Raw genomic sequence first — 57,671 nt, forward strand, 5'->3', positions numbered from 1 at the left:
GCCTAAATTGGAAGCGGATGCATGGTTTGCCGGTGTGGGCCGAGGGAACATCATGCTATGGAAAACAAACGATGTCACATCAAAAGCCAATTTCATGAAGAATGAGGAAGAAATGCCTGTTATTATGTTTAAAACGTTTCAAATTGACTCCATTCATGAGAAGCTGCTGGAAGAAGGAGCCAGAATCGTCAAATTTGTTCCCGCTAAGGAGGATCCTAAAGGGCACTGGAGATTTTTGAAGTTTTATGATCCTTGGGGGAATATGCTGGGCTTCATTCAAGACCCGCCGGATGTTCCATGGTATGGTACGAGGTAGCGATGGATGGCTACAACGGCGTTTTACGACTCCTTACCTATAGAGGTACAAACCTATGCAAGAGAAGCGGCAGTGACAGTCATTAAGAACAAAGTCAGGGCATCGGTATATCTCATTGAAAAGAATGACTACCATTATTATCTGAAGATTACGCCTAAGGGACATTTACAAAATGAGGTCCTGATGACGGAATATTTGCATCGATATGGGATCTGTCCAACAGTAATACTCTACATTTCCGATGATTCAAAGGATTATTTACTTACAGAGCGAGTTACAGGCAGCGATGCAACAAGTGATGAGTATCTTGCACAGCCGGATCGGTTAGTCAGAGTATTTGCCGAAAGTCTTGCCCATTTCCATCATGTCCGGTATTCGGACTGTCCGATTAGTAACGATCTTGAGCAAATGGTTATGCGCGCAGAGGGAAATTATCGCAAGGGTAGAGTGGAAAGCAGTCTTCTTCAATATGTGGGCTATACGAATATTGAAGCCGCTTACGCGGAATTGGTTTCTTTATTCAATAATGCCTGTGAAGATAATACAATCATCCATGGCGATTATTGCTTGCCGAATGTCATTTTGCATGATTTTCGATTAAGCGGATTTGTTGATGTGGGGTATGCTGGTGTAGGCGATCGCCATTATGATATTTTTTGGGGTCTTTGGTCACTGGAATTTAATTTAAAATGCGGCAGCTATGCCGAAACATTCCTTCAATCCTATGGAAAACAATGGATCGATCATGAGAGGCTTCGTCTTTGCGGACTCCTATCTGCCTTTAATGGCTATAGAGGAATGGATTATTATTCACTGCCACAATAGCTAGTTGAATTGAATACGTAACGGTGCCGGCTCTAAGCCGGCTTTTTTTATTGTCATCTAAAATCTAACAACCAGCGTAAGGATTACTGTTCTTCCACTAACTGTGACCGATTTTACATAAAACATGCTGTATTGTATAAACAACGGTAATAATAATGGCGGTGCCGTCAAAAGAGAGCAAACCACTTGGGATATGCCGTTTTATGACAGAATGCAGCTTAACTTGGAGCGGAAGGAAGCTATCGCGCGTGAAGCGGTGCTTCTTCTGGAGGAGGGCGACAGGTCTTCATCGACGGAAATACGTCGGGGCTCGTGCTCTCCAGATATATACCTGTTGATAAGAACCTTACTATCGTTACGAATTCCTCATTGGTCACATTAAACCTGATCCAGAAAAAAGGGAAGATCAAGGTCTATATGGTCGGGGGAGAAGTGGATGAGGACGGCATGACATTCGGATATAAATTACACTGTGAGCTCCGTCAATATCGCTTTGACAAAGCGATTTTCTCCTGTATGGGATTCGGTCCGGAAGGCATCTATTATTCCAAATGGGAGCCGCTGCAGATCGCGCAGATGCTTGTGGAGCAAAGCAACCATCTGATTCTTCTGGCGGACTCGTCTAAAGTGAACCGCAGCGGCTTTCTATATGGTATGGAGCTGAACCGGATTCATACGCTTGTAACGGACGAAGATACTCCGCCCGATCTTCGTGACAGCCTGCGGGATGCGATTCGCCGCCTGATTATTTGCAAGACCGAAGCGAGGGATGAATCCGACGAGATTTGATTTTGTCTCCAACAGAGAGCCTCTAGCAGCAAGGAATGTATAGAGTACGAGTTTCGCTTGGAGCAGCTATCGGTTACGTTTTGGAAACTAGCGTACCTTTTTTTCATTTCTTGTTGGGCCTGCAGTACACCCGTATAATGAAATAGAGTCATCCAAACCTCGATACGAAGGAGAATGCCACTAATGAAATATCGCAGACTGGGAAAAACAGAGATGAAAGTTTCCGTAGTTGGAGTAGGCACATGGCAGTTTGGCGGAGCTTGGGGTAAGGATTTTACGCAGGATGAAGTGGATGCCATTCTGGATAAGGCTTCCGAGGTCGGCATTAATCTTATCGATACGGCGGAGTGCTACGGTCATCATCTCTCGGAAAGCTTTATCGGCGATTATATAGCCCGCAGAAACAGCAGAGCGAATTGGGTGCTTGCTACGAAGTTCGGGCATAACCATGCGGACCGGAACAATGCAGCTAAGAATTATTGGTCGGCTGAAGAGGTGCTTCTTCAGCTGGAAGCATCGCTCAACTCTTTGAAAACCGATTATATTGACTTATATCAATTCCATTCAGGCCCGGATGAAGTATTCGATAACGATGATCTGTGGACGATGCTGGACAAGCAAGTTCAAGCCGGTAAAATTAGAAATCTCGGTATTTCCATCGGCAGCAACGATAATCTGCACCAAACGGATGCGGCCTCCAAAGTGAATGCCAAAGCGATTCAAGTTGTCTATAACCGTCTTGATCAAACGCCGGAAAACCGGGTATTCCCTTCTTGTGAGCGTCAGGACCTCGGCGTTCTTGCCCGCGTCCCTCTGGCTAGCGGATACTTATCCGGCAAATATAAGCCCGGCGCTGAATTTGCGGACAATGACGTCCGTTCGAGGCATGACAAAGAGCAAACGGCCATCAAACTGCAAAAGGTTCTGGAAATTCAGAATCACGAGCTGCCGGCCGGCGTCAATATGGCCACATGGGCGCTCGCATGGTGTCTTAAGCATCAGGCTGTTACCAGCGTAATTCCCGGCTGCAAAAGCCCTGAGCAGGTCATAGCCAATGCCGCTGCGGCGGATCTTGATTTGGTAAGTGAGGATCACCCGTCCGCGTGGAAAGAAACGAAACCGGTTTAAGAAACCAATCGCATAGAGCAAATATGATTCTCGTGAAGAGGTGAGAGTAGATGCAATACCGGGTGCTTGGCAACACAGGCTTGAAGGTGCCGGAGGTCAGCTTGGGATGCATGGCCTTCGGAAGATGGATCGATAAGGACCAATCCTTTAGGGTTATGGATATGGCATTGGAGCAGGGCATGACTTTATTCGATACGGCAGATGTGTACGGTCGTGGGATGGACAACGGCGATCCAACCCAATCCGGGGAATCCGAGGCTATTATCGGGGAATGGTTGAAGGGGAAGCGGGATCGCATTATCCTCGCTACCAAAGTCCATGGCAGAGTAGGGACGGACATCAACGACGGCGGTCAAAGCCGGTATCATATCATGAAGGCAGTAGAGAGCTCTTTGCGCCGATTACAGACCGATCATATCGACCTGTATCAGGTCCATCGCTTTGACGAGAATACACCGCTGGAAGAAACGCTTGATGCGTTGAACGATCTGGTCCACCAAGGGAAAGTCCGGTACATCGGCTGTTCCAACTATGCTGCGTGGCAAATCGCCAAGGCCCATGGGGTAAGTGCGCAGAACAAGCTTCGCCGCTTTGAAAGCGTGCAGCCGCAGTACAGCATATTGGCCCGTGAAATCGAGAATGAGCTGCTTCCTTTTTGTGCAAGTGAAAAAGTCGGCGTAATTGTCTACAGTCCGCTAGGACGCGGGTTGCTAACAGGGAAGTACCGTCCGGGCGAAAAGCCCCCAGAAGGCTCGCGCGGAGAACAAGGAGAGAAGCGGCTGCAGCTGCTTATGGAAGAGGAAGGTACATTCGATATCATATCCAGCCTTCAGAAGCTGGCTGACGAACGAGGCTGGACATTGGCTCAATTCGCCCTTGCTTGGGTGCTGAGCAATCCGGTTATTACCTCAGCGATTATGGGGGTATCCCGGCCGGAACAAATCGTCGACGCATTGCAGCATTTGCCTGAGCGATTGACGGTGGAAGAGCTGAAGGCGGTAGACCAAATCAGCCGAAACAGAAAGTAATTGGAATATCTATCATGTTAGTGGACGATTGCGGCATATCATGGGGATATACCTACCTGTAGAGGAGCTGCATTTCCATGCCAATCTCACCAGGCACCCATTTGCTGTATACCGTTCACCAGGGGGACACCTTGTCTTCGATCGCCAATCAATTGGGTACCAATGTTCAGGCGCTAATACAGAGCAATGCGCTGTATCCGCCCGTCGCAGATCCCAATCGAATTTTTCCCGGTCAAGTACTGCTCGCGAGATTGCCGGGAATGGCAGAACAGAGCTCTGTCTTGTATCAGGTTCAGCCCGGAGATACGCTGTATTCGATCGCCGGACGCTTCTCGTTAAGTGTTGATATGTTGGCCGGACTCAACGACATTCAGCAGCAGGATATTATCCGAGTAGCTCAATTGCTAAATGTTGCCTCATTCGTTTACGAGGTAGTGCAGGGAGATACACTGTACCGGATTTCCCGACGATTTGGAGTTTCGATGAACGAGCTGCTGCAAGCGAACCGAAACCGTACGGGACTGTCGCCCGATGTCATTTATCCCGGGTTCCGCTTGGTCATCCCGCTGCCGTCTTCGGCGAATATTGTAGTGTACCAGCCGTACCCCGGAACGAGGGTTGCATCCGGACAGCATTTGACGGGAAGTGCCCGTGCCTTCGAAGCGACGATAAATTACCAAATTCGCGACGCGATGGAGCGTATCGTCACTCATGAACGTGCGGCGACGGCTTCACAAGGCGCTCCGGCTTTCGGATTATTCGATGTGCAGCTCACCTTCGATCAATCTCCCTCCACTCAAACAGGGATATTGATGGTTTACACTCGCAGTGCTAAAGACGGCAGCATTCAGGATTTGGTGGAGGTGCCCATCATTTTCTATTGATTGTTGCATCTAATACAGATACAATTGGAATATCCTTCAAAATGAGGTGAAATGGATGCCAATCCGAATCGTTCGAAGTAACTAGTTTTCGGGCCGGGGTACAACGCGTACCGGCTATCAAGGGGGTTCTCTGCCCTGTTGAGCATACGAAAGCTATACCTTTGAACGGTGTCGTTCGGCATTCATCTCGATAAAGCCAAGGACACTGGTTTGTCTGAGCAAGGATTAGTGGGACTTCCCATTGGTTCTGTTTAGCCATAACTGGCGTAATCCTTGGCTTTTTTATTATCTCTTTGGAGGCAGGATTACCATGTTAAAACAATGCTTTTTCCTATATAAACGGATGATATTTTTATATGTTGTGATGGGATTTTTGGCGCAATTTTGCACCACTTATGGAATTAAATTATTTCAAGAGATTGTAGATAAAGTGCCTGCAGCCAACGATTTGAATGAGGTTGCTTCCCTTGTCATGCTATACGGCGCTTTACTGGCAGGGGCTGCGGCACTCCATTATTTGACGAATTATCCCGATACGTATTTATCCAATAGCATAGCGGAAAAGGTAAAGATCATGGCACTCGTCAAAGTGTCCAGGATGGATTATTCCACCTACCAGCGTATAGGCACAGGTGAAATGATTAAAATCATCGAAAACGGCGCATCGGCCGGAACGAGTATCATTCATTCGTTTTACTTGAGAATATTTCATGAGCTGCTCCCGACCCTCGTCTTTAGCTTAGTGTTCATAAGCCTGTATAACAGGAACATCATGCTGGTCATTGCAGCCGGTTACGTAGTGATCTTCTTTATCAATCATATCCTTCTCCGATGGCTGTACCGGATCAAATCCTCGCTGCTTACAAGTCAAGAGCAAATGGGCAAATTCGCTATCCGCGGATTCATGGAGCTAGTTGTCTTCAGGATCAACAAGAGGTATGAGAAGGAAATCAAGCGGCTTCACAATACTGCGGGTGATATCGTCATGAAAAGTACGCAGATTAAAATGATCCATGAATCGTTTTTTGCCATATTCGCGCTGTTAGTCCATATGATTAAGGTTGTCGTTTTAATTTATGGGATCCGGCAGATTATGTCGGGTGAGTCCTCCATAGGCGTCATTATCGCGCTAATCCTGTTTATTGATCAAGTGTACACTCCTGTCGCCATTTTTAATGTGCTTTACGTGGAATACAAGCTGAATCGGGTAACCTACACCCGGCTCGAGGAGTTTGTAAATGCCCGGGAAGACCATAACCTTGAAGCAGGAAGAGAAGTGAAGGCGCTTAAAGGAAGCATCGAGTTTAGAAATGTAGCTTTTGATTATGGGGATTCCAAATTGCTAAGCGGAATTACTTTTTCCATTAAGCAGGGGAGCTCCGTCGCCATTGTCGGGCTGAGCGGAAGCGGTAAATCGACGATAGTCAAATTAATGCTGGGGCTGTTGAAGAAGAAAGCCGGCAGCATTACGTGGGATGGCATTGAAATGGATGAGCTTAAGCTGAACAGTCTATACGATCATGTATCGTATATTTCCCAAGAAGCGCCTATCTTTGACACGACGTTACGGGAAAATATTGTCTTTGATAACGAGGTTCCGGACGAACGTGTATATGAAATTCTGGATCTGGTTCATTTGAAGGAAAAAGTGTTGAGCTTTCCTGATGGACTGAATACTACCGTCGGTGAGAGAGGAATGAAGCTCTCCGGAGGCGAGAGGCAGCGGTTGGCCTTCGGCCGAATCATTGCACAGCAAAGGAATGTGGTTATGCTTGATGAACCGGTCTCAGCCTTGGATAACATTACGGAGAAGGGGATCATGGACGGCATCTTGACCATGTTTAGCGGCAAGACGCTTATCATAGTCGCGCATAGGCTTCAATTCATCCAAGAGGTGGATAAGATACTGCTGGTAAAAGACGGGGAGATCGTCGGTGACGGTGACTTCGATTATTTAATCCGGAACAGCGCCTACTTTCAAGAATTATGGCATAAAGAGCTGCGAAATGAATCCGATTCGATAGCACTGTCTTACGGAGGATGCAAATGAACAAAAGCGCTTGCCTTACGGCAGGCGCCTGTTCGATTTAACTAAAATTACCAACTGCTCTTAGTACAGTGTAGGAATTGGCGGACAGGAAACAGCACGTATGAATCGAGGATCAATCCCGTAGTAATACCAGAACGATCCGCTCCAGCGATAGCCTGACACTTCTCCGTACTCAACACTGGTTGGATAATACCAGAAGCTTTCTCCGTTCCATAACCATACATAAGTATAATTATACAAGCAATCTATGAGGTATGATTCGCCTGTAAACGGAGGTATGAAATCGGGAGGAGGAGGCAGCGCTTCGGCGGGTGATCCTGATGGTAGCAAATAGGCCATGGATAATCACTCCTTAAGATCATAATTATAGTGGATAAACACCGGTTCGTTCTTGCTGACCTTACGCCAGCAAGACAATGACAAGCAGCTCGAAGAGCACCAAGGTAAGGATAGCCTCATCGCTTGGGCCGCCAAAGAACGGACCAGGTCCAAAAAAACCGCGATGTCCCGGGGTTTGGGAAGCCCTTAGGTAAACATGATTCTTGTCTGTATGAACAATGACGCCTTCGTAGGTATTCCCGTCCAAGGTTTGAACTCGAACTAGCCTATTTACATGTGTACTGAAAATATGATGCATGCGATCTCGAACCGATCTTAAGGTGGTTGCAACGTTTGGATCGGCTTGATATAGAACTTGCTGCTGCATTGCCGGGTATTGCATACTCATTATCATAACCTCCGTAAGGTTCCAAAATGATTTCTTTTCACAATATGCGGATGCCTAGTCTAGGGTTCATTATTCTTCATGCAGAATGAATTAGCAGCGAAAGTCCAATGAATGGTAAAATGGGAATCGGAAAAGTAGAGGAGGGATAGCTTAGATGAAGTTTATTGACTTAAGTGTGCCGGTCAGCCCGCGAATCCGCGAGCCGCTTCCTGCAAAGATCGAATATGCTACACATGAGGATGGGGCGCTGCAAGCCGCAGCGGTGCTTGGTCTTAAGCCGGAAGATTTCCCGGAGGGTAAGGCATGGGCTACGGAAACGGTGACGCTGAATACGCATGCCGGAACGCATATCGATGCGCCTTGGCACTACTGGCCGACTTCGGAAGGAAAGCAAGCCAGAACGATCGACGAGCTGCCGCTCGAATGGTTTTATTCCGACGGTGTCGTGCTTGATTTCAGCATGAAGCCTCCGGGCTATGAAATAAGCAAGGATGATCTGATTGCCGAGCTTGACCGGATTCAGTATACGCTGAAGCCCTTTGATATTGTCTTGATCCGAAGCGATGCAGACAAGAAGCTGTATCAAGACCATTATGCCTTCCTTCATGCCGGGGTTTCTGCAGAAGCTACACTATGGCTGCTGGATCAAGGCATTAAGGTAGTAGGAACCGACGGCTGGGGCTGGGATATTCCGCTTAATCTTCAGGCTGAAGCTTACAAAGCACAGCCAAGACCGGGTGTTCTGTGGGCGGCTCATTATGTGGGGAAGGACCGTGAATACTGCCAAATAGAGAAGCTTGCTAATTTGGATAAGCTTCCAAAGCCGTTCGGGTTTAAGGTTTGCTGTTTTCCTATTAAAGTGGAAAATGCAAGTGCCGGCTGGGCTCGTCCTGTCGCCATCGTGGAAGATGGAACGGAGTGATCATCCTGAAATTTTTAAATAATGGATATCTGAATGGCCTCTATGCCGTTTTATTAGCAGCCGTATCTGTCTTCACTGGAGAGATTGTGACTTTTATTATGCTTGGATTTGTTTTCATGGCCTTATTGAATATCAACTCTACCTTGCAAAAAATACTGAAAAGATTAGACACCAAGCCGGACGACTCCACTGAAGAGAAACAGAATTTGTGAGTACTGATGTCAGATAAACAGCTGTATAGGATGGAATCGCATGACAGGGCTACCGTGATACGGTAGCCTTGTTTGCGTATAACATGGGCTTAGAAGAATGTGCAAAAATAGCAAAGTTTGATTAAGCGAACAAAAATGGATGTAGAGGGGAGGGTTATTATTCATTACACTCGAAGAGTGCCGGTTAAGCTGAAGCCGTTTATTTGGATTTGATCAGCTTCTTGTATTCCATAGGCGACATCATAGTGATCTCCTTAAACTTACGATTGAAATGCGTGATATTGACGTAACCGACTTGCTCTGCGATTTCGATTACTTTGCAGGAGGTTTCTCTTAGCAATCTCTGTGCTTCACGAATTCTCAGCATGTTCACATATTCGGTAAAGTTAAAGCCCGTGTAGCGCTTAAATAACCGGCTGAAGTGAAATGAACTTATATAAAAGTTCGCAGAGACACCTTCCATCGTAAGCGGTTTCATGAAATGGGCGTTGCAATAGTCGATAGCCTCGTAAATCTTTTTATTCATAGGAACGTAGGTTACATCAGCCATCTCTGCATTCTTTCGGGCCGTCAGCAGAAGCAATTGAACAAGTAGTGACTGGAAAAATATACTGCGACCTTGGCGGTTACGGTCATTGTACTCATTTTTCATCTGAAACAACAGATTTTCCACATAATTTTGTTCCATATTATTCAATTCTACGATCCGGTTTGAATTCAAAAAAGGGGATAGCAGCAAATCCAAATCTCTCCCATGATTTTGCTCAAGAAACGTGTCATTAAAATAAACGACCGCGCGTTCATGAAGCTTGCCGCCATCCAACGTTTTGTGAATATGGTTCTTATTAACAAAAATCATGGAGCCCTTTTTTACATAGTAAGTGCGGTTTTCAATATAGTAATATCTTTCGCCGGCAAATAAATAGTAAATTTCAAAGTGGTTGTGATAGTGAAGCCGGGGCATAGCCACATTATCCGCCCTGGCAAAATTGATTTGAAAGTCTTCTTCCATGGGGTCCCGACTCCTTTGATTGCTAATAAGTTCACCGTAACCGCTGCCATAGCAAAAATAACAAACAACTTTCAAAAATGCAAGCATGTAAAATCCAATAATTGACTGCAGTTTATTGAAAGGGGGGATTCTTTGATAGAAGCCGAGATAAGATTGCTACCGGTACATGAAGTTCAATATTGAAACCTGAGGAGGATTGCTAATGAAAAAATGGCTTTCTCAAATGTTAGTAGCCGCATTGCTTTCATCCGGCTGCTTGCCTGCTAATGCTGCGGCTGAACCTGTACAGAGCCAGGTACCGCTTGCATTCCCCGGAGCTGAAGGCGGCGGGAAATTCACTACTGGCGGGCGCGGAGGGGAGGTGTATGTGGTCAATACGCTTGCCGACTCCGGTCCGGGATCGTTACGCGACGCAGTAAGCGGCAGCAACCGTATGATTATTTTCAAAGTAGGGGGCAACATTCATCTCCAATCTCCGTTGAAAATAACAGGGTCCAATCTGACCATCGCCGGTCAGACCGCTCCGGGTGACGGAATCACGATTTCCGATTACCCGATGACTTTTGAAGCCAGCAACCTCATCATCCGCTACTTAAGGGTTCGAATGGGGGATAAAATGCCTACTGAGGCGGACGCATTCGGGGGACGATACCAGAAGAATATCATTATTGATCACTGTTCTTTCAGCTGGTCGGTGGATGAAGTCATGAGTAACTATGGGAACGAAAATGTGACGGTTCAATGGTCCGTCATCTCCGAGGCGATGCATCTGAGCCGTCATGTAAAAGGCAAGCACGGCTATGGCGGGATTTGGGGAGGCAAGAACACAAGCTACCATCATAATCTGATTGCGCACAATTCGAGCCGCAACCCGGCTTTTGACAGTACGGCAGGCAATTATCACGATTTTCAGAACAACGTGGTGTATAACTGGGGCTATTTCGCATCTTACGGCGGGAAAGAGGCTACTACCAATTTGATCAACAACTATTACAAGCCCGGTCCCGATACGGAGAATATACGCTTTCTGAATGCAGAAACCAAGGGAAGCTATTACATTAGCGGTAATGTTATGGAAGGCTACCCTGATTTAACGGCAGATAACTGGTCGGGCGTATATAAGTACCCGGATTACAAACAACTGGACACGCCGGTTTCGTTTGCTCTTAACCCTTTACCGTCTCAATCCGCTCAGGATGCTTATACTGCAGTTCTTGAAGGGGCTGGAGCCAAATTGCCGAAGAGAGACCCCGTCGATGCAAGAATTATTAACGATGTAATCAACGGCACGGGTAAACATTTGAACTCCCAAAATGAAGTCGGCGGCTACCCTGAGTATGAAACCGTAGTATCCAATGCGGTAGACGATGACGGCGACGGGATGCCCAACAACTGGGAGCTGCAGCATGGCTTGAATCCGAACGAAGCGGCTGACGGACGTTTGGTAAATTCAGAGGGATATACAAACCTCGAAATCTATCTGAACTCGATCACGACGAATGGTTCCCATAATCCGAACGTCGCGATTACCGCGCCGCAAAACAATGCCATCGTTCCAACAGGCTCGGATGTGGCTGTTACTACAACGGTTTCCGATAGTGACGGTACCGTTGAGAAAGTGGAATTTTACAGTGACGGAGTGAAGCTGGGAGAGGATTTGTCGGCTCCGTTCACCTTGGATTGGAACAACGTTCCGGATGGAACGCACTATTTGATTGCAAAGGCAATTGATAATACAGGGACGGCAACGTATTCAACGAATGTTACAATCCACGCGAACCAACTAGGGAGCATTGCGCCTTGGACGGCAGCAGATGTTGGAGCACCCGGCATACCCGGACATACACAGCTTAGTGGTTCCGACGGCAGCGTCATTACGGTGAAATCGGCGGGGGATATCGAGGGGACTCAAGACGCATTCCATTTCGCTTATCAACAAATGAGCGGCAATATGGAAATCGTTGCCCAAATAGACAGCATTACGCCTACCGACGAAGGAGCGGAAGCAGGTCTTATGTTCCGCGAGAGCCTGGACGCATCGTCCGCCTTTGTATCCCTCGTGTTTCCTTATATGAAAACAGGGAAGCGGGGCGTAACGTTAAGCCGGACGGCGAAGGGCGCGGAGATATCGCAAATTGTTCCGGACAGCGAATTTCAGCTGCCTTATTGGGCCAAATTGGTCCGTTCAGGAGACCAGTTCACGTCGTTCGTATCCCCTGACGGAGTGAATTGGACGCTGGTAGGTACTACCAATGTATCGCTGCCTAACGAGATATATGCAGGTCTGGCTGCCGATGCATCCAAAGCTAATAACCGTGTGGATAAATACAATACATCCAGCTTTTCGAATGTAACCATTACGGCGCTGCCTACGGAATTACCGACGGCACCTGTCCATGTTGCAGCGACCCCAGGCAATGAGCAGATTACTCTTACATGGGATCCCGCTGAATATGCGAAGAGCTATAACGTGAAGCGCAGCCAACTGCCAGAAGGGCCTTTTATGCAAGTTGCCGCCGGTTTAACCGAGCCAGTGTTTACGCAAACCGGACTTACTCCTGGAATGACTTACTACTATGTCATAACTTCTGTTAACGCGAATGGGGAAAGCATTCCTTCCGATGTGGTCAGCGCGGTTCCAACCGGCACACCGGGAACCGTGTACCACGCGAATGACGATTTTGAAGAGTCGGCTATCGGCTCAACGCCGGACGGATATGCAGTGACACCAAATCCGCAGGATGCCGACCATACCGTGACGGTTCAACCGGTCCCGGAAGATTCGATCGGAAACTCATCAAGCCAAGCTCTCAAAGTATACGATAATGCACCGGGCAGTACGCAAATCGTAAGGAATTTCCCTAAACAGACCAGCACGGTAATTTTTGAAACGGACTATATGTCTCCATCCCACCCTGGTACATCTATTGTGCTTCAGGTTAAGGACGAGAAAGCAACGAAGACTCCGATCTCCATCGAGCTTCGGAAGCCGGTCTTACCGGTTCCGGAAGATAAGTACATGCTGACGTATAAGAATAAAAACAGTCAAGACGTGAAGCTCATGGAGCTGGCTAACAACCGCTGGTACAATATCAAAATTGTAGCCAATGTAGCAGCGAACAAGATGGATATTTATATTGATAACGTGCTTGCAGCTAAGGATATCGATTTGAAAGACGATATGAGAACTCTGGGATTGGGCAGCATCATTATCGGAAGAACTCCGGGAACCGGAAAAGGGACCATGTACTTTGATAATTTCAAAATTTATGTCGAGCCGGTTGCTTCTCCCCAAGGCTTAGCTGCAATACCTGGCAACGGTAAGGTTCAATTGGATTGGACGCTTACTAACGGCGCACTTTCCTACTCCGTGAAAAGAAGTACAACAAAAGGTGGTCCGTACGAAATCGTCGGACCGAATGTTACGGCAACTACCTTTACGGATTCTACAGTGTCGAATAACACCACGTACTATTATGTGGTAATAGCACATGGAGAATCAGGGGATAGCGGCAACTCCAATGAAGTTACCGTAACGCCTTCGGAATCCGCGATTAAGCCTGAAGCTCCGGCTGCACTGAAGACGGATGCAAGAAATACGCAAGCCGATCTTTCCTGGCAGCCCGTTCAAAATGCCGCTGCGTATTCAATCAAGCGAAGTGATAATGCAGAAGGGCCGTTTCAAGTGGTGAAAAATAATGTTATGGATCCGTTTTTCCGCGATACTGGCCTAGATAACGGGAAAATGTACTATTACGTTGTATCTGCAACCAACGTTGCCGGCGAGAGTGAGAACTCGGCCGTCCAATCGGTACGTCCGGTTGCACCGCTGCAGTCGCCCAAGGGATTGACCGCGATTGCTGGAGACACCCGAAGTACAATTTCATGGAATGCCTCTGAAGGGGCAGCAACTTATGCAGTGAAACGCAGCACCGTTAACGGCGGCCCTTATACAGTCATTGCCGAGAACCTATCCGGCACTCAGTTTGAAGATAAAGCTTTGGCCAACGGTACCGCTTATTATTATGTGGTGTCCGCAGCGAACGGTACCACAGCTAGTGCGAACTCGGATTCGATACGTGTCATTCCGGTTCCAGCCAACACTTTGAAAGCACCGTCCGATATTCGTCTATTGGCAGGTAGTCAAATGGTAAATATCGAATGGACAGCCGTCCCCGGAGCCAGTTTCTATCATGTAAAACGGGCACTCTCAATGAACGGTCCCTTTACGACCATTGCTGCTGTTAATGAACTCGCGTTCAGAGATACGGCGGTCACAAACGGTACAACGTATTACTACGCTATCAGCTCTGTCAACGACAAGACGGAAGGCATTGCTTCCTTTCCGCAAGAAGCGGTACCGGCAGCTGTTATTGTTGTTGACAAAAACGGGGGCGGGGCGTTTACGAAGGTTCAGGATGCCGTTGATTCGATACCGGCGGGGAACACAGCCAGAACCGTCATCTATATTCGCAGCGGTACTTACGAGGAGCAAGTAACGATTCCTGCTACCAAGCATGCCGTCAGCTTCATTGGAGAAGACAAAGAAAACACGGTTATCACTTATACAGGGATAACCGGGACAGGATTTAACGAGAGAGCGACCGCCGTTGAATCGAATGATTTTATAGCGGAGAATATTACGTTCGCTAACGGTGCTGGCACGGCCGGTGTGGCTGTTGCGCTTGACCTTAGAGGTGACCGTGCTTATCTGAACAACGTGAGGCTGATCGGCTTTCAGGATACATTGTTCACGAATGCTACCGGCAAACGGCTCTATGTAACGGACAGCTATATTGAAGGTGCTGTTGACTTCATTTACGGGCCGTCGATCGCTGTCTTCAAAAACAGTACGATTCACAATGTACGCTCCGGCGGTTATGTTACGGCAGCGAGTACACCGGAGAACCAGAAATACGGGTATTTGTTCATCAACAGCAAGTTTACAGCCGAGCCCGGAGTGAACAACATGTACTTGGGCCGACCTTGGAGACCGTTCGCGCACACTGTCTTTATGAACACGGATTTGGGTGATATTGTACATCCTGCCGGATGGAATAACTGGGGCAGAGTCGAGAACGAAGCAACGGCCCGATATTACGAGTACAACAATACCGGTTCAAGTGCCGAGCCGAAGGGCAGGGCTCCTTGGTCCAAACAACTGAAGCCGGAGGAAGCGAACGAGTATACCGTTCAGCTGATGATGGCCGGTTCGGACGGATGGGATCCAACCCTGATTGCAAGCCGAAATCATATGGATATTACAGCGCCAACCACGAAAGACGATGCACCGGAGAATTGGAGCAACAAGGATGTGACGGTAACGCTGACAGCAAGTGATTCGGGTAGCGGAATTGCCTCAACCTACTACAGCATCGACGGAGGTGCCCAACAAGAAGGAAGCTCCGTAACCGTTACGACAGAAGGCGTGCATACGCTCACTTACTGGAGTGTCGATAAAGCGGGCAATGTAGAGGCGAAGCGTACGGCTGCCGTCCGAATCGACAAAACAGCGCCAAGCCTTAAGGTAACTTTGGATAAAAAGGTGCTATGGCCTGCGAATCATAAAATGGTAACCGTCACCGCATCCGTTTATGCAGAAGACGCACTATCCCATCTGGACTCGGTCGTCCTAACTTCAATCACCAGTAATGAGAACGATAACGACGCCGGAAAAGACCAACAACCTGATATTCAAGAAGCCTCATACGGTACGTATGACACTACTTTTATGCTTCGTGCAGAAAGAGAAGGTAAAGGCTCCGGTCGCGTGTATACCATAACCTACACCGCTGCCGATCAAGCCGGCAACATCAATACGGTTTCTGAAACAGTGACCGTTCCTCACGATTCAGGCAATCCGTAACAACCTTAAGGGCCGCCTAGCGGCCCCCTTCTATTGAATGAATAAAGAGAGAGTGGGGATTCCAATGAAAAAAAGTTTGTGTAGTGCAATTAGTTTGGCAATGTGCACCTTCGTTGCGGCAGGCTGCAGCGGGACGCAGGGGAATAACAAGGCGGCGGAGCCAGCTAACGCCGTCGATTTTAATGCACCGCTCGAGATTACGATGACTTCCAGTGCCGGTACCGCTTCCGACAGCTTTAACGCGGGTATTACAAGCTATCTGCAAAAGAAGTTCCCTAATTGGAAATTCAACTATATTCAAAAGACTGCCGGTTCGTCGATCCAGGAGCTCGTTACCACCGGTACCGCTATAGATCTGATATTCGAAGCGCAAACCGGTGTCATAGACGGATTGATTGTCCCTGGACTGCAGTCCGATATTTCCGAGCTTATCAAAAAGAACAATATCGATTTGAGCAAATTCGAGCCGGTTTCTATCGATGCCATGAAATCACTTGCGAACGGCGGGATGTACGGACTTCCGATCAGTATGATGGGCCTCGTCACCTTTTATAATAAGGATATCTTCGATAAATTCGGTATTGCCTATCCGAAGGACGGCATGACTTGGGACGAAACAATCGAGCTTGGCAAGAAACTGACACGGACGGAGGACGGTGTAACGTACATCGGTTTAGCGGCTTCCACCGGGCATGTGCTGAAGCTGAATCCGTTCTCCGTGCCTTATGTTGATGCAGATTCCAACAAGTCGACTTATGCCAATGAGAAGTGGAAGATCGTGATGGACACGATTTTTAAAGGTGAGTCTACGGACCCTCTGTTCATAGAATACATGAAAGGCAACAACAATAAGGTGCCGGCCAAGGATGACTTCTTGAAAAAGAAAAATTTGGCGATGTACGTTTATTTCTCAGACATGGTCTCGGACGGCTCGGCTCCTGGTGTGAACTTCGATATGGTGTCCGCTCCGACGTTCAAGGAGCTGCCCGGGGTTAGTTTCCAGCCGTATCCAACGTATGTAAACCTATCCTCCTCATCGAAGCATAAAGAGGCGGCCATGGAAATCATTAAATATTTGGTCTCCGAGGAATATCAGACAGCGCGCGTCAAGCTGGGGTACATCTCGCCGCTCAAGGATGAAACGATCCGCAAGTCAATGGGAGGAGATTATTCGAAGAAACTGAACTGGAATGCCTTGTTTTATAACAAGTTCCCGGTAGTGCCGAAGAAAGGAAAATTCGATTCGATCGGGGAGAAGCCGCTAACGGATGCTATTCCTAATTACATTATGGGGAATTCGGATACGAACACGGTATTGCGCCAAGCGGAAGATGCGGCCAATAAAGTGATCGAGGCGGAGCTTAGAAAATAACGTTAACTCATTTGGATTAGAACAATACGAAGGCGCACAAAACGGCAAGAAATCTATTACAGGTTTCTTACCGTTTTTTATTTTTCGCCACATAAGAATCGCTACTATTGGAATGGGGAAGAAGAGAGGGCCGCACTAGCATTAACAGAAGCTGTGACCCAAATCTCGAATGCCGGCGTGCCTCAGGAATTGTATGAGCATGTCCGCAAACACTTTGACGAGGGCCAATCTGTCAATTTGATAATGGCGATTAATGCGATCAACACCTGGAATCGAATGGCAATATCAACGGGGATGGTACCTGGAGATTATCAGCCAGCGGCACATAAATAATAAACTTTTTCAGGAGAATCCCTGTACATCAGATTATTTACGGGGATTGGCTTTTTCAAATAGGGGGAAAATAAACACAATTCGATGAGCGGCTCATCTCGAACAAGTCGTTCGTCACTTTCTTCTGGAAGGCGGACATTGATGCATTAATCGGTAAGGCGCGTACCGCAAGCGGCAACAAGCAGTATGATTTGGACGCTGCGCCGCGATTATGGCGTGTGGTATCCGGGGATAGGCTCGGACTTTGCCATCGCAAGATTAGCATGGGAAAGCGCATTGGACGAGAAGACGAAAAAAATCAATGCAGCATATGAACCGATTATCCTGCCTGCGCCGAGATCTTATGTTAAGACGAAAGAGGAGCAGGAGCTGGAAAAATCGAAGCTCAGCAATCTGAACAATTTTATGGAACAAAAAATGGCGGAATTCGTCGTCGGCAAAACTCCAATTAATGACGATACGATTAAACAGTTCACGGGCCAAGCAAAGAAACTGGGCCTGGACGAGATTATTTCCATGTACAATACAGCATATAAGAGAACGTACGATGGAAAGTAGATAAGTAAATAAACCATGCGTGTTCAAGAGCGAGAGCGGCTCCTTTTACGGTAGACAGGTTACAGCATAAGAACCTGCTTCGGTAAGGGGAGCTTTGTCTTGTAACCTAGGCGCTGCAGCAATCAGGTACGTTTGATTCGGGACGACATACACTACACTAACGATATATCAAGGGGTGCTGCCGGATGAGATATACGGTGCAATATATACCTCTAGACAAAATAAAGCCTGAATTGTACGTCAAAACAACTAGACGAAGCAAGGAGCTTCGCAAAGTCGCACAGGATTGCATGCAGCTGTTGATCGTGAGGAAAAACCGAAAAGCCGGCGGATATGTCATTGTAAACGGAATCAATTATTACGAGCACTACAGAAGGTATGCGAAAAAGAGTGTTGTGCCTTGTCTGGTCGATGAAGGCAAACTTTCTTCAGCCTTGACCCTGCTCATGCACCGTATCCGAAAACGCAAGATGCCCTACGAGCTTCCTTACATTAACACGGATCAGATCGCAGGTAATAGCTGGTCTATTATTCGTTCATTCTTACAACAGGACCCTCGAATGAAAAAGCTGACCCGCCGGGAGCAGCTTAAGGTGCTCCGCCTCGGAATTCAATATAAGAAGACGACTTTACGGGCAATGAAAGCGAAGGTGGATGAGCTTCTTAAAAAGTAACCCGTTTCTTCTGTGATGGTAATCAAGTGGTTAGCGGTAGGCTGCATCAGTGATTGAAATAACATCTAATTATATATAAGTCTAGAGAACTAATTTGTGTCGATAAATAGGCACATATACCCAATACTCTTTTGTAGTATAATATGGATTAGTCGTCTTTCTGCTAAACATAACTACAGGTGAGGGGTAGATGGTAATCTTTCATGAAATTCAGCTCAAACCGAAACAAAAAGTTAGTGTAACAATGCTTGTAATAGGTCTTGTCTGTCTAACTATCTTCATTACGGCTACGATTCTTCTTATTCTATCCTTCCATTTTAAGAAACAATCTCTGATAGATACTGCGCTTTCCTTAAATTCGTCGAATTCCAAAAAAATGAGTCTGTCTATGGACAGGTTATTTACATCCATGAGAGAAAGTTTAAAATATTCTGTAGAGATTTTACACAACTATCCGGATATGACACCGCAAGAAGCTTATGGGAAGCTGGAGCTGTTGCGAAAAAGCAGTCACTTCTTCAATTCCATCGCCATTGTGAAGGAAACAGGACAAATCCATGCTGCGTCGCCGGCGTCACTAAGCGGGTTGGAAGGCACCGTGGTTGCTTCCGAGGTAGCCAAGGAAACATTGAGGCTGAAAGCGCCGTACTTATCCAAGCCATACTTAACACCTACTACAAAAAGAATGATCGTTTCGTTGAGCGAACCGATATTTGACAAGCAGGGCACATACCTTGGTTACATCGTAGGGACGATCTATCTTCAAGAGCCTAATGTGATCAGCCAAGTATTCGGCAGCACTTCGATAGATGAGAATGGCTCGTACTACTACGTGGTCAGCTCGGAGGGGCATCTGCTATATCATCCTGATATTAAGCGGGTCGGGGAGAATGTAATAGAAAATCCCGTCGTTAATGAGTTGACACAGGGACACAGCGGAAAACGGCAGGTGGTGAACTCGCGCGGAATTGTTCAGCTTGCCGGCTATTCCATAGTCCCTTCGACGGGCTGGGGAATCGTTGTCGTATCACCCGGCCAATCGGTCGATAATCTTCTGCATCAATTTATCCAAGGGATTCTTGTCTACTTTGTTCCAGCTATTCTTTTGCTTTTAATCATTGCAATATGGCTCTCCCGCCGGTTGGCACAACCTTTCGTTGCCCTGGCACGATTGATCAGACATTATGAACAGGGACAAAGCCGTCCCGCAGAAGTCAGCAGCTACTGGAACCGAGAGGCCGATTTATTGGCCAAGACGATAGGCCGTTTTCTAAAGCATATTGAAGAACACACCGATCAATTGTCTCGCGAAGCCATGATCGATCCTCTGACCGGTTTAGTGAACCGTAGAGGCATGGAAAAAATAATGAATCAGTGTATGCTTGATACCGAAGAGTACACGCTCCTGATTATGGACATCGATCGATTTAAGACAATTAACGATACATACGGTCATCCAACCGGGGATGTGATGTTGAATCATCTTGCGAGGCTTTTGCAGAGGAATGTGCGTGATGAAGACGTATGCTGCCGGTATGGCGGAGAAGAGTTTGTTGTACTGCTTAAAAGAACGCCGTTACCTGAAGCTTACGCAACATCTGAACGCATTCGCTGTGCATTTGAGACGGACGAGAATCCGATCGGCAGGACTTGCACCTTATCTATAGGACTGGCCCACTATCCCACTCAAACGAACGAACCAGCCGAACTGCTCAGTTTTGCTGATCAAGCTTTATATGAAGCGAAGAGGAATGGCAGGAATCAAAGCGTAGTTTATAATGAGGATAAAAAATTACTGGATAATCAGCAGATGTTACTGTAAAAGTGCTGGAATTACAGGCTGTTTCGCTTCTTCAATAAAGAGAGCGGTCATTGGTCCATCGAACTAAAACAGGAAGGCCATCCCGGTTAAGGATGGCCTTTCAATTTCCGCGTCTATTATTCCGACTGTCCGATAAGATGCAGAGGTTCGTTGGAGCCGCCGATATGGCTGATGACCTCCATTTTCACACTGTTTTCTTCGAATCGGCATGTTAAAGTATAGTAGAACGGTGTCTCTACAAACCGCCATTCCATAACAAAGGTTGAATCGTCACTCCACTTCCCGCTGGCGGCGACTCCCGACATTCCTCCAATCGGTATCGTTGTACTCTCGATCCAAGAGCCGACACCACATTGAATTCGGCCGTTCCCATGTGGCTCCAATTGAAAATCGAACGTACATACAGCTTCTTCAAACCGGAAGGTGGCCGACTGCAGTTTCAGTTCATTATCCTCCATAATATACCGGTTGCCGGTGATGCTTTCAGCTTCGGAGGAAGTGAATTCAGCAGCAAGCGGCGCATACCCGAGTGAGGCTATAACATCCTGCAGCTCATCGTACTGTACTTCATCTAACGGAAGCGGCTGTTCCGATATTCCTGGCAGTAAATGCTCCCAGACCAGGTTCAGCACGGACTGCATGTTTTTGACCCCGGATGTGATTGCAATAACGGTATCTTGTTCCGGCATCACAAGGCAGAACTGACCGAATGCGCCGTCTCCTCTGTAGGCTCCATGACGGCACCGCCAAAATTGGTAGCCGTAACCTTGCTTCCAATCGCTGCCCGGGTCCTCTCCATTAGATACTTGGAAGGAGGTGGCTTCGTCCACCCATGCTTCAGGCACCACCTGGGTTCCGTTCCACATGCCTTTTTGAAGATACATTTGGCCGAAGAGGGCAATATCGGCGGGTTTTATTTTCAAGCCCCATCCTCCGGTGTTGATGTCACGGGGGCAAGAATCCCATTTGGCGCCTTGAATGCCTAAAGGCTCGAACAATCTTGGCTGCAAGTAATCCACAAGTGTTTGCCCAGTAATTGTTTGAACGATCGCCGACAGCATATAGGTGGCGCCGCTGTTATACACGAAGTGCGTACCCGGCTCATGCTCAACCGGTAATTCCAAGAATGCCTGTACCCAGTCTTTGTCAGGATGCTTACGTAATTGTCCCGTCGTATCTTTGGCATGCCCTGTCGACATGGTGAGCAAATGCCGTACGCGCATAGTTTTCAAATGTTCGTCATCAATCGGATGCTTATCCGGAAAAAAGGAGATAACGGGATCGTCTACCGACAACAGGCCTTCCGCCACCGCAAATCCGACGGCCGTCGAAGTAAAGCTTTTGCTTAACGAGAACATCATACGCGGATAATCCGGTTTGTAAGGTGCCCAGCACGCTTCAGCAGCCACATGGCCATGACGAAGCAGCAGGAAGCTGTGCAGTCCGATGTTACTGGATTGAGCTTCCTTCAAGAAGGATGAAATCGCGGATGGAGATACACCGGCTTCTTCGGGCCTGATGCGGGGCAAGGCATTCGTTTGCAGCATGTCAATCGCTCCTTTTTTACAATGGAATACAAGGATAATTAGCGCTTACATTCCATTGTACCAGTTCCATTTTATGGATCAAGATACAAAATAATAATAATCAATCGAAGTCGATTGAGAACTTCCAGGCGTTCTTATTTATGAAGACGAGTATCAGGTTGGGATTGTTAACCATTAATGCTTGCCACTACGGCAGTTCATTTTGTTTGTACCAACGAAAAACCCACGAGCATAAAAACCCGTGGGTTTGTTCAATTTAAGCGAATTCGCGCGGATGCCGGAGCTTAAGCTCCTCGATTCCGTAAGCTCGCCCTGTTTCCTCCAGACGGTTCACATAGTTTTTGAGGAAGCCCTTGGCGTGATAAGGTCCGCCTTCCTTAATAACCGTCCATAGTGGGTCGACGTCGTGCGGCATCGATTGCATCATTTGATCGTGCCACTCGTTTAAATAATAGACGGCATCCTTGCAAATGTCGCGGCGTTCGCCAGCCGCATTGTGCTGTTCGTAAGGGTCCTCGCGAAGCTGGAACAGCATTTCCTTATCGAATAGATGATAGCCGTCATGATACGTTCGGACATAAAGCCAGTCACCGAATCGTACGCTGCGTTGGCATACATGAGCACATTGGGAGACGACCAAGTAGTCTCTTCCGCACGATTCGCCTGTCCTAAGCGCAGCCGCATAGCTTTGCCCGTCCCAGCTGGAAGAGGAAGGGGCGCCGAGCAATTCTGCCAACGTCGGAACCAAATCCAGGTGGTAATGGAGCCCGTCGTCGACATGATCCGACTGAAGTCCCGGCCAACGGATGATCATCGGGATGCGGCAGGTGCCTTGATCGGCGGTCCCATGCTCTCCGTAGATGCCCAGCTCGCCCATATTTTCACCATGATCAGCGGTAATGATAACGATCAGGTCATCCATCACGCCTTGAGCACTCAACTCTTGGAACAGAAGGCCGATATGCTCATCCATATAGCGGATTCCCATGTCGTATCCGTCAATCATACGCCTCAGCCCGTCTCTGTCCGTAATTTCTCCCGGATGACGCGGATACTGAGGCAATGTCCGATTGTCGTACATATTGATTTCACTTGCGCTGTGCGGGCCAATCTTGTTTTTGTGCGCGTCTAGCACCTCATCGGTGATCCAGTCTGGAAGGGGATCGTCCTCGAACGGATTGGAGAACTTCTCCGGTGTCCTATAAGGGGTATGAGGGTCCCAATAATTGACATACAAAAACCAGTTATCCTCTTGAGCGTTCCGGCGAATCCAATCCAATGCCACCGGGGTGACTTCTTCAGCAGATTCCATCCCGCCTTTGCCGGTGTTGTGCATTTCATTAAAGCCTGCATAGAACGTCCAGGAAGAATGCCGCTCCGCAAACGGGCTGATCAGGGCGGTTTTCATTCCGGCATGACGGAATATCGCCGGCAGGCAATCTTTGCCGATTCGGTCGCGGAACGCCCTATCGATTCCTTCGTGCCGCACGTCCGCTGCCGTTCCGCCGTGGCCGACCACTCCGTTATGAATGCCGAAGCGGCCCGTCATGAGCGCGGTACGAGAGGGAAAGCATGGAGCATCGGAAGTATAGTAGTTCGTAAACCGGACTCCTTCCTTGGCGATGGAGTCAATGTTAGGGGAGGTGTTACGGTGATAACCGTAGCAGCCCAGATGATCCGGCCGGGTAGAATCCAAATCCAGCAGCAATACTCTAGTTTTGTTAGTTTTCATTCGACACTCTCCTTTGTAAGGTACAAGGTAAAGTAGCGGTTTATCCATTTATCGCGCCGGCCATGCCGTCGACAAAGTAAATTGCTTTCATTTCCTGCTGATAACGTAAATTATAGGTATACGCTCCCTGGTACGTCTATGTATGATTCAAAGATTAGATGTATAAAACTATTGTATTTAATGCGAGACAGCTTCAAAAAACGCATTACCCATGCCATACTGAGGTGTATAATATTATGGGTCCCATATATTCCTATGAGACTTTGCTCAAGGAGGAATGACTATCCTTATGCTTACGATCTATTCCGCTTTTTTCGATAATCTAATTCCCAATTGGCGTAACCAGCTGGATGTCATAAAACACCATATATTGGTATTGGTTGTGCGCGGGAAAGTGCTATACACGTTAAACGGGGAGCGTCGAATGGTGGAGGAAGGGGATTTGCTGCTTATTCCTAAGGGAACGAGCAGGATGGCGGAGAACGGCAACGAGGAGCCGCATCAGAAATATACGGTGTTGTTCCACTTTGTTTATCCAAACCTGTTGGGGGAAAAGGATATTCCTTATTTGATGAACGGGCGCATTATCCATTTGAAAATACGCGGTTTTGAACATATTAAGCAGCGTATCATGCAATTGTATCGTGAAGGCTTGGAAAAAAAGCCCTTCTACGAATTAATCAGTCTTAGTATCCTGCAAGAGCTGCTGGCGATCATCGGTCGGGAGGCGGATGTGCTCAACATCTCACCGATCAAAGTAAAGCTTGCCAAGACGATACAGCAATATATTTTGGAAAACTACCGCTCGTCTATCCAGATCGAACAGCTGGCGGATATGATCCAGCGTTCCCCTAACTACACCATCTCCTTGTTTAAAGAGGTGAACGGGCAATCCCCGATTCAGTACATGCACCAGCTGCGAATGTTGGAGGCGCGCAACTTACTTGTAAATTCCAGCATGAGTATTTCGGATATTTCCCACTATTTAGGATACTACGATACATCTTATTTTTTTAAAATGTTCAAGAAGTTTACTTCCATGTCGCCAACGGCCTTCTTGGCAAAAGGGGATATAAATTGATCCCTATATGCTGAATTTAACCAGCCCATTCCGCGAATGTTAATTCAGGATAGCCCATCTTAATATCGGATAACGGCGAATCTTAAAGCCGGATTATCATTGGTTAAATTGAGTGATTTCCATGTTACGAATTGTTTGCCAGAATAGGGGATGAGCGAAATTGCCGGCAGCATGCGATCTACAGCAGCCTTGTCCGACTCATCCTTGATCGCTTTGTGCCACCTCATAAGAACCGGCCGCTTCGCCAAAGTTCTGTCCTATTTGAAGGAGGTAAAAGGGGTATATGAAAAAAGTCAGTCGGAAAAAGTGGGCAGCCGCAGGGGCTTCCGCAGTACTGTCTCTCTCGGTCGTTGCAGGATGCAGCAGCTCGAGCCCGCCAAATCAAGGGGCCGAAAAGAAGGAAGGCCAAGAGCCTCCGAAATTGCAAGCGCTTACCTATTGGGTGAGTCTTGCAAGCAATGTCGCCGCTACCTTAAAAAGCTTCGGCGATATGACGGTGTATCAGGAGCTGCAAAAGAAGACCGGCGTCAATGTAAGCTTCCAGCACCCGCCTGTCGGCCAGGAGAAGGATCAGTTCAATCTCATGATTACCGGCAAGGATCTTCCAGATGTCATTGAATACGGCTGGACGGGTTATCCCGGCGGCCCGGAAAAGGCGATCAAGGATAAAAAGATTATTAAGCTGAACGATATTATCGATAAGAATGCTCCTAATTTGAAGAAGATATTGGATGCCAATCCGGATTGGAAACGGCAGGTCATGACGGATGAAGGCAGCATTTACGGATTTCCATTCCTGCGCGGCGACGATTACCTGCTGGTCAGTAACGGTATCGCGCTGCGAAAAGACTGGCTGGATAAGCTGAATCTGAAAATGCCGGAAACAGTCGATGACTGGTATACCACATTGACCGCAATCAAGAAGAGCGATATCAACGGGAATGGCAAGCCGGATGAGATTCCGCTCTTGATAAGCAAAGGAGACATGGGTGGATCTGTGGCGTTCCTCGGCTCGTTCGGCGTCAACTACGATTTCTACCATGTGAACGGCAAAGTCAGCTACGGACCGATTCAGCCCGAGTATAAGCAGTTCCTCACAGTCATGAACCGATGGTACAAGGAAGGTCTGCTGGATCCGGACTTCGCCGTGACCGACAGCAAGCTGAAGGATGCGAAGGTAACAGGGAATCAACTGTTCGCGACCGTAATGAGTACGGGCTCGGGTATCGGCAACTATACGTCGCTCGTGAAAAACAAAATTGCCGACTTCAAGCTCGTAGCTGCACCGTTTCCTGTCGTAAATAAAGGCGACAAGAAGCTGTGGAGCGCAAGAAGCTACAACTTCTCCGGCGGGGTGGCTGCAGCGATCTCGACCTCCAATAAGAACCCGGAAGCAACAGCCAAATGGCTAGACTACGCCTACAGTGATGAAGGCAAAATGCTGTTTAACTTTGGGGTGGACGGCGTTTCCTACAAAATGGTCAGCGGCTACCCGACGTTTACCGACGATATCATGAATCCGAAGGATATGTCGGTGGCTCAGGCCATGGCCCGCCATGTACGTTCCAACTTCAACGGTCCGTTCGTGCAAGACAAACGGTATATGGAGCAATACGCCGCTTTGCCGGAGCAGAAGGATTCGATCAAAATCTGGGGAGAGCCGACCGACGAAAGAAAGCTGCCGCCTGTCACACCGACATCGGATGAGAGCAGCAAATTCGCCTCGATCATGAACGATGTGAACACGTTCAAGGACGAAATGTTCAACAAGTTTATCATGGGGGCGGAGCCTCTCGATAATTTCGATAAATACGTCAAAACGATCGAGGGCATGGGAATACAAGAAGCTGTCAAAATTCAACAGGCTGCACTGGAAAGATACAAAAAACGGTAACTATTGCTGGTGGACCGACCATATACAGGGGAGATGACCCGTTCATCCCCCTGTCTTATTCCAAGAGAAGGAGGGATGCCGTATGGAGACAATCAAAGCCGCAGAAGGGAGAGTCGCCAAGTCGAGCCGTTCCGGGCAGAGCCTGTGGGTAACGATCGGCCGCGATTTAAAGCGCAACAAGCTGCTGTATCTGATGGTGCTGCCCGTTATCGCGTATTATCTGATCTTTGACTACGGACCGATGTACGGACTGCAAATCGCATTTAAAGACTTCAGTCTGGGAGACGGCATCTGGAACAGCCGTTGGGTTGGCTTCGAGCATTTTGTTGAATTTTTTAACAGCTATTATTTTTGGAGACTTATCCGCAACACGCTTCTGCTCAATGTATATGAGCTGATCTTCGGATTTCCGGCACCGATCATTTTGGCGCTGCTGCTGAATGAATTGCGCCGGCAATATTTCAAGAGAATTGTTCAGACGGTCACGTATTTGCCGCACTTCATCTCGGTTGTCGTCATCGTCGGGATGCTGGTAGACTTTTTGGCTAGGGACGGGGTTGTGAATCAATTGCTCTCCGCGTTCGGCATAGCATCCAAGTCGTATTTATCCGAGCCGGACTGGTTTCGTTTTATTTATGTGTCTTCAGGCATTTGGCAGCAGGTCGGATGGGGATCCATTATTTATTTGGCGGCGCTGTCGAATATCGATCCTACCTTGTATGAGGCGGCAAAAGTCGATGGAGCAGGCCGGTGGAAGCAAATGGTGCATATTACGATCCCGGGAATTATGCCCACCATCATTATTTTATTAATTTTGAAAATGGGGTCGATGATGTCCGTGGGCAGCGAGAAAATATTGCTCATGTACAATCCGCTCACCTACGATACGGCTGACGTCATTTCTACCTTCGTATACCGCAAAGGGATTCTGGAAGCAAGCTACAGCTATACGACCGCCGTAGGTTTATTTAACGCCGTGATTGCTTTTTCCCTGCTTATCCTCTCGAACAGCATAAGCAAGCGGGTAAGCGAGACTAAACTATGGTGATGGGGGGGGCAGCTGGATGGATAAACCGACTTTGGGCGAAAAAACATTTGATGTGCTTAACACGGTTTTTATGATCGTTCTTTGCTTCTTGACGCTGTACCCTTTTTTGTACGTAGCTTTTTCATCCTTGAGCGATCCGGGGCTGCTGGCGCAGCACCGCGGCTTGCTCTGGAAGCCTTACGGCTTTAGCCTGGATGCTTACAAAGCGGTCTTTGCCAATCCGAACATATTGAGCGGTTATGGCAATACGCTGTTCTATGTGGTTGTCGGGACCGCGTTTAATCTGCTGATGACCGCGCTTGGGGCTTATTTTCTCTCCAGGCGGAACGTCTTCTTCAAAAATGCGATTATGTTTATGATCGTGGTCACGATGTTCTTCCAGGGCGGACTCATCCCTACGTACCTTCTGGTCAGCAACCTGGGACTTGTTGATACGCCATGGGCCATGATTATACCCGGAGCGATTAACACATGGAATCTGATTATTATGCGCACCTCGTTCCAGGCCGTTCCGATAAGTCTGGAGGAATCGGCGAAGATGGACGGGGCAAGCGAATGGACCGTCATGTGGCGGATTATTCTTCCGCTGTCGATCCCGGTTATGGCCGTTATGGTGTTGTTCTACGCCGTAGCCCACTGGAATGCCTGGTTCAATGCGATGATTTATTTGCGCAATAGAGAGTTATATCCGCTGCAGCTGATTTTGCGGGAGATTCTCATTACGAACAGCACGGACAACATGACGACGAATGCTTCCGGTGTAGATAAAATGCCGATAGGGGAAGCGATCAAGTACGCGACGATTATGGTTGCGACCCTTCCGATCCTGGTGCTGTATCCGTTCCTGCAAAAATATTTCGTTAAGGGCGTCATGATCGGAGCGTTGAAGGAATAAATGACAAAGAAGCAGGAAAACGGGACAGACTTCCAGAATAAGTTGTTATGAAGAACGAACTCGTAAGAGGTGAGAGATGGTGCGAATCAAAAGCAAACCTCTTGGAAGTGCCTTCACAACGCTTGTTCTGTCTTATCTGGCCGTCTTCCTGCTTCCTATTGTTCTCGGATCGATTCTTTATACGAAGACCGTTACGATTATGACCGATAATGCGAACCGGGCGAACTTGGCCATGCTCGAGCAGCTCCGTCAAGTAATGGACAGCAAGCTTAAGGATGTCCAGCAGATGTCGCAGCAGATAGCGCTGAATCCCCGTATGCAGTGGCTAATGAACAACACGGATACGACGAATTCCGCCGATGCTTACAAGTTCGTTGAATTTGTGTCGGACCATATGTCTCGCTACCAAAATGTAAGCGATCTCATACAAGGCTATTACGTGTATTTCAGCTCGAGCAATACGGTGCTGATGCCGACAGCCAAAACAACGCCGGAAGTACTCTATGAGCGTTTGTACCATCCGGTTGGAACCAGCTTCGATGCTTGGCGGGGCCAGCTGCTAAGCAGTCCTCATTATCAGGATTATGTTCCCGTCAGCTACGAGACGCCGAACGGCAAGCTGGATACGATAACCTACATGCAGACCCTGCCTTTAGGGGAAACGACCGAGATCCGCGGTGCGCTTGTGATTATGCTTGATATGAATCAAGTTCGCAGTATGCTCGCTAAAATCGAATCCGCCTACCAGAGCTCCGTCTATATTCTGGACCGGAAAGACCGCCTGATTGCCGGCGACGGCGATGGAGGCCTGTCTCTCCCGTGGGATCAGATCGGTCAAGACGTGCAGACCAAGGGCATTCCCTACGAATATCGGGATCAAGGCAAGGACATGATGCTGTCCTATACCGTATCCGATCAGAACGGCTGGAAGTACATTCATATTATGCCGAAGCAAGTCTACTTGGAGCGGGTCTATACGCTGAAAAACTGGATGATCACGCTGCTTTTGATTTGCTTGGTCGGCGGGGGAGCGGCGATCGCCTTTTGGGTGCATCGCAATTACGCTCCGCTGCAGGGTGTGGTGCGCGTTCTGCAAAATAAGAAGCCGATGCGCGCGGTACTCCCGTCCAATGAGTACGAATTTATCCGGGAAGCGATTCAAATGACGATGCACGAAGAACGGGAGCTCCGGGGCATCTTATCCCGTCAAGCTCCGGTTATTCAGGCAAGCTTTCTGTCGCGCCTCATCCGCGGTCATGTAGATGCGTCACGGTTGACCGATGAATCGCTGCAGTTTATGGATATCCGGCTGATCTCCGACCGGTTCGCCGTGCTTCTAATCGACATTGCCGATTTCAGCCGGTTCAGCGCCGATCAATCCGAACGGCAGTGGGCCTTGATCCGGTTTGTCATTTCCAATATCGGCAATGAATTGATACGCGAGCGCCAATGGGGATATGCGATAGAGCTGGATCAGAACCGGGTAGCCCTTCTTGTCAACATCGCCGGAGAACAGCTTGAGGAAGCGGATCAGGAGCTTAGTATTATTGCCGTTCAGCTCAAGCAAATGGTGGAGGAGCGCTTCAAGACCTATGTAACTCTTGCTATCGGGGGGATCTACGCAGGGGTGGATCGGGTGTGCGAATCGTATTTCGAAGCGCTTCAAGCACTGGATTACAAAATGTACAGAGGACACAGCAGCATTATACGTTACAGTGAAATATCGGTATCGGACCGCCATTATTTTTATCCCATTGAAACGGAAATTCAGCTGATCAACTTCACCAAGAGCGGAGATGCGGACAATGTCGATAGGCTTATCGGCAACCTGTTTCACGCACATTTCAGAGAACGTCGGATGACGCCCGAACTGGGGCGGAGCTTGTTTACGAACATGGTGAGTACGCTATGGAAGATCATGAATCCGATGGATCCGTTGTACAATGAGGTGTTCGGGGAAGGGTTCGATCCGCTGAAGGAGCTGTCCGGGTGTCCGACGGTGGAGGAAATGAAGGTCAAGATCAGCGACTGGTTTCTCACCCTCTCCCATTATTTGAACGCGGGGCGCAGCAATCACGGACGGCAGCTGTCCGAACGGATTATCCGGTACATCGAACAGCACTACGGCGACGACATGCTCAGTTTGACGGCCATTGCCGATCAATTCGAATTAACCCCGCAATATTTGTCCGCCTTCTTCAAGAAACAAACGGGAGTGAACTTGACCGATTATTTGACAAGAGTACGGATCGACGAGGCGAAGAAATTAATGCAGGACAAGAAGCTGACGTTCACCCAAATCGCCAATAAAGTGGGATATGCCAACGACATCGGGTTTATTCGGGTTTTTAAAAAGTATGAGGGAACGACGCCGGGCAAATACCGCGAATCGCTGTAACGAAATCGCGGTTCACCGTTTCTGCTGCGGAGGAGAACCGTCGAGGTGCGTCTAATCGAATACCTTGAGAAAATCAGAATCGCATATAATGATATTAATTGAACGGCTTGGAGCGCTGCGGATAACGCGGCTTTTTTTGTTTGATGCCGGATCCATGCTTAACAGACATTGTTGGGATGCTTTGACAACCGAAGGATGAGAATATATACTAAACATGATTGATATTGATAATCATTATCGGTCATATCGCAATCCCGTACAAGGAGAATTGAGCATGAAAAACAAGCTGTTACTCGCTATGCTGCTGGTGTTGATGGTCATATCCAGCGCATGCGGCAGTCAAGCAAGCACTAATGAGTTCGCGTCTTCACAGAAAGGCTCCTCACCGGCTGCAGACCCCAAGGAATCGGGCACAATAACCTATCAATCCGAGCGGGGGGCCGTAGAGATTCCGGCGAATCCCAAACGGATTGTTGCTTTGACGAATGCGCCCAATGTTCTCGCGCTGGGCGGAACGCTGGTCGGTGTAGATCAATGGACTAAGAACAATCCTCTGTTTACGAAGAGGCTAGAGGGCATCGAGGTCGTATCGGATGCGGACCTGGAGAAGATAACGGCGCAGAATCCGGATCTGATCATTGCGGGTGCGGAGTTGAAGAATCTGGACCAGCTGAGTAAAATTGCGCCTACTGTTGTTTATACTTGGGGGAAGCGGGATTATTTGGCGCAGCAATTAGAGATCGGCAAGCTGCTGAACAAAGAAAAGGAAGCGCAGGCGTGGATCGGCGATTTCAAGCAGCGTGCTGAAGCGGCCGGCAAGGAAATTAAAGCCAAGCTCGGCGATAACGTCACCGTGTCGGTGTTCGAGACGAACACGAAAGACTTCTATGTATTCGGCGACAAATGGGCTCGCGGCACCGAGATTCTGTATCAGGCGATGGGTCTGTCAATGCCGGATAAGATCAAGAGCGACGCGCTTGGACCCGGCTTCTACAAGCTTTCTCAAGAGGTTCTGCCGCAATATGCCGGCGACTACATTGTTCTTAGCAGAAATTTGGATGCCGATGCCGCTTTCAAGGATTCAGCGATTTGGAAGAACATCCCGGCTGTCAAGAATCAACGTGTCATTGAGATTGAGACCAAAGCATCCAGCTATAGCGATCCGATAACACTAGAGTATTTACTGGGTATTTTCAAAAAAGGCTTCTTGAGCAAAGAATAGACTGCAATGAGATAGTAACAAACATGAATTGTTACAAGAATCGGATCTGGTCTGTGTCATTATACAGACTTGATCCGGTTTTTTATTTGTTGGGAGCAAAATAGTACTATTTGACATGAAATTCAAACCATGGAATATTCTTCTTTTAGCTTTTCCTCCTATAATTGAATTAAAAGCGCTTTCAAAGTGAATGGAGGACAAATTTCCGATGATTCGACTTGGAGCTGGAATGATCTCAATCTTCATGACATGCCTAGTATTCGCCGGTTGCGGACCCGCGACTTCGCTTGAAGTTACGGATTCCAAGAACGCGGAAGTCAAAGATTCGTTAGTTGATGTTTCCCGACCTGTCACTCTCAAGGTTTTTCGCGGTGCTTCCCTGAGCGATGACCTATTCCAGACTTTGATTGTCGAACCTTTGGCCCAAAAATATCCGAATATTACGATTGAACTGCAAAACGGCAAACTGGAAGATTTGATCACAGCAGGAGATCCTCCGGATGTATTGACCTACGTGCTCAATAACGTACCGTCATTAAAAAATCTGGATTTAATCGAAGATATGACGCCTCTTCTCAAGAAACACAATGTCGACTTAGGCCGCTTCGATCCGGCGTATCTGGATGCATTACGTGTGATGTCCGATAAAGGAGAATTGTATGCGCTTCCGTATTTCGCACAAACTTACGCTTTGTTCTACAACAAAGATTTGTTTGACAAGTTCGGCGTTCCCTACCCCAAGGACGGAATGACATGGGAAGAAGCGACGGAGCTCGGCAGAATCATGACACGGATGGACAACGGCCAGCAGTACCAAGGACTGAATATCGAGAAAATTACCCGCATCTCATTTCCATGGTCACCTACTCTAATCGAGAAGGACAAAACCACTCAAAAAGACAGAGCCAACGTCAATAACGATACCTGGAAGGAAATATTCAATTTAGGCTACCGTATTCAGACGATTCCGGGTAATTTCCCTAACAAAGATTTTTACAAAGGCGAAGTAGCCATGTTCGCTATGGTTGGCGATGCCTTCCAAAATATTAAGAAATCGGTCGAAGGGCAGATATTCCGGGTGGGGGTAGCGCAATATCCAAGCTACAAGGAGCTGCCCGACAAGTATGGCATGGTCGATGAGCACGTCGTGCTTGTGCCGAAGACTAGCCGAAACAAGGATGCGGCTATGAAGGTAATCGAAGTGATGATCTCCGACGAAGTACAGATGAAGGCGGCGAAACATTATGCCCGCTTATCGCCGCTTAAGGATCCGGAGCTGCAAAAACAATTCGGTGCAGAGTATCTGAAGGATGTCAATGTACAATCGATCTTTAAAAGCCGCCCCGCTCCCGGCATTGCCTTCCACCGATATTACGCGGATGCCCGCAAGCTTCTGGATGCCGAATACGCCGAGGTATTGTCCGGACAAAAAGATGTCAACACCGCATTGAGGGTTCTCGATGAAAAAATCAACAAAATGCTTGATGAAAAAATGGCTCAGTAGCAATACCCCAGGGACGTTAATCCGCAGCCTTACCAAGCGCATTACAAAACGAATTGAGAAGGCGGTACCTTGTAATATTTCTTAAACGACTTTGAAAAGCTGAAGGGATCAGGGTAACCGAGCATGCCCGCGATCTGCTGGATCGTGTATCGTTTACTGTACAGCAGCTCTCGGGCATGGTTCATTTTCAACTGGTAGATGTACAGACCCGGCGTAACGCCAAGAGCTTGTTTGAAATAGTTAATGAAATACTTCTCCGACATGCCTGCCAGCTCGGCCAGCTCACCAATGCGCAGCGGTTGATGCAGACGCTCATGGATAAAATCGAATACAGGCTGGAGCGTCTCCAGATTCGCACTCCGCTTGCGGCGGGGCGCATGACTCGTAAAGCCCCCTCGATATTCTCCATGCCCGTAGCATTCTATGATCTTGGCAATGAGGATCGTGAGGCAGCCCTTCAATCGGATTCCGGACATGGGAGCTTCCCGTTTGTATTGCTCATAAGTTTCCAGGAACAAGCGGATTTCCTCTTGGACTAGCGAGCTCCCAATAACTCCCGCCAGCTCAAAATGCTCTAGAATTCGATGATGATTCCCGAGCCCGAAATCAAAGTGAGTATAAGTAAACCTGCAGCTGGCGTCCAAGTTTCTTGCCGTATAAGCCACCTTGGGACTGAACAGAACCAGATCTCCTCCCGAAGCCAAGTGGACCTGATCGTGAATAACGATTTCAATCTTCCCTTCGTGGAGGTACCATAGGTCGTAATCCACATGCTGCTTGTTCTCAAACCATCCTAGGGGGTGAATGACTTCCCGGCTGGCGAAAATGTGAAGCATGACATGCTCTGCCAGCTCATTGAAAATAGTCAAGCTGCTCATGGCAATACCCTCCCCGTACTTTAACACATAGTAATGATAAATCCATTATATCACAAGGAACTAGCAGGATATAAAAACCTTACTAAATGACATGATATTAGTACCGAGGGGCATTCCGCAATCATGCCATTCTCCTATAATAAAAATATGAATGGAGGAGATAAACATGAGTAGTCACAAACCGAAGGTAGTCGTGCTGGGAGCGGGCAGCTTGTTTTTTGGCAGACAAGCTATTTGGCAGATGGTTCATTCCGAGCATTTAAACAAAGGCACTCTGGCGTTGGTTGATACGAATGAAGAGCGATTGAACAAGCTGGTGAGGCTCGCAAGAATGGTGGCTGAAGCCAATAAAGTAGAACTCAAGATTGAAGGCTCGGTAGACCGGAAGCAGGTGCTGAAGGATGCGGACTTCGTAGTGCTCAGCTTTGCGGAGGATACCGTAAAATACAGAGGGATCGACTGCGCGATCTCCGAGAAATATGGAATTAGAATGTGCTCAGGAGACACCATTGGTCCCGGAGGGATATTCCGTGCGATGAGGGAGCTGCCCGTGATTATGGATTGCGCCAAGGATATCGAGGCCATTTGCCCTGATGCATGGGTCATTAACTATATCAATCCGTCCGCTGTACATGGAATCGCCTTGAAGCGATATGCTCCTAATCTCAAAAGCTTTGCCTTGTGCGATTCGCATCATATGCCGCATAAGAAGATCATCTATGCGCAGCGTGCAGGGATTATCAGCCATAAAAGCGAGTATACCGAAGAGATGGACCGCAAGTTCGATGCGCGTATTGCCGGAGTGAACCATTTCACCTGGCTGTTAAAGGCAGAGTATGAAGGCAAGGACGTGCTTGCCGATATTGCCGAGTCGATGAAGCGATCGGCGGAGAAGGAGACGGTAGGGGGCGACACCGGAGCCAAGGCTCTGTATAACGATGCGATAAGCTACCAGCTGTACGACATTTTCGGCTATGTCCCGACTTGTACCGCCCATACGAAAGAGTATCTCCCTTATTGGCAAGGATTGGGGAAACTCCAGGATGCCATCCCGCCTCTTTCGATCTGGGAAACGGAAGACCGGTATAAGCGCCATGCGGATATGTGGAAGCAGGTGGATAGTTTCCTTAGCGGGGAGACGCCAATCGAGCAATATATGACTTCTTTCGGTCCGGACCATGCTACAGATATTATTGAAAACATGGTAGCGGGATTAGGAAAGCCGTTCTTCATCAATACGTTCAACCAGGGAGCGGTAACCAATATGAACGACGATGCTTTCCTGGAGCTGTTGTGTGAGGTCACCATGGCCGGAGTGAAACCGTTGCCCGTCGGCGCTATGCCTCGAGGTATCCGGGGGTTGCAGGAGCTCGTGCTTGATACCCATGAATTGACGGCTGAAGCCGTAATCGAAGGAAGCCGCGAGAAGCTTAGAAGAGCGATGCTGACGGATCCGTTGGTCAACTCGATTGCCGATGCCGATCAAATCATCACTGAACTGCTAGAGCTGGAGAAGGATGTCATTCCCGATCATTGGTATGCTAAAAGTTTGGCCTAAGCTGTATAACAAAGTCGTCCTGCACTTTCGAGGGCGGCTTTTTTGTTATTTTGGACAAAACCTTCGACGTTTATGGGATGAACGAGGCTGTCTCTAAGCCCGGAATGAGCTTAGTTTCGAAAATGAGGATCGATTTCATAAATCGATGATATCCGGTTAGGTAAATTTAAGGCGATTTTTAGCTTTTGACGATATCTTTCTAGCTCCGCTTCCTATATAACAAAAAGGGATGAGCCTGGATTTGGCTTATTTGAAAACGCTTCATTAAGGTTGCTTGAAATTTAAGGATGCATAGGGAGTTGAATGAAGAGGTGAAAAGGGGGTTGAAATCAATCAGGAAGAACAAGCAGTGGTCTCAAACGATTCGTATCGGACTCGTGTTTGCCTTACTGCTGAGCGGAGTGCCCGCAGCGCCTCCTCCTGCCCAAGCAGCGGACGGAACGCCGGGGGGCGTCGATGCCTCCGGTTTGCGGCTATGGCTGAAAGCCGACCCGTCCAGCGTTACCGTGACGGATCAAGCCGTTACGCAGTGGAGGGACAGCAGCCCGAACGGGAATCATTTTAGTAACGACGGGACGGTAGCCGCCATAGCGTCGCGTCCAAAGCCAAGCTTCGTGCCTGTGAACGAAGCGTTGAATTTCCAGCCCACGGTGAAGTTCGTGCGCAGCGGGGGGAGCATTTTGCAGGATACGGACGGCCTGCTGGCGGATGGAGAAGCCGTGAACGGCGCCAGCCTGTTCACGATTACCGGTGGCGCGCCTTCGATGGCGAACTCCTCCATATTTAATCAGCCCTTGGTGTCCGGGGGCATGGGAGCGCACATCCCTCATACGTCCGGCGCGGCAGCCGGGAAAGGAAATGTACTGTGGGATGTTGGAACGACGGCGACTCGCCTGACCGCATCCAATGTCGTAACGCCTGTCGACTATAATGTGTGGGGGATGCATTTCGATGCCAATCCTGCAGCCACCGTCGGTTCTAACGTTTATCAGTCCATTTCGCGCGACGGTAAAGTGGAAGCCCAAACTACCCAAGCGCGTTCTCCGCTGATCGGCAAGGCGGGAGCTGCCGCTTCGTTAGGCTCCGCAGCAGGGGGAGGTTCAGGGTATGACGGGAGCATGGGCGAGATGATCTTGTTTACGAATCCGCTGACCGCCATCCAAAAGCGCCAGGTGGATACGTATCTTGCCGTTAAGTACGGCATAACGCTCAAGGAAGGCGACTATGTATCCGCCGGCCCAGCCCCGCTGGTCGTATGGAACGCATCGGCTCAGAGCGGATACAGCCACAATATTGCGGGGATCGCTCTAGACAAGGCCGGAGCGCTCGACCAGCCGCAAAGCCGCAGCAGCCAGGGAGTAGCGGCGGAGCAAATCATTGTAACCGCCAAGCAAGCTTTGACGGACCGGCAATACTTGCTGTGGGGAGATAATGGCAGCACGGATCCGGCTATCCCGTTCGGATCCGGCTACAAGCGTCTCGCACGCACTTGGAAGGTGCAGAATACGGGCAACACCGGTCCTGTACAAGCTGCCATCCCTGCCAGCGTCATTCCGCTCGGCGGCGTGCTGTTAACCAGCTCCGACAGCAGCTTCAGCAATGCGGCAGCGACGGCATTGGCCCCGGCAACGATCCGTGGCGGACAATACTTTGCCGCCGATATCTCGCTTGCCGACGGTACTTATTTCACCTTCGCGGAGAAGGTGCCTGACGTTCAGCTGAACGCGCTGGAAATCGTAAGCGGCGGGCACAATGCGCTGGACGGCTTTCAGCCCGGCCGGACAAGCGGGTACACAGCCGTCGTTCCCAATGAAGCGGAACAGGTAAAAGTACTTGCATCGGCGTCCGGCGGGATCACCGTTGCGATGACGATAAGCAATTATTTGCAGGCAGACGTACCGATTACGGATCCGGATCGCGTAGCGCTCGTTCCGGGAGTGAACAAGCTGCGGGTCGAGCTGTCCAACGGAAGCTCCAGCAACGCTTACAGCGTAGACATCATTCGCCGGCTGGCGGTCGATTCGGACGGCAAGATCGGGCTTAATGCAGGCTCCGTTAGCGCCAGCTCGTATCAGCCCAATACCAGCTACGTGCCTGCCAAGGTAGTGGACGGCAATTGGGAGGATCCGGAAAGCCGCTGGTCCGCTTCAGGGCAAGGACAATGGCTGCAGTTCGATCTGGGGCAGCCGCAGGCGGTGACGTACTTGCAGGTCGCATTCTTGAATGCGCGAGAGCGGCTATCTACCTTTGAAATCGTGGAATCGAACGATCCCGATTTTACAACAAGCACCGTGCTTCTTGCCAAAAGAAAAAGCCGGTTGCTGCTTCCGACCGACAGCATCCTGCAGCCATACGCGCTTGATAAGCCGGCTTCTGCACGATATGTGCGGCTAATCGGGTATGGGAACAGCGCGTCAGGCAGCTCGGGGAACTGGAACAGTCTGACGGAAATCGCCCTGTACACGGGGACGCCGCCAGTGATAGTAGAGCCGGAGGAGCCGACAGGACCTCCTCAAGCGGGGGATACTCCGGAAGGGCCGGAGCCGGTGCTCGAGATCATTGAAGTTAGCAGCGCAGCAGAGCTGCAAACGGCGTTCGACCAGGCGCGCCCGGGAATCGAAATCCGCCTGAACAACGGCTCCTATGAGCAGAACGGCCCGTTCGTCATTAAGGATAAACAGGGAACGGCCGCTCTCCCGATCCGGATCAAGGCGAAGGAACAAGGCAAAGCCGTAATCAAAGGAAACAGCTATCTGCATATTGAAAATGCCAAGCATGTGGAAGTTTCCGGGCTCGTTTTCAACAACGGCATCGGTACGCCGGGACTGGATTACCGTGGCATCGATCCTGCCCTCGCGGCGGTGCTGAAGGCGGAGGATTCGTCATCCGCGACGGTGCCCAAACGACAATTCCCGAACGAACAGGTCCATCCCGGAGTGGAATTGAACCATTCCAGCAATATTTCCATATTGAGAAACCGGTTCGCGCTAGACGAGACAGGCCAGCCTTACCGCTTTAACGCCCCGGACGGAACAGGTCAAGTGTGGTGTCTTACGAATATCGAAGGCAGCTGCCGTGTTGGCGGGGGAGACCATTATATAGCCGACAGGCCGGTGTACAGCGGCGATACTCCTCATACGAACCCGTCGCTTGTTACGGACAACGGTACTCACCGACACTTCATACGGGTGGAAGGCGAGAGCAGCCATAACCGGATCGCTTATAACGACATCGGTCCCAAGAAGGGCTTCGGCGCTACAATAACCTACAACGGCAAAGAAGGCGGAACGGTCTCCCAGTACGATACGATTGAGTACAACTACTTCCATGACATCGGTCCGAGAGTTACGAACGGCCTGGAAGTGATCCGCCTCGGGCTGTCCGGGTTATCACTTGCTTCCGGCTATGTAACCATTCAGCATAATTTGTTCGAAGGGCTTAACGCCGAGGATGAGATCATTTCGGTCAAAAGCAGCGATAATATCGTGCGCTACAATACGATACGGAATTCTTACGGTGGCATCGTAGCCCGGCACGGACACCGCAACAGCTTTTACGGCAATTTTATCATCGGGGACGGGAAAACGCCTGGACTCAGCGGATTCCGCATTTACGGCAGCGATCATAAAATCTATAACAATTATATGGAAGGGCTTACCACGAACGTCATCCGTCTTGACGGAGGGACCCATGACGCCGGTCCGGACGGGGGAGTCAATCCGACGGTGCGCTGGATGGAAGGGGCTTCCGAGCAGACGGCCGTATTGAATACGCTGCCGTCGGATAAGCAGACGGAGGTGCTCCGCGGCCATTGGAGACAGTACAACGTCGAAATTTTCAATAACACGATGGTGAACGTAGGGAACAACACGTCTTCCTTCAGCTTTGGCGGCAGAGTATACCAGCCCGTAGGAACCAAAGTGTATAACAACGTCGTATTCAGCAACGCCGGCACCGTATTTAACGAAACATCGGCGGCACAGAATGTGCCGGAGAACGAGCGTCAGATCTATGTCGGCAACATGGTGGAAGGAATCGCCAACCCGACGAATATTACGAATTCGGCGAGAATACCTTCCGGCGCGATTGACAAAAAGCCGCTGCAGCTTGTTCGCAGCACGGACGGGCTCATCCGCTTGTCGGCGAATAGCCCGGCTATCGACGCTTCGAAGGCGCCGTTCTTGCCGCGGGAGGATATGGACGGGCAAACCCGCTACAGTATGCCGGATGCGGGAGCGGACGAATATAACCGGATGGATGCTCCGTCGAGCAGGCCGTTGACGGCTGCGGACGTGGGTCCGAATGCCGGACTATCCGTCGAGGACGAGGCGCCAAAGTTAGCCGCGCTCTCGATTCAGCTGAACGGGGAGTCCATCCCGGGGTTTCATCCCGATGTAACCTATTACGGCGTTACCGTCCCGAGCGATGTATCCAGCGTGAGAGTTGCACCTGATGCGGCTGGCGGCAACGCTGTGATTGCGGTGAGTACAAACGGCATGAACCGTCATATTGTTGCCGACGGACAATGGAGCGAGCCAATCGTCCTGGCTCAAGACGGCGGCATTATTACGGTTGAAGTGTCGCTGTCATCGGGCAAATCGCGAACGTATACGATAGCCGTGAAGCGGGAGACCACACCTGCTCCAGGTACGGACATGCCGCTGGACCGCATTGCTTTTGCTCAAGACAAATACAGCATGAAAATCAATACCACCATGCAGACGGTGGTACAGGCAGTATATCAGGGCAGCGTGAAGCCGCTGCACGGAGTGAAGCTTTTCACGGCTCACCCTGAAATCGCAACGGTAGACGAGAATGGCATACTGACGGGAAGGGGAAAAGGGACTACCGTCGTTGCCGCCGTGTATCAGAACTACTATGCAACGGCTTCGGTCGTAGTAAACGATGATACGCCGGAATCCGCCGCAGGGCTGCTCGCTCTTGGCTTGGACTCCGGTACGGAGCTGAAGCCGGGTTTTGATACCCGGAAGACGATGTATCATCTGACTGTGCCTGCGGAACAGAACCGCTTGACGCTGGTTCCGACGGCCTTGGCATCCGGATCCGTTATTACTGTGAACGTCGACGATTCCAGGCAGTATTCGGCTGTCAGCGGCATGCCGGTCGTACTGGAGCTTGCTCAAGACAGCCGCGTGATTGTGATCGAGGTGTCGCTGCCCTCCGGCAGCAATAAAGTGTATACGCTCATCGTGAAGCGGAAACAAGGCTCGACGAACCCGCCTGGCGGAGGAGACTCGGGCGACAGTGACGACAGCGACGACGATAGCGATAGCGGCGGAAGCTCATCCAAGCCGGCTTCGCAATCTCCGAGCACGGGAGGGCCAGCCCCTGAATCGCCGCGCACGCCAATACCGGCTCCGTCCGGACCGGACTCATCCAACCCGGTAACGCCGCTTCCATCGGGCCAGCCTCCTTCTTTTACGGATACAGGGAAGCATTGGGCGGCGGACACGATCGCCCAAGCCGCCCGGCTCGGCATCGTCAACGGCTTCCAAGACGGAAGCTTCCGTCCTGACGATCCGATGACCAGATTGCAGTTTGCAGCTATGCTCGTACGCTCGCTCAAGCTCCAAGCCACAACGGCGGCAGTTACGTTCGCAGACCAGTCGGATATCCCCGGCTGGGCTGCAGGCGAGATCGCAGCAGCCGTCCAAGCCGGTATTTTGCAAGGCTACGAAGATCAAACGCTGCGCCCTAACCAAGTGATAAACCGCGCGGAAATGATCACGATGCTGCTGCGGGCACAACAGCCTGATAAGGAGAACGGAGCGGTTCAAGCACTGAGCTTCGTCGATATGGAAGACATCCCGCAATGGGCTCAATCCGCCGTATCCCAAGCGGCTGCCGCCGGTATTGTCCAAGGGAAAGAGGACAACCGCTTTGCCCCGAACGATACCGCAACCCGAGCGGAGTCGGTGACCGTACTGCTGCGGATGCTGGAACGCTCGCAGCATTAATAGAACAGAGCTGGCTGCTGTCTGAACAACAGCCGGCTCTGTTTAAGCTTTACCGCCTGCCCGCCGATGCGGCAGGCGGTCTTTTGCGACTAAGATGAACCGGATGAAGGACACTGTTCATCGTCCGGCTTTTGTGTATAATTGGAGAAAGGGTTTTCAAATTCAATGTTCGGAGGCAGCGGAATGGCTTTACGAAAAATCCGTATCAAATCACGCAGCGTTGTTGTCAACTGGCTTGTCTCCTATCTATCCGTACTGCTTGTCCCGATCATGATTAGCGGCATCATCTACACGGCAACCTGGCACGTTGTGGAATCCGAGGTAAACCGGGCCAATGAATCGCTCCTTCAGCAGATGGAGCAGGCGATAGACAGCAATCTTAGCGGAATTGAACGTTTAAGTGTGGAAATGGCGCTTAGCAAGCGGCTTGCGGGATTCATTCCCACGACCAAGCCGTTGACGGACAACGATTATTATGAAGTTGTCAGCATCGCCGCCGATTTACGGCTGTACAAGATGGCTAACGATTACATAGAACAGGTGTACGTATATTACAAAAACAGCGATACCGTCATATCGACTCGCGATCATATCGACAGCCGGGCCTTATACAATACGATCCGTGAACGCGATGACATGAGCTATGAGGAATGGAAGTCTTTTTTCGACAGAAGGTATATACAAGAGTATGCACCTATAACGTTGCGGGATGAAGGACAGGCTATCAAAGCCGTTATGTACGCCAAATCCGTGCTGCTGGACAATCCGGAACAGCCGGGAGCGGTGATTCTGTTTATCATTAAGGACTCCAAGCTGCTGGAAAACAGCAGTCCCGCCAACCGTTCTTCCGTAGCGGTGCTGGACAAACAAGACCGGCTGATCGCTTCGGGCGGGCTTGAGCACAAGCCGGGCTTTCTTGCCAACGACCGGTTGCCCGGCAATAACGGGCTTATCTACGGGGAAAGCGAAGGGCAGGAGGTGGCGGTGTCGTATACTACTTCCGAAAATACGGGATGGAAATACGTATCGATGATGCCCGCCGAGCTATTCGATGAGAAGATGAAATATGTCAAAAAACTCATCTATCTCAGCCTGGGTCTGAGTTTATTGATCGGGGGCGTCGTTACGGTATGGTTTATGAAAAGAAACTACAACCCTATCAGCTCGCTCATCCGCAATTTATCCTCGAGATCCGGCATCACGTTCGAGGAGGGCTCTAATGAATACGGGTACTTGCAGACAGCACTAAACGATACCTTTGCTGAAAAAGAGAAAATCGGACAACGGCTCGAGCAGCATCGCGATGCGATCCGTTCGCATTTTTTGCAAGGTCTGCTGAAAGGACGCCCGGATACCGATGTACCGGTTCACGAATCGCTCGCAGCCCACAATATCCGGCTCTCCACGCCGCATTTCGCCGTCTTGTTGTTCCATATCGAGCATTACGGCAAATTCGAGGTTAACGGCTTCGTCGATCCGCAGAAGGTGAAGCTGGTCCAATTCATCCTCATGAACGTCGCGGAAGAGATCGCGGGAAGCCGTTATCAGGCGCTTACGACGGAGCTTGACGACATGCAGGTTTGCATCATCCATTTCCTGGATGACAAGCCTGAGGAGGAAGCATTAGGCCGTATCGCAGAGCAGGTCAAATCCTTCGTGCTGGATCATTTCCATGTCCATCTGACCGTTGCCGTCAGCTCCATTCATCAGGAGGTAGAAGGAATCTCTCGCGCTTACCAGGAATCTCTGGCTGCTCTGGAATACCGGCTCGTGATGGGCAGCGGGGAGGTCATCCGTTATCGGGATTTGCCTTCGGCCGGATCAGGCCGGGGATCGACAGGTTATTATTATCCGCTGCATATAGAGCAGCAGCTGATCAATTTTGTAAAGACAGGCGATTACGAGAAGTCAAAGGCACTGGTTGATGAGATTATAGAAATCAACGTGTCCGGCGCTTCGCCGTCCGTGCCTCTCGCCAAATGCCTGATGTTCGATCTCATCAGCACGATGCTCAAAACGATGGATGAAATCGGCGCCGCCGGCAAGCGGGAATTTATGGATCATGTCAATCCGGTGGAACGGCTGACCGCATGTGAAACGATCAAGGAAATGAGAACGCAGATCGGCGAAGTGCTGAAGGAGGCGTGCCAATCGATCGAGGAAGATCGCAAGCAGGACCAAAATCAGCTCAGCCAGCAGGTCATCGCCTATGTCCAGGACAATTACAGCTCGGAGAATCTGAATATTACGATGATCGGGGAAGTGTTCAAGCTGACGCCGTCTTACTTGTCCAAACAATTTAAAGCCCAAACGGGCGAAGCGCTTCTGGAGTTTATTAACAAGACGCGTCTCGAGGAGGCCAAGAGGCTGTTATCGGAATCATCCTACGCTATCGGGGAAATTGCAAGAAGGGTAGGCTACGCGGATATCAATACGTTCAACCGCATTTTTAAAAAGTACGAGGGAATTACCCCGGGCAAGTATAAGGGTCTGATGTAGTAATCATTTGTTAATGCTCAGCTGCTGCAGATGAAAATTCCACTATGTGGAGTTATAGTGTTGCCTCCGAAGCCGCTTTGTGCGGCTTTTCCCGATTTTACAGGTCCGGTACGGCTTTTGCCCTACTTGGATTCTCGATTTTACAGACGTTTTTCGTATTTTGATGATGTTCAACAGGCCTGTTCCATTCGATAATAACGCTAGGGCTCACAACGATGAACCACATATTGATGAGGGGGATTGACATGAATAAGCATTCCAAGAAAAAGTCGATCGGTGTCGCCGTTTCTATCGTATTGGCGTCCACCAGTATGCTCGCAGCCTGCTCGGACACTAAACAAGGAGGCACTGACGCAGCCAAGCCTCCGGCAGCGCCGGCAGCGGATGCGGGCAAGTATCCGGTCACAACAGGAGAGACCATAACATCCTGGGAGCAAATCAACGGCAATTTGACCACGTTCGTTCCTAACCTGGCCGATTCGCCGTTCGGCAAGCAGCTGGAGAAGGACACCGGCATTAAGGTCAAATATTCCCATCCGGCGGATGGCCAGTCGAAGGAGCAATTTAACCTTCTCATTGCGTCCAACAATTTACCGGATGTAATTGAGTACGACTGGAACAACGCCTATCCGGGCGGACCGGAAAAAGCGATCGGAGACAAGGTGATTCTCCCATTAAACGAACTGATCGACAAGCATGCTCCGAACTTGAAGAAAATGCTGCAGCAGGATAAAGAGCTGGATAAAATGCTGAAGACCGACAGCGGGAAATATTACGTCTTCCCTATGATTCGTCCTGACAACGGGCTCGTATTCCGCGGACCGATGATCCGTAAGGACTGGCTGGACGAATTGAATTTGCAAGTCCCGACCACTGTCGACGAATGGTACACGGTGTTGAAAGCGTTTAAGGAAAAGAAAGGAGCTACCGCTCCGTTTACCGCCCAGTACAGTAACGAATTCAATGTTCAGGATGCATTCATTGGCGCATTCCGAACGGCGAACCGTTATTACATCGACGATCAAGGCAAAGTGAAGTACGGACCAATCGATCCGCAATTTAAGGATGCTTTACAGCTGCTGCGCAAATGGTACTCGGAAGGGCTGATCGACAAGGATTTCGCGCTCAATACCGATTCGAAGGCGCTGGATAACAAAATATTGGGCAACGCTTCGGGCGCAACCGTAGGCTTGTTGAGCGGCGGTATGGGTCGCTGGATGGAGACAGGGAAGAAGCAGGACCCGAAATTCCAATTGGTAGCGGCACCCTATCCGACCTTGAAGAAAGGCGAGCGGGCTTTTATCGGCCAGCGCGATTTCAAGTACAACCCTGCAGCCAGCAAAGCGGTGACCGATGCCGCCAAAAATCCTGAATTGGCCGTAAAATGGCTCGATTACGCCTACAGCGAGAAAGGAAGCCTGCTGTTCAACTTCGGGATCGAAGGGGAAAGCTATACGATGAAGAACGGCGTTCCGACATTTACCGACAAAATTACTAAGGATCCGAAATACAACTTGCAGCAAATGGTCTCCCAATATACGAAGCCGAACGGTCCGTTCCCGGGCGATTCCCGCAAAAGCTTCAATACGTTCAAGGAGCAGGATGAGGCTGTCGGCATCTGGAGTGAAACGGACGCGGCCAAGCATGTGATGCCGCTGTTTATTACACCGACGGTGGAAGAAAGCAAGGAAGTGGCCAAAATCAGCACCGCTATTGCAAGCTACAAGGAAGAAATGTTCGTGAAATTCGTCATGGGCAAGGAGCCGATCGAGAAATTCGATGAGTACGTGAAACGGATTAAAGAAATGGGCAGTGATAAGGTTACCAAAATTTACCAGGATGCATACGATCGTTACAACAAACGGTAAAACAATGGATGCTTGTATGGGACGTGTCCGCCAATGGCTGGCACGTTCTCCATAAGAAGCAGCGGAAGAATGGAGTGGACAAGAATGACCGCCGTCAATCAGGAAACGACACCGGCCTTTATAGAGAAAAAGCGGATGAAAGCGGGCCTGCTGCTGGATATCCGGAAGAATAAGCTGCTGTACGTCATGCTGCTTCCGGTATTGCTGTATTACGTAGTATTTCATTATGCGCCTATGTATGGGGCGATGATTGCCTTCAAGGATTTTTCTCCCCGGCTCGGAATTTGGGGGAGCGATTGGGTAGGCTTTGCCCATTTTAAAGACTTTTTTACCGGACCGTACTTTTGGCGGACGATTAAGAACACAGTGCTTATCAGCTTGTATGAATTGATCTTCGGCTTCCCGGCTCCGATCATTCTTGCTTTACTGCTAAATGAAATAAAAAATTCCATATTCAAGCGCACCGTTCAAACCGTAACCTATATGCCGCATTTCATCTCGCTTGTCGTCATCTGCGGCATTGTCAAGGATTTTACATCCAGCGAGGGGCTTATCAACGACGTGATCGCCTGGTTCGGCGGCGAGCGCTCTACCTTCCTTTTGGAGCCGGAGCTATTCCGTTCCGTATATGTGTCGTCCGGGATATGGCAGCACATCGGATGGGGAACCATCATCTACCTGGCGGCCTTGACCGGTATCGATCCGGAGCAGTATGAGGCGGCGCGTATGGACGGAGCGGGACGCTGGAAGCAGATGCTTCATGTTACGATTCCCGGCATCATGCCGACCATCGTCATTCTGCTTATTCTTGAAATGGGACGGATGATGAATGTAGGTTTTGAGAAAATCATCTTGCTGTATAACCCAAGCACTTATGAAACCGCTGACGTCGTTTCTTCTTACGTGTACCGCGTGGGCCTGCAGGATTTCAATTACAGCTTCAGCTCGGCGGTTGGCTTGTTCAATTCCGCCGTCAATTTCACGCTGCTCGTCTTCTCCAACTGGCTTAGCCGGAGATTGAACGACACGAGCTTGTGGTAAGGAGGAGATGCAGATGAACCGGCCGACATTTCCGGAACGCTGCTTTGATATGGTCAACGGGTTGTTTTTGACCGCATTGATGCTATTAACCATTTATCCGATCATCTATGTAGCCTTTGCCTCCGTGAGCGATGCCGGACAGCTGATGGCGTTCAACGGCATTTTGTGGAAGCCTCTCGGCTTGTCGTTCGATGCTTATTCGAGCGTGTTTGCGAACCCGAACATTTTAAAAGGATATTTCAATACGTTTTTTGTCGTCGTTGTCGGGCTAATGTTCAACATCCTGCTGACGTCGCTCGGCGCCTATTCGCTGTCCCGCAAAAGCTTGGGCTACCGAAAGCCCATCATGCTGTTCATCGTGTTCACCATGTTCTTCAGCGGAGGGCTGATCCCGTTCTATTTGACTGTAAAAGGCGTCGGATTGGCCAACACGCTGTGGGCGCTCATTATTCCGCAGGCGATTAATACGTTTAACCTTATCCTTATGAAAACGGCATTCGAATCCATCCCGGACGCGCTGGAGGAATCGGCCAAGATGGACGGGGCGAACGATTTCGTCATTCTGTTCCGGATAATTCTTCCGTTGTCGATGCCCGTTATAGCGGTGATGCTGCTCTATTACGGCGTAAGCCATTGGAATTCCTGGTTCCACGCCCTGATCTTCCTGCAGGATCGCTCTATGTACCCGCTTCAGCTAATTTTACGTGAAATCCTGCTGCAAGGGGAGGCGAGCGCGATGGCTGTCGGAGCTTCCGATTCGGATGTGGCCATGCTGTCCGTTACGTTGAAGTATGCGACGATTATCGTAGCGACGGTGCCGATTTTGCTGGTGTACCCATTCCTGCAAAAATACTTCGTCAAAGGCGCCTTGATTGGCGCAATCAAGGGTTAGTCAACAAAAAAAGGCCATTCCTTCTAATCAAACATGGACGGAATGGCTTGTTTTTCTATTTTTGAAGACCGTTTCGTGATTTTGACGATTTCAATTCTGTCGCAGATGGGCTATAAATAAATCGGAGTGCGCACTCTATTTTATGAAAACGCTTTAAATCGAGGTGTTATGCAGAAAAGGGTAAATTGGCTCGACAGCAATTTCATTTCTGTAAAGGATGTGCGGCGTTCATGAAAAAAACAAGCTTTTTGTTGATGGTATGCTTTGCAATGCTCGTAGCTCTGATACCGGTTAAGGGCATGGCGGCCGATACCAAATTGACGGTACTTCCGTCCGGGGTAACGGCAAGCACCGATGACGGCAATGTACCGGCGAACACGGTTGATGGAGATTTGGCTACACGCTGGTCGGCTAGCGGCGACGGACAGTGGATTAAGCTAGATCTGGTGAGCTATCATTCCTTAGGCTATATTAAGGTGGCCTTCCAGAATGGAGTGGCGAGAACGTTCCGTTTCGATATTCAGACTTCAACGGACAACGTTAATTTTACAACGGTACAAAGTAATGTAGTAAGCAGCTTGAACAACAGCCTGCAGACGTTCGATTTCCCCGACGTCAACGCAGTGCGTTACATTCGTCTCGTCGGACACGGCAATTCGGCTACTGCCTGGAACAGCTATACGGAAATTGAACTGTACGGCAGCAGCCCGAGCGGCGTCATTCCTGTCGCAACGTCGGATCAGCTTCAATCCGTGCTGAGCAGCGATATCGCAGCTGGCACCAATATCGTACTTGCCAATGGCACGTACTCACAAAGCAATGCTTTCGAAATCAACGGCAAGCAGGGAACCTCCGGCAGCCCTATTACCATTAAAGCGGCGAATCGGGGCCAAGCGGTCATCTCCGGAGGCGCTGCCTTAAATGTCAATAATGGTGCGTATATTACCATTGAAGGGCTGAAGTTTACGAATACCGGTAAAACTGCGGTTTTATTAAACGGCTCTAATAATGTCCGAGTAACGAGAAATCAATTTGCACTCGGGGCTACCGGGACCGAGCTCTTCTGGCTTCAGGTCAGCGGGGTCAACAGCCACCATAACACGATCGACCGCAATGACTTCGGCAACAAGACTGACACCGGCCCGTTAATCGCCTACCAAGGGGATGGGAACGGAAATATTTCGCAGCACGATGTCATCGAGTACAACTATTTCCACGATGTGGGGCCTTGGGTAGCGAACGGCAAAGAGACGATACGTCTAGGGTTGTCCGGCGTTTCCTTGTCCGACGGATTTAATACGATTCAGTACAACCTGTTCGAAAATACCGATGGCGAGCCGGAGATCGTCTCCGTCAAGAGCAGCAATAACACGGTAAGGTACAATACGTTCAAAACGTCCAAGGGAGCGCTGACCTCGAGACATGGCCACTCTAACAGCTTCTATGGAAACTTCTTCCTGGGCGATGGCGTAGAATCGGCTCAGGACGGTATCCGCATTTATGGTAATGACCATAAGATTTATAATAACTACATGGAGAAGCTGACCGGCAAGGCGATCCTGCTGGACAGCGGGGACTTTGACGGCGGAACGAGCGGATACCCGCCTAACCCTTCACCTAGCGATTTGACGGCGCAATGGAAAATTTATCGTGCGCGAGTGGTCAACAATACGATTGTGGACAGCGCAACGGGCATTATTGTAGGCTCGGGCAAAACGTATGCGCCTCAGGACAACATAGTCGCTAACAATATCGTGCGAAATACGAAGGGGACGTTATATAATGAAGCGGCTGCTACTAACACGTTGTTCGAAGGCAATATCGGGTTTGGCAGCACCGTGAACAACAAATCGCGGACAACCGCAGAAATTTGGAATACAAATCCGTTGTTTACGACGGTAGGAGGGCTGCAAAAGCTGTCGGCTACAAGTCCGGCGATCAATTATTCCAAAGGCACTTATTCCTTCGTAACTACGGACATGGACGAGGAATCTCGTTCCGTGAACGATACGGGAGCGGACGAACGCTCCAATGCGACGACTTTTACGAATCGTCCGCTCACCGCTGCTGATGTCGGACCGAATATACCATAAATGAAAAGAAGCAGCTAAAGCTTCAGGCATTTTCTGCATTTTCCGTAATTTACGCTGGCTAAATTATACCAGCGTAAATTACGGTTTTTTAATTATATCGGAATAAGAACATTATAATAACCATTCATCAATCTAACGGCCATATGGGCAAATGAACCAATCGATACTCGCCTGCTTTTCGTATAATGATATGAACTAACCTACAATGAAAACGGAAGTGATAATGCTTGAGAATATCATCCAAGCGACACCTAGTCGGCAGCAAGCTCAAAAAAACCAAAGCACTACAAAAGAACAAACGGCTTGCTTCTCATATACCCCGTACTAAGCGCTTGAACAAGAAGACCTTGATCAAGATGCTAAGGCGCCATAAGATGGTCTATCTAAAACCCGTAAACGGATCCAAAGGCAGAGGCATTATGCGGGTGGAAAAAAAGAAGAGGAGATACAAGCTCAGGAAGGGCACTTCGTCCATTGTGTTCAAGAATGCTAAAACCCTATATAAATCCGTTCGCAGAATGGCTCGGAAGCCTTATCTGGTCCAGCGAGGGATTCGGACTCTTTTATTTCAAGGCCGATCGTTTGATTTTCGCATCATGCTACAGAAGAATGAGAGTAGCAAATGGGAAGTTACTGGAATAGTCGGTCGGGTAGCACCGCCAAAGAAGATTGTGACGAACCGAAGTCAGGGAGGAAAGTGTCTGTCGGCAAAGAGATTGCTAATGGCAAATATGAACCGCTCCAAAGTCAAGCCATACTTGAATTCTTTATATCGTTTGAGCAGGAATATCGGGGAGCAGCTTCATTCCGTGTATCCGGGAGTTCTGAATCTCGGCATTGACATCGCAGTGAGCCGCCAATTGAAACCATGGATTCTAGAGGTTAATACCAACCCGGCCGTCACTCCTTTCATCAATCTAGGTAACCGACAGATGCTCAAGAGGATAAGGCAGTTGATTCGCCTGAATTATGGCAGAAAGTAAAAAAAGAACCGGTTGATCCCTCCTTCAATAGGGATAGCCGGTTTCTTTATATAGATTTGCCGTAATATCGGCCAATCAACTTCTCTACAGTCACTTCTAGGGAATCAATATACGGCAGTTGCAAATCTTCTTTCGAAATCAGTATAGGCAGCTCTGAGCATGCGCCTATGATTGCTTCAGCCCCCATATCCCTAAGTTTATTGCAGCCCTCTAACAACTTCAATTTCAGCTCTTCATTCGTGTACCCAGCTTTAATTCCTTTCGGTCCATAAACGACGCTGTTAAAATACGTTTCCTGATGTGCATCGGAAAGGATAACCGTGCTCATTTTCCTTTTATTGAATTCTTTTTGCCAAAGACCTGATTTACAGGTACCTTCGGTGGCCAGAATCCCGATAGTTCTAGTATTCGGATACATAGAACATGTAAAATCCGCCGTTTCTTTAATGATGTTAAATAATTGGGCGTGCTGCAGCGTTTCTCCAAGTTTATCGTAAAAATGATGCGCGGTTACGCAAGCAAGGACAATTACGGCAGCTCCACAACGTTCAAGTAAGTTTACGGATCTTGCCAATTCGGGAAGCGGATCTTCGCCTTGATATAATATGGCTTCTGTCCGATCGGGAATACGAGTATTATTATGAATTAGAATCTCTATATACTCTTGATCTTTTTTGACGGAGGATTTATTTATTAATTGTTGAAACATGGATGCCGTTGCATGTGAACCCATACCCCCAACAATGCCTAAAATCTCATTCATCCGTTACACTCGCTCTCGCTTTGGAGTTATTAACCCATTTATAATATACATATTAAATAATGAGTGGTTTCTCGACGGCATTTTAATGAGGGAAATTAGTCCATTTTTGCCTCCGATGCTCCTTACAAACATCGTAAGATAGTAAAGGATGACCTGAGTCCAACGGTTTGACTAATGATAAAATATAAGATATCATCAAATAATTAATTTAGTAGTTGACTAAATTAGTATAAGGAAGGAGATCCCATGAAAATACCTACTACCTTGAAACATAAACCTGTTATCGTCACGGAAAACTATGAGCAGGTAGACGGCAGGTTTTCCAATAATTCGGATGCGAAAGGGCTGTCGCTGGGGTTAGCCCAATGGAACGATAGAGGCAAGGTGGATATTTCCGCCAAAGTATGGAGATATACAGGGGAGAAATGGTCGAGACAGTCGGAGGAGCTGCCTCTGCATCGCGTTCTCGATTTGTCGATACTAATCTGCAGGACGATGGAGCATTTTCGTGAAGCCTATCGATACGACCATTTATATGATACGGAAAAGCCGGTTATCGACCGGATTGGATTGCAAGGGGACGCCATGACCGTTGCCGTTTGTACGGATAATGACAAAATCAATGAAGATATCAAGCTGTTCAGCCAAGCGTTAAGCGATGATGGAGAGATGATCGGCGAGCGGCTGCGGACGTTATCAAGAATTTTAAAGGAAATGGGATATTAGGCTATAAAATCGAAAAGAGACGGGGATAGTTCCCTGTCTCTTTTTTTCTTTTTATACAGAAGCATGGTTTGACTATTCAAGAGATATGAGATATTATGATCGTAGTAAATTACTAATTTACTAAATTACTAAATACAAAAATTTGAATCGATTACGCGATCTAATGGGATATCTCGGTCAATCGAATTTTGTAAGGGGGAACACCATGAATACCAAGGAATATATACTGTCGCCTTCGAGGCAGTGGACGGATACAGAAAAAGACCAGATTTGGAAAAAGCCTGCCTCACATAAGGTTAGTGAAGAAGAACAACGCATAAGCAAGGAAGTAAAGAGAAACTGGAACCGCGGTGAGATGAAAATCGCCAACATTTTGCTGGAGGGTGACGCCGGATCCGGGAAAACCCAGCTTGCCAAAGCGTTGTCCGCCAATTTCGGGCTTCCGTATACGAAAGTGACTTGTTTTGCCGATATGGATAAATCGGATATTATCGGCGCTATTCTGCCGGTTATTTCCACCGAGAGATTAGAGAAGCTGGATTCAGCGGACCGAAGCGTTTTGCAAGCGTTGTATGAAAGCGACGGCTTTCAGAGCGCAAGGGAAGTCCTGATGGATGTGCTTGGGCTCACTCAGGAGGCTGCGGCTCTCAAGATGAAGCAGCTGCTGGAGAAGGCTGCGGAGCTTACTGAAGGTGATGCGGTGGAGTACCGGTTCTATCCGTCCGAAATCGTGAGAGCCTTTCAAAACGGTTATCTTCTGGAAATCCAGGAGCCTAACGTGATTCGCGATGCCGCGGTGTTAATGGCGCTGAACTCGGCCATGGAGCTGGACGGCAGCATCAACCTTCCTACCGAAATCATCCGCAGACATCCGGACTTCATAGCCGTCATTACGACTAACCGGAGCTATGCAGGGGCAAGGCCGCTGAACGAAGCGCTGCGTGACAGGGTTCAGCATTCGGAGAAGATGGACCTTCCTGCCAAAGAGGTCATGATCGAACGGGCAATGGCGAAGACCGGCTGCACAAACGAGCTGGTTTTGAACCTTTTTGCAGAAGCTATTATCATTCTGGACAAAACAGCTCGGGCTCATGCAATCAAAGGCGTGGCGGGCATGCGTTCCTACTTCTATTGGGTGGATGCGTTCGAAGGAGGTGCTCCAGCTGCAGAAGCTCTATATTACAAGGTCATCTACAAGATTACGACCGATTCAGAGGAAGTCCAGATCCTCGAAGGTGCGCTGAAAGCTCATGGTTTGTTGGATAAGATCGATGAGATGGAGGCCGGGGTAAAAAAAAACGAGTTTTAGATACGGCGGAAATGAAAATATGGGGAACTATCGATGAATCGAACGAGGATGCTTCTGATCATGATGAAGACGAGATGGGCATCGCATTTACGAAGTCGGCGGATAGTGAGGAGAGCTCCAGCGACCGCAGCCCCGAAGATTCCGATGTAATGGATAGCTCGGAGCAGGGGGAGAAGGGTCTGCCGAAGGTTCATCAAGCCAATCCCGAGCCTATGCCGGAGGATGTGAAGCGGCAAGAACGGGAGTTCCGGAAAAGCCTTAATCGGGAAGCGCGGGATATTGCAGCCGATTCGATTCATAAGAATGTGAAGCTCATCGTTCACCGTCCGGAGTACACTCCGGATCATCAGCAGGAATATATCGCCCTGAGCAAGGAGCTGCTGCCAGTTGTTCAGGAGATTGCTAGAAAAACGCTGCCGCTGCTGGAGCATGAGATTTCCTCCGAGTTTGCCGGAAGTCATTACTATGGCACCAAATTTCAAGCGGCAAGCGTGGCTTACCGGGATTACAAAACCTTTGCCAAAAAACGGCCGCCGACGGAGGCTCCCTCCCTTGTGGTTGGTCTGAGAATTGATGAATCGGCATCGATGGCCGCATTCGGAAGGCTGGAGGCAGCAAAGCGTGCGGTAATCGCGGTATATGAATTTTGTCAAATTTGTCATATTCCCGTGTTGATCTATGGGGATACCGCCGATGTGTCCAGGATAGAGCAAATGTCGCTATTTGCTTATGCCGATTACAAAAAGCCGGACCCGAGCGACCGGTTCAGGTTAATGGACATTCGTGCAAGAAGCAACAACCGCGATGGAATGGCGCTTAGAATCTTGGCTGAGAAATTAGCGGCTGCTCCGCAGGAGACCAAGCTATTGATCAGCTTAAGCGACGGACAGCCCAAGGCGATGGACGATTATACCGGAACGGTTGCGGCCCAAGATATGCAGCAAACCATAATGGAGTATGAACGGAAGGGAGTTATATGTCTAGCCGCAGCTATTGGCCAGGACAAGGAAGTCATTCAGCTTATCTATGGGAATGAGAGATTTTTGGATATTACGAATCTGAAGGAGCTCCCGGCAAAGCTGGTTCGAATGATAGCGCGGCATTTGTAAGCTTAGAAAGCATGAAGAGTTAGTTTGACGTGAGCAGGCAGGTGTGAATACAGTTAATTTAAAAGTTGACAATGGGAAGGGAAAGGGATCATCTCGATGCCAAGAAGGGCATTCGGATGATCCTTTTCCTTTTTCACCACAGTAGAATTTATAAGATTCCGAGGTCATCGGATGTAAAAATTCTATTTGGCGATAAAAACAACCTCTTAACGCGGTCGCTCCTCTGTGAAAGGACGTCGATAGACGTTTTTCTCATTAGGAATTACTGTGCCAAGCTCGTGCACGTTCTTTCATTTCCTCTACAAAGGAGCGCTTTCTTCAACGTGATTATGTTCTTTCGACACTCGGCGTCAGCACCTTCCAAATATTGTTTCAAGTTTCAACTATAGTTGGAATCAAGAAAATGCAGAACTAGACTGTATTCAATTATCAACATTAGGAAATAAACAGAGCCTTATCATTAATTGAAAAAGGACAGGGAAATGTTCTTGTCGAACGCAAAATTCGCCGCTCCAAGCGCACCTCCAATATCCATTAGCTGTGAGGAGCTTACTATGGTATCGACCGACAGCTGGCGCATTGCCCGCTGCCGCATGGTTTTGGTAGCGGTCTCCACAAACAGAGGGCTGGCATTCGGGATCGTTCCGCCTAGAATAATCGCTTCGGGATTGAACGTATTCAATAAATTACCCATGGCAATCCCGAGATAGGAGGCGGCCTTCTTAATCACTTGCGCTGCGTAAGCGTCCCCGGCTTCGGCCGCAGCACAGACATCCTGCGCCTTAACAAACTGTAAATCCATCGATTCGTCAGGCAATAGAAACGTATGTTCGTTAGTGCGCATCAGCTTGCGGAATTCCCGCTCGATCGCAGGACCTGCGGACAAGGTCTGCAGACAGCCCTGATTGCCGCAGGGGCATAACGGGCCTTCTGGTTCTATCGTCGTATGCCCGATTTCTCCGGCTCCTCCCATGGATCCGGACATCAGCTGCCGGTCAATATACAAGCCGGCGGCAATTCCCATGCCAACGCCGATATAGATGGAATTGTGATAGGACTGGCCTGCGCCATATCGGCATTCTGCCAATCCGCGTGCGCGATGCCGGTTTACGACGACTGTCGGCCATCCGGTTGCTTTCTCCATCATCTCGGCGACTTCAACGTTATGCCAGTCCAAATCGGCGGCGCTGCGAATGATGCTGTGCTTGCCGTCCACCAGGCCCGGTACGCCCAAGCCGAGCAAAGGTACAGGCGCGAGGTCCAAGCTCTTCGCAAATGATAATATCTCATTAGCTAGTGTGCTGAACGTAATCTCCGGCTCGAAAGAGTAAACGGGAATTTTTGTCGTCTTGATCGGATTGCCCAGCAGGTCGAAAGCTCCAAGCGTCCATGCTTTATTATCCAAATCCGCTCCTAGCATCACGGTCGAATGTGCAACCAAATCCAGTGATGTAGCCGGGCGTCCTTTGGTCGTCATACGGCTGTCGGTTTCGTATACCAGTCCGTTTTCCATCAGCTCTGCTATGGAGATCGAAATCGTGGCTCTGCTGAGTCCGGTCAATCTTGTCAAATCAATTCGCGACATGCGGCCGTGAAGCCGCAGCGTTTGCAGAATGGCAAGCTTGCTGCCTTTTTGATCTCTCATCTCCAATTGACTCATCTTCAGCACCCTAGAGTTTAGTTTAATTTTAGTAATAATAAGTTGTTTCATAATAACATAATTACAGGGTTCCCCCATAAAATAGAATAGCTTAATTAAAATATTTACAAAAATCACCTGCTGAACGAATGATGCCGGTGTAAACGAAAGCAGCTATCCTGCTTAAGGAGGTCCCGCGAGAATGTTGAGAGGAATACCGCCGATCATTTCTCCGCAGCTGATGCAGGCTTTGATGGAAATGGGCCATGGGGACGAAATCGTCTTGGCAGACGGTAATTTTCCGGCTGTCACCTTGGCCAAACGATTGATTCGAAGCGATGGACACCGAATTACGGATGTGCTTGGAGCCATTATGCCTTTTTTTCCGCTGGATTACGCGGTGGAACGCCCGGCAGCAGTAATGTCCTTGGGGGAAAAAGACCGTCAGCCGGATGTATGGGAGCAGTACCGCGCCCTGATTCGTTCCAGCCAACCG

Annotated in this window: 38 protein-coding genes and 2 pseudogenes (2 of these 40 running past the window's edge); 33 read left to right on the forward strand and 7 right to left on the reverse strand. The window is 49.0% G+C overall.

The window, feature by feature from the left end:
- From ACFQ88_RS18000 to ACFQ88_RS18030, 7 genes and pseudogenes are all read left to right on the forward strand, one after another.
- Window positions 1-316, forward strand: partial view of a VOC family protein gene (locus tag ACFQ88_RS18000; protein ID WP_379455048.1) — the 3' portion only. It extends 182 nt beyond the left edge of the window; the window shows 316 of its 498 coding nt (coding positions 183-498); its start codon lies off the left edge, out of view; it ends in the stop codon at window positions 314-316.
- Window positions 317-322: 6 nt separating this feature from the next.
- Window positions 323-1,141, forward strand: a complete 819-nt coding sequence (locus ACFQ88_RS18005) for an aminoglycoside 3'-phosphotransferase (RefSeq protein ID WP_379455049.1) — start codon at window positions 323-325, stop codon at window positions 1,139-1,141.
- A gap of 285 nt (window positions 1,142-1,426) precedes the next feature.
- Window positions 1,427-1,930 (forward strand): annotated as a pseudogene (locus ACFQ88_RS18010) (DeoR/GlpR family DNA-binding transcription regulator); the annotation flags it as partial.
- 183 nt (window positions 1,931-2,113) lie between these two features.
- Window positions 2,114-3,058 (forward strand): aldo/keto reductase, encoded by a 945-nt coding sequence (locus ACFQ88_RS18015; protein WP_379455050.1) that lies wholly within the window; start codon window positions 2,114-2,116, stop codon window positions 3,056-3,058.
- A gap of 50 nt (window positions 3,059-3,108) precedes the next feature.
- The gene (locus ACFQ88_RS18020) at window positions 3,109-4,086 is read left to right on the forward strand and encodes an aldo/keto reductase (RefSeq protein WP_239625847.1); all 978 of its coding nucleotides are present in this window, start codon (window positions 3,109-3,111) and stop codon (window positions 4,084-4,086) included.
- Between the two features lie 77 nt (window positions 4,087-4,163).
- Entirely contained in the window at window positions 4,164-4,970 is an 807-nt protein-coding gene (locus ACFQ88_RS18025) for a LysM peptidoglycan-binding domain-containing protein (RefSeq protein ID WP_379455051.1), read from the forward strand.
- Window positions 4,971-5,280: 310 nt separating this feature from the next.
- Entirely contained in the window at window positions 5,281-7,020 is a 1,740-nt protein-coding gene (locus ACFQ88_RS18030) for an ABC transporter ATP-binding protein (RefSeq protein WP_379455052.1), read from the forward strand.
- 400 nt (window positions 7,021-7,420) lie between these two features.
- On the opposite strand, the gene ACFQ88_RS18035 is transcribed toward ACFQ88_RS18030, so the two are convergent.
- Complete coding sequence (locus tag ACFQ88_RS18035) at window positions 7,421-7,747, reverse strand: hypothetical protein (protein ID WP_379455053.1); 327 nt, start codon at window positions 7,745-7,747, stop codon at window positions 7,421-7,423.
- 154 nt (window positions 7,748-7,901) lie between these two features.
- Between ACFQ88_RS18035 and ACFQ88_RS18040 the strand changes: the two genes are divergently transcribed.
- Window positions 7,902-8,669 (forward strand): cyclase family protein, encoded by a 768-nt coding sequence (locus tag ACFQ88_RS18040; protein ID WP_379455054.1) that lies wholly within the window; start codon window positions 7,902-7,904, stop codon window positions 8,667-8,669.
- A gap of 411 nt (window positions 8,670-9,080) precedes the next feature.
- Here ACFQ88_RS18040 and ACFQ88_RS18045 read toward each other — a convergent pair whose 3' ends face one another.
- A complete protein-coding gene (locus ACFQ88_RS18045) occupies window positions 9,081-9,893 on the reverse strand; it encodes an AraC family transcriptional regulator (protein WP_239625837.1) in 813 nt (270 codons plus the stop codon).
- 202 nt (window positions 9,894-10,095) lie between these two features.
- On the opposite strand from ACFQ88_RS18045, the gene ACFQ88_RS18050 reads away from it, so the two are divergent.
- From ACFQ88_RS18050 to ACFQ88_RS18075, 6 genes and pseudogenes are all read left to right on the forward strand, one after another.
- The gene (locus tag ACFQ88_RS18050) at window positions 10,096-15,759 is read left to right on the forward strand and encodes a pectinesterase family protein (RefSeq protein ID WP_379455055.1); all 5,664 of its coding nucleotides are present in this window, start codon (window positions 10,096-10,098) and stop codon (window positions 15,757-15,759) included.
- Window positions 15,760-15,823: 64 nt separating this feature from the next.
- Window positions 15,824-17,131: an ABC transporter substrate-binding protein gene (locus tag ACFQ88_RS18055; RefSeq protein ID WP_379455056.1), complete on the forward strand. Its 1,308-nt coding sequence runs from the start codon at window positions 15,824-15,826 to the stop codon at window positions 17,129-17,131.
- Between the two features lie 117 nt (window positions 17,132-17,248).
- Window positions 17,249-17,464 (forward strand): annotated as a pseudogene (locus ACFQ88_RS18060) (carboxymuconolactone decarboxylase family protein); the annotation flags it as partial.
- Between the two features lie 186 nt (window positions 17,465-17,650).
- The gene (locus ACFQ88_RS18065) at window positions 17,651-18,022 is read left to right on the forward strand and encodes a type 2 periplasmic-binding domain-containing protein (protein WP_379455057.1); all 372 of its coding nucleotides are present in this window, start codon (window positions 17,651-17,653) and stop codon (window positions 18,020-18,022) included.
- A gap of 185 nt (window positions 18,023-18,207) precedes the next feature.
- Window positions 18,208-18,696: a hypothetical protein gene (locus ACFQ88_RS18070; protein ID WP_379455058.1), complete on the forward strand. Its 489-nt coding sequence runs from the start codon at window positions 18,208-18,210 to the stop codon at window positions 18,694-18,696.
- A 190-nt stretch (window positions 18,697-18,886) separates the two neighbouring features.
- Window positions 18,887-20,518, forward strand: a complete 1,632-nt coding sequence (locus ACFQ88_RS18075) for a sensor domain-containing diguanylate cyclase (RefSeq protein WP_379455059.1) — start codon at window positions 18,887-18,889, stop codon at window positions 20,516-20,518.
- A 116-nt stretch (window positions 20,519-20,634) separates the two neighbouring features.
- Here ACFQ88_RS18075 and ACFQ88_RS18080 read toward each other — a convergent pair whose 3' ends face one another.
- Entirely contained in the window at window positions 20,635-22,065 is a 1,431-nt protein-coding gene (locus ACFQ88_RS18080) for a serine hydrolase domain-containing protein (RefSeq protein ID WP_379455060.1), read from the reverse strand.
- 256 nt (window positions 22,066-22,321) lie between these two features.
- Complete coding sequence (locus tag ACFQ88_RS18085; protein ID WP_379455061.1) at window positions 22,322-23,797, reverse strand: sulfatase family protein; 1,476 nt, start codon at window positions 23,795-23,797, stop codon at window positions 22,322-22,324.
- Window positions 23,798-24,086: 289 nt separating this feature from the next.
- On the opposite strand from ACFQ88_RS18085, the gene ACFQ88_RS18090 reads away from it, so the two are divergent.
- The 7 genes from ACFQ88_RS18090 to ACFQ88_RS18120 all read left to right on the forward strand — a co-directional run bounded on the left by ACFQ88_RS18090 (window position 24,087) and on the right by ACFQ88_RS18120 (window position 33,839).
- Window positions 24,087-24,878, forward strand: a complete 792-nt coding sequence (locus ACFQ88_RS18090; RefSeq protein ID WP_379455062.1) for a helix-turn-helix domain-containing protein — start codon at window positions 24,087-24,089, stop codon at window positions 24,876-24,878.
- Window positions 24,879-25,161: 283 nt separating this feature from the next.
- The gene (locus ACFQ88_RS18095; protein ID WP_379455063.1) at window positions 25,162-26,772 is read left to right on the forward strand and encodes an extracellular solute-binding protein; all 1,611 of its coding nucleotides are present in this window, start codon (window positions 25,162-25,164) and stop codon (window positions 26,770-26,772) included.
- Window positions 26,773-26,854: 82 nt separating this feature from the next.
- Window positions 26,855-27,820: an ABC transporter permease gene (locus ACFQ88_RS18100; protein ID WP_379455064.1), complete on the forward strand. Its 966-nt coding sequence runs from the start codon at window positions 26,855-26,857 to the stop codon at window positions 27,818-27,820.
- A 16-nt stretch (window positions 27,821-27,836) separates the two neighbouring features.
- Window positions 27,837-28,715, forward strand: a complete 879-nt coding sequence (locus ACFQ88_RS18105) for a carbohydrate ABC transporter permease (protein ID WP_379455065.1) — start codon at window positions 27,837-27,839, stop codon at window positions 28,713-28,715.
- A 76-nt stretch (window positions 28,716-28,791) separates the two neighbouring features.
- Window positions 28,792-31,113 (forward strand): helix-turn-helix domain-containing protein, encoded by a 2,322-nt coding sequence (locus ACFQ88_RS18110; RefSeq protein ID WP_379455066.1) that lies wholly within the window; start codon window positions 28,792-28,794, stop codon window positions 31,111-31,113.
- A gap of 274 nt (window positions 31,114-31,387) precedes the next feature.
- Complete coding sequence (locus ACFQ88_RS18115; protein WP_379455067.1) at window positions 31,388-32,335, forward strand: iron-hydroxamate ABC transporter substrate-binding protein; 948 nt, start codon at window positions 31,388-31,390, stop codon at window positions 32,333-32,335.
- Between the two features lie 208 nt (window positions 32,336-32,543).
- Complete coding sequence (locus ACFQ88_RS18120) at window positions 32,544-33,839, forward strand: ABC transporter substrate-binding protein (protein WP_379455068.1); 1,296 nt, start codon at window positions 32,544-32,546, stop codon at window positions 33,837-33,839.
- A 41-nt stretch (window positions 33,840-33,880) separates the two neighbouring features.
- Here the strand turns inward: ACFQ88_RS18120 and ACFQ88_RS18125 are convergent, their stop codons facing one another.
- A complete protein-coding gene (locus tag ACFQ88_RS18125; protein ID WP_379455069.1) occupies window positions 33,881-34,717 on the reverse strand; it encodes a helix-turn-helix domain-containing protein in 837 nt (278 codons plus the stop codon).
- Window positions 34,718-34,868: 151 nt separating this feature from the next.
- On the opposite strand from ACFQ88_RS18125, the gene ACFQ88_RS18130 reads away from it, so the two are divergent.
- From ACFQ88_RS18130 to ACFQ88_RS18165, 8 genes are all read left to right on the forward strand, one after another.
- Window positions 34,869-36,275, forward strand: a complete 1,407-nt coding sequence (locus tag ACFQ88_RS18130; protein WP_379455070.1) for a family 4 glycosyl hydrolase — start codon at window positions 34,869-34,871, stop codon at window positions 36,273-36,275.
- Between the two features lie 323 nt (window positions 36,276-36,598).
- Entirely contained in the window at window positions 36,599-42,253 is a 5,655-nt protein-coding gene (locus ACFQ88_RS18135; protein ID WP_379455071.1) for an S-layer homology domain-containing protein, read from the forward strand.
- 183 nt (window positions 42,254-42,436) lie between these two features.
- Entirely contained in the window at window positions 42,437-44,752 is a 2,316-nt protein-coding gene (locus ACFQ88_RS18140; RefSeq protein ID WP_379455072.1) for a helix-turn-helix domain-containing protein, read from the forward strand.
- 245 nt (window positions 44,753-44,997) lie between these two features.
- Window positions 44,998-46,620: an extracellular solute-binding protein gene (locus ACFQ88_RS18145; protein ID WP_379455073.1), complete on the forward strand. Its 1,623-nt coding sequence runs from the start codon at window positions 44,998-45,000 to the stop codon at window positions 46,618-46,620.
- A gap of 84 nt (window positions 46,621-46,704) precedes the next feature.
- Window positions 46,705-47,661, forward strand: coding sequence for an ABC transporter permease (locus ACFQ88_RS18150; RefSeq protein WP_379455862.1), 957 nt, complete (start codon window positions 46,705-46,707; stop codon window positions 47,659-47,661).
- A 13-nt stretch (window positions 47,662-47,674) separates the two neighbouring features.
- Window positions 47,675-48,553: a carbohydrate ABC transporter permease gene (locus ACFQ88_RS18155; RefSeq protein WP_239625793.1), complete on the forward strand. Its 879-nt coding sequence runs from the start codon at window positions 47,675-47,677 to the stop codon at window positions 48,551-48,553.
- A gap of 230 nt (window positions 48,554-48,783) precedes the next feature.
- Complete coding sequence (locus ACFQ88_RS18160) at window positions 48,784-50,646, forward strand: chondroitinase-B domain-containing protein (protein ID WP_379455074.1); 1,863 nt, start codon at window positions 48,784-48,786, stop codon at window positions 50,644-50,646.
- A gap of 227 nt (window positions 50,647-50,873) precedes the next feature.
- The gene (locus ACFQ88_RS18165; RefSeq protein ID WP_379455075.1) at window positions 50,874-51,629 is read left to right on the forward strand and encodes a YheC/YheD family protein; all 756 of its coding nucleotides are present in this window, start codon (window positions 50,874-50,876) and stop codon (window positions 51,627-51,629) included.
- 46 nt (window positions 51,630-51,675) lie between these two features.
- Here the strand turns inward: ACFQ88_RS18165 and ACFQ88_RS18170 are convergent, their stop codons facing one another.
- Window positions 51,676-52,392, reverse strand: coding sequence for an aspartate/glutamate racemase family protein (locus ACFQ88_RS18170; RefSeq protein WP_379455076.1), 717 nt, complete (start codon window positions 52,390-52,392; stop codon window positions 51,676-51,678).
- 246 nt (window positions 52,393-52,638) lie between these two features.
- On the opposite strand from ACFQ88_RS18170, the gene ACFQ88_RS18175 reads away from it, so the two are divergent.
- The 3 genes from ACFQ88_RS18175 (at window position 52,639) to ACFQ88_RS18185 (ending at window position 55,536) form a co-directional block, all read left to right on the forward strand.
- Window positions 52,639-53,118, forward strand: coding sequence for a DUF6530 family protein (locus tag ACFQ88_RS18175; protein ID WP_239625786.1), 480 nt, complete (start codon window positions 52,639-52,641; stop codon window positions 53,116-53,118).
- Window positions 53,119-53,323: 205 nt separating this feature from the next.
- The gene (locus ACFQ88_RS18180) at window positions 53,324-54,427 is read left to right on the forward strand and encodes an AAA family ATPase (RefSeq protein ID WP_379455077.1); all 1,104 of its coding nucleotides are present in this window, start codon (window positions 53,324-53,326) and stop codon (window positions 54,425-54,427) included.
- Between the two features lie 11 nt (window positions 54,428-54,438).
- Window positions 54,439-55,536 (forward strand): vWA domain-containing protein, encoded by a 1,098-nt coding sequence (locus ACFQ88_RS18185; RefSeq protein WP_379455078.1) that lies wholly within the window; start codon window positions 54,439-54,441, stop codon window positions 55,534-55,536.
- 460 nt (window positions 55,537-55,996) lie between these two features.
- Here the strand turns inward: ACFQ88_RS18185 and ACFQ88_RS18190 are convergent, their stop codons facing one another.
- On the reverse strand, window positions 55,997-57,196 hold the full coding sequence (locus ACFQ88_RS18190; protein ID WP_239625780.1) for an ROK family transcriptional regulator: 1,200 nt from the start codon (window positions 57,194-57,196) through the stop codon (window positions 55,997-55,999).
- Window positions 57,197-57,377: 181 nt separating this feature from the next.
- On the opposite strand from ACFQ88_RS18190, the gene ACFQ88_RS18195 reads away from it, so the two are divergent.
- Window positions 57,378-57,671, forward strand: partial view of an RbsD/FucU family protein gene (locus ACFQ88_RS18195; RefSeq protein WP_379455079.1) — the 5' portion only. 159 nt of this gene lie beyond the right edge of the window; the window shows 294 of its 453 coding nt (coding positions 1-294); it begins with the start codon at window positions 57,378-57,380; its stop codon lies beyond the right edge, outside the window.

The sequence above is a fragment of the Paenibacillus sp. NPDC056579 genome, assembly GCF_042793215.1.
Taxonomy (GTDB): Bacteria; Bacillota; Bacilli; order Paenibacillales; family NBRC-103111; genus Paenibacillus_S.

Excerpts from the sequence above, each read along its gene's own strand:
- ACFQ88_RS18005 (WP_379455049.1), top strand. The coding sequence starts at position 323 with ATGGCTACAACGGCGTTTTACGACTCCTTACCTATAGAGGTACAAACC.
- ACFQ88_RS18015 (WP_379455050.1), top strand. The coding sequence starts at position 2,114 with ATGAAATATCGCAGACTGGGAAAAACAGAGATGAAAGTTTCCGTAGTT.
- ACFQ88_RS18020 (WP_239625847.1), top strand. The coding sequence starts at position 3,109 with ATGCAATACCGGGTGCTTGGCAACACAGGCTTGAAGGTGCCGGAGGTC.
- ACFQ88_RS18025 (WP_379455051.1), top strand. The coding sequence starts at position 4,164 with ATGCCAATCTCACCAGGCACCCATTTGCTGTATACCGTTCACCAGGGG.
- ACFQ88_RS18030 (WP_379455052.1), top strand. The coding sequence starts at position 5,281 with ATGTTAAAACAATGCTTTTTCCTATATAAACGGATGATATTTTTATAT.
- ACFQ88_RS18035 (WP_379455053.1), bottom strand. The coding sequence starts at position 7,747 with ATGAGTATGCAATACCCGGCAATGCAGCAGCAAGTTCTATATCAAGCC.
- ACFQ88_RS18040 (WP_379455054.1), top strand. The coding sequence starts at position 7,902 with ATGAAGTTTATTGACTTAAGTGTGCCGGTCAGCCCGCGAATCCGCGAG.
- ACFQ88_RS18045 (WP_239625837.1), bottom strand. The coding sequence starts at position 9,893 with ATGGAAGAAGACTTTCAAATCAATTTTGCCAGGGCGGATAATGTGGCT.
- ACFQ88_RS18050 (WP_379455055.1), top strand. The coding sequence starts at position 10,096 with ATGAAAAAATGGCTTTCTCAAATGTTAGTAGCCGCATTGCTTTCATCC.
- ACFQ88_RS18055 (WP_379455056.1), top strand. The coding sequence starts at position 15,824 with ATGAAAAAAAGTTTGTGTAGTGCAATTAGTTTGGCAATGTGCACCTTC.
- ACFQ88_RS18065 (WP_379455057.1), top strand. The coding sequence starts at position 17,651 with ATGATTTGGACGCTGCGCCGCGATTATGGCGTGTGGTATCCGGGGATA.
- ACFQ88_RS18070 (WP_379455058.1), top strand. The coding sequence starts at position 18,208 with ATGAGATATACGGTGCAATATATACCTCTAGACAAAATAAAGCCTGAA.
- ACFQ88_RS18075 (WP_379455059.1), top strand. The coding sequence starts at position 18,887 with ATGGTAATCTTTCATGAAATTCAGCTCAAACCGAAACAAAAAGTTAGT.
- ACFQ88_RS18080 (WP_379455060.1), bottom strand. The coding sequence starts at position 22,065 with ATGCTGCAAACGAATGCCTTGCCCCGCATCAGGCCCGAAGAAGCCGGT.
- ACFQ88_RS18085 (WP_379455061.1), bottom strand. The coding sequence starts at position 23,797 with ATGAAAACTAACAAAACTAGAGTATTGCTGCTGGATTTGGATTCTACC.
- ACFQ88_RS18090 (WP_379455062.1), top strand. The coding sequence starts at position 24,087 with ATGCTTACGATCTATTCCGCTTTTTTCGATAATCTAATTCCCAATTGG.
- ACFQ88_RS18095 (WP_379455063.1), top strand. The coding sequence starts at position 25,162 with ATGAAAAAAGTCAGTCGGAAAAAGTGGGCAGCCGCAGGGGCTTCCGCA.
- ACFQ88_RS18100 (WP_379455064.1), top strand. The coding sequence starts at position 26,855 with ATGGAGACAATCAAAGCCGCAGAAGGGAGAGTCGCCAAGTCGAGCCGT.
- ACFQ88_RS18105 (WP_379455065.1), top strand. The coding sequence starts at position 27,837 with ATGGATAAACCGACTTTGGGCGAAAAAACATTTGATGTGCTTAACACG.
- ACFQ88_RS18110 (WP_379455066.1), top strand. The coding sequence starts at position 28,792 with ATGGTGCGAATCAAAAGCAAACCTCTTGGAAGTGCCTTCACAACGCTT.
- ACFQ88_RS18115 (WP_379455067.1), top strand. The coding sequence starts at position 31,388 with ATGAAAAACAAGCTGTTACTCGCTATGCTGCTGGTGTTGATGGTCATA.
- ACFQ88_RS18120 (WP_379455068.1), top strand. The coding sequence starts at position 32,544 with ATGATTCGACTTGGAGCTGGAATGATCTCAATCTTCATGACATGCCTA.
- ACFQ88_RS18125 (WP_379455069.1), bottom strand. The coding sequence starts at position 34,717 with ATGAGCAGCTTGACTATTTTCAATGAGCTGGCAGAGCATGTCATGCTT.
- ACFQ88_RS18130 (WP_379455070.1), top strand. The coding sequence starts at position 34,869 with ATGGAGGAGATAAACATGAGTAGTCACAAACCGAAGGTAGTCGTGCTG.
- ACFQ88_RS18140 (WP_379455072.1), top strand. The coding sequence starts at position 42,437 with ATGGCTTTACGAAAAATCCGTATCAAATCACGCAGCGTTGTTGTCAAC.
- ACFQ88_RS18145 (WP_379455073.1), top strand. The coding sequence starts at position 44,998 with ATGAATAAGCATTCCAAGAAAAAGTCGATCGGTGTCGCCGTTTCTATC.
- ACFQ88_RS18150 (WP_379455862.1), top strand. The coding sequence starts at position 46,705 with ATGACCGCCGTCAATCAGGAAACGACACCGGCCTTTATAGAGAAAAAG.
- ACFQ88_RS18155 (WP_239625793.1), top strand. The coding sequence starts at position 47,675 with ATGAACCGGCCGACATTTCCGGAACGCTGCTTTGATATGGTCAACGGG.
- ACFQ88_RS18160 (WP_379455074.1), top strand. The coding sequence starts at position 48,784 with ATGAAAAAAACAAGCTTTTTGTTGATGGTATGCTTTGCAATGCTCGTA.
- ACFQ88_RS18170 (WP_379455076.1), bottom strand. The coding sequence starts at position 52,392 with ATGAATGAGATTTTAGGCATTGTTGGGGGTATGGGTTCACATGCAACG.
- ACFQ88_RS18175 (WP_239625786.1), top strand. The coding sequence starts at position 52,639 with ATGAAAATACCTACTACCTTGAAACATAAACCTGTTATCGTCACGGAA.
- ACFQ88_RS18180 (WP_379455077.1), top strand. The coding sequence starts at position 53,324 with ATGAATACCAAGGAATATATACTGTCGCCTTCGAGGCAGTGGACGGAT.
- ACFQ88_RS18185 (WP_379455078.1), top strand. The coding sequence starts at position 54,439 with ATGAAAATATGGGGAACTATCGATGAATCGAACGAGGATGCTTCTGAT.
- ACFQ88_RS18190 (WP_239625780.1), bottom strand. The coding sequence starts at position 57,196 with ATGAGTCAATTGGAGATGAGAGATCAAAAAGGCAGCAAGCTTGCCATT.